The sequence below is a fragment of the Pseudomonas syringae group sp. J309-1 genome, assembly GCF_032582135.1.
GTDB lineage: Bacteria > Pseudomonadota > Gammaproteobacteria > Pseudomonadales > Pseudomonadaceae > Aquipseudomonas > Aquipseudomonas quasicaspiana.
The window spans coordinates 12,591-68,660 of sequence record NZ_JAWHNU010000027.1 but is presented as its reverse complement, the minus strand read 5'-3'; the positions used below and the strand labels follow the sequence as shown (position 1 = coordinate 68,660).

The following is a 56,070-nucleotide window of genomic DNA, read 5'->3' as shown; positions in this document are numbered from 1 at the left end:
GACACCATCGCGGCGATTCTCGGCGCAATTCTGGGTGCCAGTCAGGGTTTGCGAGCCTGGCCACCGGTGCTGATTGATCAGGTCAAACGCGTTAACGGGCTGGAGCTGACGGCTCTGGTCGAGGGACTGCTGGCCTTGCGTTCAGCCTGAGTTTGCTGATGTGAAGAATGTTGACGCCGCGCGGGCAACCGTTGTGGCGCCAGGCATCCGGCTGTCCCGACAGCCACACATGACACGGACGTGTTACTGATTCCGCACTGCCCACAACCAAAATAATCGGCACTGGAGCTAGGCTCATGACTTCATCAAGCAGCACACAAAGCGCAGGACAACTGGAAACCCGCGGCATTGAGCCGGTCCCGGAAAGCGAATGCAATGGCCATCCGTTGCAGCTGTTCTGGGTGTGGTTTGCCGCCAACATCAGCATCCTCGGTTTGCCTTTGGGTGCGACGTTGGTGGCGTTCCGGGGGTTGTCGATCTGGCAGGCAATCATTGTGGCGATTCTCGGTGCGGCGGGATCGTTTGCGGTAGTCGGGGTGATCTCCATCGCCGGTCGCCGTGGACGTGCGCCGAGCCTGACGTTGTCCCGCGCCATCTTCGGTGTGCGCGGCAATATTGGTCCGACCATCGTTTCGCTGATGTCGCGCCTGGGCTGGGAAACGGTCAACACCACGACGGCAGCTTTCGTGCTGCTGTCGCTGTCCGCGATCCTGTTCGGCACTCCGGTTGAAGCGAAAAACACGCCGGCCCTGACCTTGGTGTTCATCGCTATTTTCGTGCTGATGACGCTGTGCGTTTCCGGCTTGGGCCACGCCACGTTGCTGGTTATCCAGAAGTGGGCGACTTACATCTTTGGCGCGCTGAACGTGGTGGTTGGCGGCTTCCTGATTGCCCATATCGACTGGAATGCTGTGTTCAGCGCGGCGCCTGCACCACTGAGCGCAATGATCATTGGCGTGGGCATCATGGCGGCAGGCACCGGCATCGGTTGGGCCAACGCCGGTGCGGACATGTCCCGCTATCAGCATCGCAGCGTCAAAGCCACGCGGCTGGTGGCCTCGGCGGCATTTGGTGCGGGGATTCCGCTGGTGTTGCTGATTACCCTTGGTGGGTTGTTGTCGGTGGGCAATGATCATCTGGCCTCGGCCACCGACCCGATCATCGCGATCCGCGAACTGTTGCCGAACTGGATGGCTGTGCCGTACCTGATTACTGCGTTTGGTGGCTTGCTGCTGTCGAATAACCTCTCCGTTTACTCGGCCGGTTTGACCACCTTGACCCTGGGTTTGAAGGTCAAACGGGTTCACGCTGTGATCGTCGATATCGTCGCGATTTTCATCGGCTCGATCTATTTCATGCTCATCGCCGAGAGCTTCTACGGCCCGTTCATTACCTTCATTTCGCTGCTGGCAGTGCCGACTACGGCGTGGGTCGGGATCTTTATTGTCGACCTCATTCATCGCCAGGTTTACTCGGGTAAAGACCTGATGGACGTATCGCCGAGCAGTGCTTACTGGTACAGCGGCGGCGTGGAGTGGCGTGCACTGGGAGCCTGGGCATCGGCGATCGTGCTGGGCTTCAGCTTTACCACCGTCGCCACTACCGCTGACAACGTGTTGTTCACCGGTTTCCTGTCCGACTCCTGGTTGGGTCATAACGGCCTGGGCTGGATCGTGACCTTCCTGGTGGCGGGTGGTGTCTATGGGATTCTGGGCGGTGCCCGTGATCGCCGAGCGTTTTCCGAAGAGGCCCAACATGCCCGCTAGATTGCTGCACACCGGCCAGGTCGTTGTCGACCTGGTCATGGCGCTGGACAAGCTGCCAGCTTCTGGCGGCGATGTGCTGGCCAGTTCCGCCCGGTTTGAAGCGGGTGGCGGTTTCAATGTCATGGCTGCGGCCCGGCGCAACGGCATGCCGGTGGTCTATCTGGGTCGCCATGGCAAAGGTCAGTTCGGTGATCTGGCGCGTCAGGCCATGACCGCCGAAGGTATTCAGTTCAGCGCTGCGTGCAGCGAGGAACAGGACACCGGGCTGTCCGTGGCACTGATCGAACCGTCAGCGGAGCGCTCGTTCATTTCTTACGTGGGGGCCGAAGGCGGTTTGTCGGCACAGGATTTGAATAGCGTGACGGTGCAAGCTGACGACTATGTTTACGTCAGTGGCTACAGCCTGTTGCACGAAGGCAAAGTGCAGAGCCTCCTGGATTGGCTGGGGTCGTTGCCGACCAGTGTGACCGTGGCGTTCGACCCGGGGCCGCTGGTGCATTCGCCCGATGCGCCGCAGGTCAGTGCGTTGCTGCCTCGGCTTGATCTGTGGAGCAGCAATTGCGAAGAGGCGTTGCGTTTTACTCAGTGTGAAGACATTGCCCAGGCGCTTGACCGGCTGGATGAGTTGCTGCCGGATGATGCCTTGATCGTGGTCCGCGACGGACCGAAAGGGTGCTGGGTTCGTCAGCATCGACAGACGCGGCATGTGGGCGGCTTTCCGGTCACAGCCATCGATACCAATGGCGCGGGTGATGCCCATGCGGGCGTGCTGCTGGCTAACCTTGCGGTGGGGCTTTCATGGGAACAGGCGGCCTTGCGGGCCAACGCTGCGGCGGCAATTGCCGTGACCCGTTGGGGCCCGGCGACATCGCCGGATACGCGGGAAGTAGAGGAGTTGGTCGCGCGATCCCGGTAGGAGCGAATTTATTCGCGAAGAGGCCGGTACAGTCGACCCATGTCTGTCGTTTGGGAAACCGCTTTCGCGAATGAATTCGCTCCCACAGGGCGCCGGGGCCATAGGACGTTTTTGTCCTTCAACCATGAAATCTCACCCACAACGTCACCAGCAACGTCGCCGCCACCAGCCAGGCAACGGCGGCCAATGCGAGTGACACCTCCAGCCGCCAGCGGTCCACCAGCAGGTACAGGGCCGCCAGATAGACAAAGTAGGGAATGATCGACCACATGCCAAACAGGATGGTGGTCTTGAGGTCGTCCAGAGAACGACCTTTGCCAACGATGTAATGAGCGATCAAGGCGAAAGTCGGGAACAGCGGCACCAGGCCTGCGATGTAGTAGTTTCTGGTCTTGGCCAGTGCGGCGAGAATGACCACGACGGCTGCGCCGATCAGGGCTTTGAACACTAGATCCACAGAATCCCCTTTCTAAAATTGAAATACACATGAACTGTAGGAGCCAACTTGTTGGCGAGGCGTCAGACCTGCGTGATCAGCAATTTCGCTTCGCCAACAAGTTGGCTCCTACAGGTCCGGGGTGATTATCCAAGCCCATACTTTTTGACCTTATCAAACAGCGTGGTCTTGGCCATGCCCAGCTCCTGGCTGGCCTGGCTCAGGTTGCCGCCGCTGCGTTGCAGGGCTTCGCTGAGCAGGTTTTTCTCGAAGGCTTCCACGGCTTCGGCGAAGCCCAGACTTTGAGGTTCTTCCGGGTTGGCGTTGGGTTTCTTGAAAGCGGGCAAGCCCAGGGCATAACGTTCGGCGACGTTACGCAACTCCCTTACGTTACCGGGCCAGTCGTGGCTCATCAGGCTCGATAACGTGTTCGGGTCCAGTTCTGGAGGCTCGCGATCAAAACGCAACGCGGACAACTGAAGGAAGTGTTCGAACAGTTGCAGGATGTCTTCACGACGCTCCCGCAACGGCGGCAGTTCAAGCGTGACCACGTTCAGCCGGTAGTACAGGTCGCTGCGGAACTGTCCGGCTTTGCTTTGCTCATCGAGGTCTGACTTGGTCGCGGCAATCACCCGGCAATCCACTTCGACACTCTGATTGGAGCCGAGGCGTTCCAGCGTTCGCTCCTGCAAAACCCGCAGCAGTTTGATCTGCAGGCTGATGGGCATGCTTTCCACTTCATCGAGAAACAGCGTGCCGTTATGCGCGTGTTCGATCTTGCCGATGCGTCGCTTGCCCGCGCCCGTGAAGGCGTTGGATTCATGGCCGAAGATTTCGGTTTCGAACAGGGTCTCCGGAAGGCCACCGCAGTTGAGCGCGACGAACTGGTGCTGATGACGACGACTGAAATCATGCAGGCAGCGGGCAACCAGCTCTTTACCGGTACCGGTTTCACCTTCGATCAGCACATTGGCTGAAGTGTCGGCAACGTTGGCAATCAGCGCGCGCAAGTTCTGCATGGCGGGGGAGCGGCCGATGATCTTGCCTTCAAGGGAGTCGCGTTCGGCCAGTTGCTTGCGCAATGACCAGACTTCCCGCGCCAGACCTCGCTGCTCAAGGGCGCGGCGGGTCACCTCCACCAGACGTTCAGGGGAGAAGGGTTTCTCCATGAAATCGTAAGCGCCGTCGCGCATGGCGTTGACTGCCATGGATATATCGCCATGACCGGTGATCAACACCACCGGCAGGCTGCGGTCACGCGCCTTGAGACGGCTGAGCAACTCCAGACCATCAATGCCTGGCAGACGAATATCACTGATCACGATTCCGGCAAAGTTATCGCCGATCCGCGCCAATGCTTCTTCGGCACTGCCCACGCCTTCGCTGGGAATGTCCTCCAGCGTCAGCGCCTGCTGGCAGCCGAGCAAGACGTGAGGGTCGTCTTCGACGATGAGTACGGTCAGGTCAGTGGTCATTTTGGGGGCTCATCGGAATGCGGGCATAAGAAACGGCAGGGGCTACGCGGTAGGAGCGCGCTTGCCCGCGATAGCGTCAGGTCAGCCGATACGGATGTCGAGTAAAGGGCCCCATCGCGGGCAAGCGCGCTCCTACAGATCGTCATGGCCCTTTCACCACCGGCAACCACAACACAAACTCGGTACCGCCACTCTCCGGCTGTTCAGCGCTCAGGCTACCACCGGTTGCTGCTGCGAGGCTGGCGGAGAGGGTGAGGCCCAGTCCCAGACCTTGCTCGCCGGGTTTGGTGGTGAAGAACGGTTCAAACAGATGCTTGCGGGTTTCGTCGTCTATGCCGTGGCCGTTGTCTCGAACCCGCAAGCAGTAACGGCCTTCGATCACCGAGCCTTCAAGCCAGATTTCCGGCAGGGGCTGAGCGTGCATGGCGTCCAGAGCGTTGCCAATCAGGTTGACCAGAATCTGCTCGAGGCGAGTCTGATCAATCATTAGTTCGGCGTCGGCATAGCGCTGGTGCAGTTCAAGGGAAAAATTTTCCAGGCGTGGGGTCAACAACTGCAGTGCAGCATCGACGGCTTTGCTGAGTCTGGCCTGACCCTTGTCATCTCCACGGCGGGCGAACGCGCGCAGGCTGGCGGTGATACGGCCCATGCGGTCGACCAGATCGTTGATGGTGCGCAAGTTGGTGCTGGCGGTATCCAGCGCGCCCCGTTCGAGGAAGCGCACGGTGTTGCCGGACAAGGTACGCAGTGCAGCCAGCGGTTGATTCAGTTCGTGGGCAATGCTGGTGGACATCTGCCCGATAGCCGCCAGTTTGCCCGCCTGAACCAGTTCGTCCTGTGCCTTGCGCAAGGTGTCTTCAGCTTGCCGACGTTCGCGGATCTGACCCTTGAGGCGTTCGTTACTGGCACGCAAGTGCTCGGTGCGCTCGGCGATCTTGCGCTCCAGCTCGTCATTGGCCGCTTGCAGGGCTTCACGTGCGGCGAGGCGGGTTGAAAGCACTTTGCGCCGTTCATTCCAGGCGATTAGCAGAAACGCGACTAATGCGCAGGCCACTGCGACCAGCATGCCCTGACTGCCAGCTTCACGGCGCAGGTCTTCGAGTGGGGTCAAGAGTGTCAGGTGCCAGGGCGTGTCGCTCAACTGGCGTGTCTGGGCCAGATAGCTGACCTGTTTGTGTTCAAGATCGACGCTGACATTGGCCGGGAAGGTCAGCTTCTCCACACCCTCCGAAAGCAACTCGCGCTCCAGCGGCACCAGCTCGTTGAGCGGCCACCAGTAATATTGCAGGCTGCGTGCCAGACGTTCTTTGATTTCCGGCGTGAGTGGGCGTACTGATTTCAGACGTCGGGCCGGGTCGCTGGAAAGAATAATGATGCCGTTCTCATCGCTGACGAAGGCTTCCAGTCGTGCACGTTGCCAGCGCTGCTCCAGGGCTTCGAGTTGCACTTTGATCACCGCGACGCCGACGATCTTGCCTTTCTCTTCCAGACCGTGCGCCAGGTAATAACCGGGCTCACCGGTGGTACTGCCGATGCCGTAGAAGCGTCCCGGCAAACCCCGCACCGCATCCTGAAAATAAGCCCGGAATGACAGGTCTTCACCCAGATAACTGTCGGCATCGCGCCAGTTGCTGGTGGCAAGTACCCGGCCGGAGGTATCGAGTACGTAAATTGCCCGGCTACGGCTGCGGCGATTCAGGCCTTCAAGGTAATCGTTGACCTCGCTGCGCAGCTCGGGAGTAGGGTCGTTGAGCAGGGCTGAGACGCTGGACTCCAGCTCCAGCACGCTGGGCAAATAAGTGTATTTGTTGATTTCACTTTCGAGGGTGCGGGCGTGCAGCTCAAGCTGACGTTCGCCGCTCTCGCTGAGGGTTTTGATGCCGTAGTGTTCGCTGATCAAATAGGCGACGTAGCCCAGGCCGAACATCAGCACGATGATCAATGGCGGCAGAAACAGGTGGCGAATCAGACGGGGTTTCACGGCAAGTGATGGCGGCGCGGCGCGATAAAGATTGGGGTCGCATTTCATCACAGTCGTCCTGAGCCGAACAGCGGCCCGACGCTTCAAAGCGCCGAGCCGCTGTCGAGTCTCACTTAATGCTGAAGAATTTTAGCGAGGAACTGCTGCGCACGTTCGGAACGGGCGCTGACATCACCGAAAAACTCTTCTTTCTCACAGTCTTCAACGATTTGTCCCTGATCCATGAAGATCACGCGGTTGGCCACTTTACGGGCGAAGCCCATTTCGTGGGTCACGCACATCATGGTCATGCCTTCCTGAGCCAGCTGCACCATTACGTCGAGCACTTCGTTGACCATTTCCGGATCGAGCGCCGAGGTCGGTTCGTCGAACAGCATGACGATCGGGTCCATGGCCAGTGCCCGGGCAATCGCTACACGCTGTTGCTGACCGCCGGACAATTGGCCCGGATGCTTGTTGGCGTGGGCCGACAGACCTACACGATCCAGCAGCTTCAGGCCTTTTTCAGTCGCTTCTTCCTTGCTGCGCCCCAGCACTTTGATCTGCGCAATGGTCAGGTTTTCAACGATGCTCAGGTGTGGGAACAGTTCGAAATGCTGGAACACCATGCCAACCCGGGAGCGCAATTGCGGCAGGTTGGTTTTAGGGTTGGCAATCGAAGTACCGTCCACGGTGATGTCGCCTTTCTGGAACGGTTCCAGGGCGTTCACGCATTTGATCAGAGTCGATTTGCCGGAGCCCGACGGGCCGCAGACCACGACCACTTCGCCTTTTTTGACCTCGGTGCTGCAATCAGTCAGCACCTGGAAGTCGCCATACCACTTGTTAACGTTTTTGATGGAAATCATACGGCGAACCTTTTTTGCAGACGCTTCACCAGCAACGAGGCGGCAAAGCTGATCGTGAAGTACACCAGACCGGCGATGATCAGGAACTCATTGGCGCGGCCAATGATGTCGCCACTGGCCCGCGAGGCGTTGAGGAAGTCCACCAGGCCTACGGTGTAAACCAGCGAGGTGTCCTGAAACAGGATGATGCTTTGCTGGAGCAACAGCGGGGTCATCTTGCGAAAGGCCTGAGGCAGGATGATCAACCGCATCATCTGCCCGTAGGTCATGCCCAGCGCTTGCGCTGCGCCCATCTGGCCCTTGGAAATCGACTGCACACCGGCACGAACGATTTCGCAGAAGTAGGCCGCCTCGAACATCATGAATGCGATGACGCAGGAGGTGAACGCACCGATGGGCGTGTCTTCGCCGGTGATCCAGCGCAGCACGAACGGCACCGCCAGATAGAACCAGGTGATGACCAGCAGCAGCGGAATGGAGCGGAAATAGTTGACGTAAGCACCGGCCACGTTGGCCAGCAGCTTGCTCGACGACAAGCGCATCAAAGCCAGAAGGGTGCCCAGCACCAGACCGCCGATGATGCCCATGACCATCAGTTGCAGGGTCATGACCATGCCGTTCCACATGCCGGGAATGGCCTGAACGACTCCAGAGAAGTCCATATCCATTATTTGCCCCCCAGGGAGATCAGTCCGGGCACAGCGACTTTCTTCTCGACCAGGCGCATCAGCAACATCAGGCTCATGTTCAGGGTGAAGTAGATCAGTGTCGCCAGGGTGAAAGCTTCGAACAGGTTGGCGGAGAACTCGGCGGTCTGTTTAGTCTGCGCGAGCAATTCCATCAGGCCGATCAACGACGCCACCGACGAGTTCTTGAACACGTTGAGGAATTCGGAGGTGAGCGGTGGAATGATGATCCGGTAAGCCTGTGGCAGCAGCACGTTCCAGTAGATCTGCGGCAGTCTGAAGCCCATGGCGCGAGCAGCAGATTCCTGGCCGCGAGGCAACGCTTCGATACCGGTGCGCACTTGTTCACACACCCGTGCAGCAGTAAACAGACCCAGGCAGACGATCACGCTGAGGAACGCGGAAGTCGTCGGGTTCAGGTCTTGCTTGTACCACTCCTGCATGCCTTCGGGCAGCAGATCCGGCACCAGGAAGTACCAGATGAACAGCTGCACCAGCAGCGGCACATTACGGAAGATTTCCACGTAGACCGTGGCAATACCAGCAACTATACGGTTCGGTACGGTACGCATGACACCGAGCACGGAGCCCAGCAGCAAGGCGATGATCCAGGCAACGACAGCGATAGCGATAGTCCAGCCCAGACCTGAGATGTACCAGTCCAGATAGGTTTCGCTGCCGACGCCAGTGGACCTGAAGAAAACGCTCCAGTCCCAGTTGTAATTCATCAGGGTCTCCCCTCTGATCGATCCAGATGCATGCACGGCATCCTGAAACCGCACGGTGCGGTCTCAGGCTGTTTTATTGACGAGTGGGTAATCGGCGCTTAGGCCTTTTTGTCGTCTGCCGCTTTGTCGGTCGGTTCGGCGATCAGTTTTTTCAGCTCGTCGCTCATCGGGAAGTTCAGGTTCAGGCCTTTTGGCGGGATTGGAGCCTGGAACCACTTTTCGTAGATCTTGTTGATCTCGCCCGATTTGTAGGTCGCAACGATGGCGTCATCGACGGCTTTCTTGAACGGCTCATCGCCTTTACGCACCATGCAGCCGTAGATTTCGTACGACTGAGGGGTACCGGTTACAGCCCAGTCAGTCGGCTTCTTGGCCTTGGCCATTTCACCGGCCAGCAAGGCGTCGTCCATCATGAATGCCACTGCACGACCCGATTCCAGCATCTGGAAGGATTCGCCGTGGTCTTTGGCCGAGATCACGTTCATGCCCATTTGCTTGTCAGCGTTCATGGACTTGAGGATGCGCTCGGACGTGGTGCCCGCGGTGGTCACGACGTTCTTGCCTTTCAGGTTATCGAAATCCTTGTATTCCGAAGTTGCTTTGGACAACAGACGGGTACCGATTTCGAAGATGCCGACCGAGAAGTCGACCTGTTGCTGGCGCTCAACGTTGTTGGTGGTCGAACCACATTCAACGTCGACGGTGCCGTTCTGCACCAGCGGGATACGCGTTTGCGAAGTGACCAGGTTGTACTTGACCTTAAGGTCCGGCATGTCCAGGTCTTTCTTGATGGCTTCAACGATTTTCAGCTGGATGTCGTGGGAGTAACCCACCGGCACGCCGGAAGCATCAGCGATGTAGGAGAAAGGGATCGAAGCGTCGCGGTGACCGAGGGTGATGGTGCCGGACTCTTTGATTTTCTTCAGGGTGCCGGTCAATTCGGCGGCAGAAACTGGAGAGCTGATCAGAGCAGCAGCGATTGCTGCGCCCAGAAGATGGGGAACGATGCGCATCGGTTATACCTCGAATTATTTTTTTTATGGGGCCTGCTACCTGGCGGCCGCCTCTTCGGTCCATGCTTCAACGGCGGCCGACAGAAGACAGGCTACGGTCGAAGCAATCGACTGCTTATTACAGAGCAGGAGGCGTGCCAAGCTGGTTTATAGAGGTTAACTGGCTGATTTATAAGAGGATAAATCCGGGTGTGATCCAGGCGGGGGAGAGGCCGGCGTCCGGGATGCCGAACTAATGGGGGAGAGGTGTTCGGAAATCCGAATGGGGCAATGGCGGTAGAAATGCAGAACCCGTGGGAGCGAATTCATTCGCGAAGGGGGCAGTCCACAAAACATCCGGGTCTGACACACCGCATTCGCGAATGAATTCGCTCCCACTGAGGCCTTTATTTGCTGTGCACGAGCGCTGTGTCAGTGACAAGCAAAGGAGCAGCGGCAGCACCTATCAAAGCCGCTGCAAAAGCACCTTTGTTACGCGCCACAGTGTCCAGATACTGCTGAACGCCTTCGCGCTCCTCAGCGGTCATGAACAGGCCGAGTTTGCTGCGGCGCCACAGAATGTCATCAGCAGTCGTTGCCCATTCGGTGCTGCACAGGTAGTCGACTTCCCGGGTGTACAAGCCCGCGCCCAAGTGATCGCCCAGATCGGCAATGCTCTGTACGCCTTCCAGCAGGCGCCAGGTGCGGCTCCCGTAAGTGCGAGACCAGCGTTGCGCGATTTCGCCTGGTAGCCAGCCAAAACGGCTGACCAACTGGTTGGCCAGCTCCGCCGGAGTGGTCATGTCTTCGCCACCGGGAAGACTGGATTTGGCTGTCCAGCTTGGCTTCATCTGCTTGAAGAACGGAGCCAGTTGCGCCATCGCCGACTCTGCCAGCTTGCGATAGGTGGTCAGCTTGCCGCCGAACACCGACAGGATTGGTGCTTCATCAGCACCACCTGACAGCGACAGGGTGTAGTCGCGGGTGATGGCTGAAGGGTTGTCAGACTCGTCGTTGCACAGCGGACGAACGCCGGACCATGTGCTGAGAACGTCATCGCGGCTCAGTTGCTTCTTGAAGTGGTCGTTGGCCACTTTAAGCATGTAGTCCATCTCGCCGTCGGTGATCTCGACCTTGTTCGGGTCGCCTTGGTACTCGCGATCCGTGGTGCCGACGATGGTGAAGCGCTCCATGTAAGGAATTGCGAACACGATGCGCTGGTCTTCGTTCTGAAGGATGAACGCGTTTTCGCCCTCATACAGTTTCGGCACGATCAGGTGACTGCCCTGAATCAGGCGGATGCCGTACGGCGAATCCAGCTTCAGGTCGTCACGAATGAACTTGGCAACCCATGGGCCGGCAGCATTGACCAGCGCCTTGGCACGGATCGAAAACAGCGTGCCATCGGCGCGCTCCATGTGCAGGTGCCACAGGCCGTTGGTACGGCGGGCATTCAGGCAACGCGTCTGGGTGTGAATGTGCGCGCCTTGTTCACGGGCGGCCATGGCGTTGAGCACTACGAGACGGGCGTCGTCGACCCAGCAATCCGAATATTCGAAACCATGAGTGATGTTCGATTTCAGCGGGCTGTCGCTGCCGAAACGCAAGCTGCGCGAACCCGGCAGCTTCTCGCGCTTGCCCAGGTGGTCATAAAGGAACAGACCGGCGCGAATCATCCACGCAGGGCGCAAGTGTGGGCGGTGTGGCAGCACAAAGCGCATCGGCTTGACGATGTGTGGTGCCTTGGCCAACAGCACTTCACGTTCTGCCAATGCTTCACGCACCAGTCGGAATTCGTAATGTTCCAAGTAGCGCAGGCCACCGTGGATCAATTTGCTGCTGGCAGAAGAGGTATGGCTGGCCAGGTCGTCTTTTTCACACAGAAAAACTGACAGACCGCGACCGGAGGCATCCGCTGCGATCCCGACACCATTGATCCCACCACCGATGACGGCGATGTCATAGACCTCGGAAAGTGGCGGCGTAGACAGGTTGGAATGGGGCATCGGTGGCCTCCTGAGTTTATTGTTCGGATAACGAAATCGAACATTAATGTTCATTTCCGAAAATCATAGCTCAATAACGCAGGGGCTTCCAGTCAGTTATCATTGAAAATACTGATCGGGAAGTGAGAAAGGAACAAAAGTGAACATGGAAGGTGAGCGTAGGTCCCGTGGGAGCGAATTCATTCGCAAATGCTGCATTCCTGCCGACAAATGTCTATCGGATGGATGGGCCTCTTCGCGAATGAATTCGCTCCCACAGATTTGTGTTTGCAGTCCAACATAGAATCTCCCACAGGTATCGATCGCCAGCGGGTAGATAACTAAACCACTTCCAGCCGAATCTTGTTCTGCGCCAGCAACTGCACCAGTGCGGGAGCCGGGGCCTGGTCAGTTACCAGGCAGTCGATCAGGGTGATCGGTCCCAAACGAACCATGGCGTTGCGGCCGAACTTGCTGGAATCGGCAGCCAGAATGACTTGCCGGGCGTTGGCAATGATCGCCTGGGAGACGCGTACTTCCTGATAATCGAAATCCAGCAGACTGCCGTCTTCATCAATCCCGCTGATGCCCACCAGCGCGAAATCGACTTTGAACTGGTTGATGAAGTCCACGCTTGCCTGACCCATCACACCGCCGTCACGACGCACGTTGCCGCCCGCCAGCAGGACATCGAAATCCTCTTTGGCGCTGAGCATCGAGGCGACGTGCAGATTGTTGGTGATGATTTTCAGGTTGTTGTGATTGAGCAGGGCGCGGGCGATCGACTCGGTGGTCGTACCGATGTTGATGAATATCGACGCGTGATCGGGAATTTGCGCGGCAATGGCTTCGCCGATGCGTTGTTTCTCGTCGCGCATCTGATCCGCACGCATGGCGTAAGCGGTGTTTTCAATGCTCGAGTCATAAGCTGCGCCACCGTGGTAGCGGCGCAACAGGTTCGATTCCGCAAGCTGATTGATATCGCGGCGGATAGTCTGAGGGGTTACAACGAATAGCGTGGCCATTTCCTCGATGCTGACATAGCCGCGTTCACGGACCAGCTCGAGGATTTGCTGTTGACGGGGAGGCAGGTTCATTTTTGTTGAGTGTCCTTCAGGCTGCCAAATGGCGTCCATGATGCCGCAGGCATGTACTGCCTGTCAGCCGGAAACTCGAAAGCTATGATCCTGCCACTCCGTCGCAAGCGTAACCGTTAGTCGTTGTTGTCGTGCGGTTCCCAGTCGCGGGTGCGGGCTACGGCCTTCTGCCAACCGGCGTAGAGCTTTTCCTTCTCTTCTTCGGCACATTGCGGCTCGAATTCGCGCTCGATAACCGCCTTGTTCTTCAGTTCGTCCAGGCTGCTCCAGAAACCAATGGCCAGACCGGCCAGATAGGCGGCACCCAGTGCAGTGGTTTCGCGCATTTTCGGGCGCTCGACCGTAGTGCCGAGAATGTCGGCCTGGAACTGCATGAGGAAGTTGTTGGCCACTGCGCCACCGTCAACCCGCAGGGATTTCAGGCGTTCGCCCGAGTCTTGCTGCATGGCGTCCAGAACGTCGCGGGTCTGGTAGGCGATGGACTCCAGCGCTGCGCGGATGATGTGATCGACTTTTACACCGCGTGTCAGGCCGAACAATGCACCACGGGCATACGGGTCCCAGTACGGAGCACCCAGACCGGTAAATGCCGGCACCAGATAAACGCCGTTGCTGTCCTTGACCTTGCCTGCGAAGTACTCGGTATCCACGGCATCGGTGATGATTTTCAGCTCGTCACGCAGCCATTGCACCGTCGAACCGCCGTTGAACACAGCGCCCTCCAGAGCATAAGCCACTTCGCCACGCGGACCGCAACCGATGGTGGTCAGCATGCCGTGGGCGGACTTCACGGCTTTCTTGCCGGTGTTCATCAGCAGGAAGCAGCCAGTGCCATAAGTGTTTTTGGCCTGGCCTGGCTCGACGCACATCTGGCCGAACAGCGCAGCCTGCTGGTCACCCGCGATACCGGCAATCGGAATACCGCTTTTGCTCTGGCCGTAAACTTCGGACGAGCTTTTCACTTCCGGGAGCATCTCACGCGGGATATCCAGCACGTCGAGCATGCGCTGATCCCATTCCAGGGTATGGATGTTGAACAGCATGGTGCGCGATGCGTTGGTGTAGTCGGTGACGTGCACTTTGCCGCCAGTGAATTTCCAGATCAGCCAGCTATCGATGGTGCCGAACATCAGCTCGCCTTTGCGGGCGCGTTCGCGGCTGCCTTCAACGTGGTCGAGGATCCACTTGACCTTGGTGCCCGAGAAGTACGGGTCGATCACCAGGCCAGTGGTGTCCTTGATGTACTCTTCCATGCCGTCGCGCTTGAGCTGCTGGCAGATTTCGGTACTGCGGCGGCACTGCCAGACGATGGCGTTATAAATAGGGCGACCGGTTTCCTTTTCCCAGATAACCGTGGTTTCACGCTGGTTGGTGATACCGATGGCGGCAATCTGATTGTGGTGCAGATCAGCCTGAGCCAGTGCTTTGGTCATGCACGCGGTTTGAGTGGCGAAGATCTCCATAGGATCATGTTCAACCCAACCCGCTTGAGGGTAGTGCTGAACGAATTCGCTTTGCGCGGTGCTGACGACATTGGCGTCGCGGTCAAAAATGATTGCACGAGAGCTGGTCGTACCCTGATCGAGGGCAATGATGTAGTTCTTGTTCTGGGAGTCAGTCATGTCGATTGCCTTGTGCTAATGGGTGAAGTTAAAAGCAGACGCGCGAGATTCAAGATGAAATCTGGGCTTTGCCTGGAACAACGTCAGCGTCTTTTACAGCCACAGTCTCTACAGCAGGAACGGCGCGTGGCAGATGGCGCGCAATCAGCGCACGATAGCCAGCGGCACCGAGGCACGCACCAAGAATCGGCGCGAAAATCGGAATCAGAAAATACGGTATGTCACGGCCACCGGTAAACGCGACTTCATCCCAGCCCGCGAGGAATGTCATCAGTTTAGGACCAAAATCCCGGGCCGGATTCATCGCGAAGCCAGTGAGTGGAGCAGTCGAGGCGCCAATCAGAGCAACCAGCAAACCGATCAGCAGAGGCGCGAGTGCGCCGCGGGGCAGGCCGTTGTTGTCGTCAGTCAGGGACATGATGACGCACATCAGAATCGCCGTGATTACACATTCCACCAGTGCAGCCTGACCTACGGAAATGGCCGGGTTAGGGTAAGTGGAAAATGCTGAGGCGAGTTCAAGGCTGGCAACTGAACCACGAATCATCTGATGCGTTTGTTCGAATTCGAAGAACAGGCTGGTGTACAGCAGATAAACCAGACCGGCACCGCAGAAGGCTCCTGCAATTTGCGCGGCTATATAGAATGGCAGTTTTCGTTTTTCAAAACCGGCAAAAATACTCAGCGCGATGCTGACGGCCGGATTGAGGTGCGCGCCGGAAACACCTGCGCTCAGATAGATAGCCATGGCAACTGCCAGGCCCCAGATAATGCTGATTTCCCAAAGCCCGAACGTGGCACCCGCAACCTTGAGCGCTGCGACACAGCCGGTACCGAAAAAAATCATCAGGGCAGTGCCCATGAATTCGGCCACGCATTGACCTTTCAGCGTTGGTTCTTGCAGTGCATTTGTCATGAAAACCTCTTTTTTGTTCTTGTGCGGCTCTGTGTGAAAATCCACCAGTGCGCGTCTTTTAACGAGCTCGAGGAAACCCCATCCTCGACCTCTGGATTCGACCTTAAATGGAACTAAAGTTCCAGTGAATATTCGCAAACGAAAAAAAATAAACAGGAACGAATGTGGTTTAGGGTGGAACCGAACCTGTGGGCACTGTCAGGCGCAGGGCTTTTTACGCGCATTGATCGGGGTTGTGTACACCTTCTTTGAATTTTTTGAGCATTTCACCTCCTGCCCAGTAATCGCGGGGTGTACAGACGTTTGATCGCCTAGAATAATTGATCTGGATTGGTCGCCTTGGCCTGGAGCGCTGTATGACACCTGCACTGGATCTGTTGAAAAAAGTTCGTGCTGAACACCGAATATACAGTTACGAACATGACCCCAAAGCTGCCTCTTATGGCCTTGAGGCGGCGGAAAAGTTGGGCCTCGAACCGGCGCAGGTATTCAAGACGCTGCTGGCCAGTACCGAAAAAGGTGAATTGCTGGTCGCTGTGGTGCCGGTTGTTGGCACCCTGGACCTCAAGGCGTTGGCAACCGCTGCGAAGGCCAAGAAAACCGAAATGGCTGACCCGGCTGCTGCGCAGCGCTCCACCGGCTATCTCTTGGGCGGTATCAGCCCGCTGGGTCAGAAGAAGCGGTTGCGTACTTTTATTGATCAAAGCGCTGAGCAGTTCGCGACGATTTACGTCAGTGCCGGGAGGCGCGGTCTTGAAGTAGAACTGGCGCCGAAGGCACTTGCTGAACATACCGGCGCGATGTTTGCGCCGGTGGGGCGCGGCTGAAAGTATTTCTCTGCTTTGTAGCTGCACGCAACTCACCTACGGAAGAATTTCAATAACTGCCGCCAAGTTCGCGGCAGTCACAGAATCTGTAGGAGCTGCCGAAGGCTGCGATAGCGGTGTGTCAGGATGAACGCTTCGCAGCCTGCGGCAGCTCCTACAGAAATGCATTCCAATTCACTGGTTTGCATTTTGTTTGGCCAGAGTAACCAAGGCTTTCAATCGCACTGGAGCATCACTCATGTATCTCGAGTTTCATCAGGTCGACGCCTTCAGTGATCGTCCGTTCAGTGGCAATCCGGCGATGGTTTATCGCCTCGATGCATGGCTGGCTGATGAGTTGATGCAGCGCATTGCCGCTGAACACAATCTAGCGGAAACCGCGTTCGTTGTTCGCGAGGCGCTCGGTTGGCACATCCGCTGGTTCACGCCCAGGACTGAAGTCCCCTTGTGTGGGCATGCGACGCTGGCTGCTGCTCATGTGCTGTTTAATATTTTCAGCGAGCCTTCGGAGCAGCTCGATTTTTTCAGCAAGTCAGGTGCTCTGAGCGTCACGCGTGAGGAGGGGCTATTGCTGCTGGACTTCCCGGCGATGATTCCTCACGAGGTCGGCGTGACAATTGAGCTTGAGCGTGCCTTGGGCACCAGTATTGTTGATGCGCTGGGTTCGGCGGAGTTGATGGTGGTGCTTGAGTCCGAACAGGCAGTGCGTGAATGCACGCCTGACATGGCGGCGCTGGCACGGTTACCCTGGCCTGGTGTGATCGTGACCGCGAAGGGTGAACACGTTGACTTCGTCTCGCGCTATTTCGCTCCGGCAATTGGCATTCCCGAAGATCCGGTCACCGGCTCGACCCACTGTGTGTTGATTCCGTACTGGGCCGGTCGACTGGGCAAGGATGTGCTCAATGCCTACCAGTGTTCTGAACGTGGCGGGGCGTTGTTCTGTCGGCTGGAAGGGGATCGGGTGAAGATCGGCGGGCATGCCACGCTGGTGGCCAGCGGGACGTTGATGGTGAGTCTGGGCTAAACCGCCTGCTGCACCGCCACGCTACCTGCAGCGGGGAACAGCACCAGATGATCGGCCGAAACCCGAATACCTACCTGCTCGCCGGGTTGATAATCCGCATGGCTGGGGAAGACTGCTTCCAGTTGGCTACCGGTCGGCAGTTGCAGGCGGTACAGCGTCGCTGCGCCCTGAAAGGTTTTGCTGGTGACGCGGGCGGCAAGAGTGCTATCGGCATCGAAGACGATGTCGTCCGGTCGCAGCAATACGTCCACTGCGCTCCCTTTTGTGCCTGAGTAAGCGCGGTTGCCTTGCAGTACACCCAATTCGGTCTGAACGGATTGCGGATCAATCATGACGCCGCGAATGAAATACCCCTGACCGATAAAGCTGGCGACGTAGGGCGTCAGCGGTTCGTGGTACAGGTTGTAGGGCGTATCCCATTGTTCCAGACGACCTTCCTTGAAGACACCCACATGATCGCTGACAGCGAAGGCTTCTTCCTGATCGTGGGTGACCAGTATCGCGCTGGTGCCTCGGGCCTTGAGGATGTCGCGAACCTCGTGGCTGAGGCGGCGGCGAAGTTCGCCGTCCAGATTGGAAAACGGCTCGTCGAGCAGCAGCAGTTGCGGCTCTGGCGCCAACGCGCGTGCCAGCGCAACGCGTTGCTGTTGGCCGCCGGACAATTCATGGGGCAGGCGTTTGCCTAAGGCGCTCAGGTTGACCAGCTCCAATAGCTCGTCGGTCACTTGCTTGAGGCGTGGATGCTTGCGAATGCCAAAGGCGACATTCTCGGCAACGCTCAAGTGCGGGAAAAGCGCGTAATCCTGAAACACCATGCCGATCCGGCGTTTCTCAGGAGGCAGGGTAAAGCCTGGCCTGGAGATGACTTCACCAGCCAGAGTAATTTCCCCGGCGTGAACCGGCTCGAACCCGGCAATGGCGCGTAAAGTCGTGGTTTTGCCACAGCCCGATGAACCCAGCAAGCAGCCGATATCCCCTGCGTTGAGGTGCAGGTTCAGATCCTGCACCACGCGTTGTTCCTGATATCCACAGGCCAGATTGCGCAGGTTCAGCAGCAGTGGCGAACTCATGCTGGCTGGCAGGCAGGCGCAACCAGAAACTCCAGCAGCGCCTTCTGTGCATGCAGGCGATTTTCAGCCTGGTCCCATGCCACAGAGCGAGGATCGTCAAGCAGGTCGACGCTGATTTCTTCGCCACGATGCGCTGGCAGGCAATGCATGAACAGCACGTCTTTGTCAGCGAGATCGAGCAGGGCGCGGGTGACCTGGAACGGGGTGAACAAGGCGATGCGCCTGGCGGTTTCTTCTTCCTGGCCCATGGAGGTCCAGACATCGGTGCTTACCAGATGGGCGCCTGCCACTGCCGCACGCGGATCACGCAGCACCGTCACTCGATCACCCGCCAGCGCCAGAAATTCCGGATTTGGCTCATAACCTTCAGGGCAAGCCACACGCAACTGGAAGTCGAACTGGATCGCGGCTTCTATATAGCTGTTGCACATGTTGTTGCCGTCGCCGATCCAGGCAACGGTCTTGCCTTTGATCGAGCCGCGATGCTCAAGGAAGGTCTGCATGTCGGCCAGCAACTGGCAGGGATGCAAGTCATCGGACAGGCCATTGATGACAGGCACGCGGGAGTTGGCGGCGAACTCGGTCAGATTGCTATGGGCAAAGGTACGGATCATCACGGCATCGAGCATGCTCGAAAGCACTTTCGCGCAATCGGCAATCGGCTCGCCACGGCCCAATTGGGTGTCACGAGGGGACAAAAAGATGGCCTGACCGCCGAGCTGGATCATGCCGGCTTCAAACGAAACACGGGTACGAGTCGAAGATTTCTCGAAGATCATGCCCAGCACCCGACCTTTCAACGGTTCGAAAAGCACGCTTCGGTTTCGCAGGTCTTTGAGCTCTACGCCTCGACGGATCAAGCGCAGGAGTTCTTCTGGCTTGTAATCCATCATCGAGAGAAAGTGCCTGGCGTTCATTATTAACTACCTTTTTTGCAACAGACCGCAGATGCTCAAAGCCGGGTTTTATCGGGAAAACGGGCGAGACCTGCGGCGGAAGCCGCACGGGGCGACGAATAGGGAAGGCGCGATGGTATAAAAAAATGTCGCCTCTTACCAATAAGATGCTCATGTCCGAATGTTTTTTATTCGCAACACAGGCGTTTTTTGCATTCGGAACTTGCTTGAGCTCTCGGGCCAGATAATGCTCTGGCTGGCGGCAACTGGCCATTTTCTGGCAACCGAGGCAGGTATTTGTACACTGCCGCGATGTGACATTGCAATTGGTGCGATTTCTGCAACAGTTTTACTTTCGGAAGGTCATATCGTTGGCTTATGCGATCTGCTTCACGCGGCGCACTGTTAGCCCGTTCCATAAATAATCGCCGTAGGTTATAACTGCGCATCGCGTATCAGGGGGTGGGGAATGGAATCTAAAGAAAAACAGTTGACGGAATTACTCGGGCTCACGGCTCGTACCCTTACGCACCTCACAGCTTCGATGACGTCCATGTCTTTCGAGCTGTTGCGCAGTAACGATGAAGTCACCCGGGCTGCCGGACGACACATGATCGACCGGATGGCGACAATCAGTTCCGGGCTTGATGAACACTGGCGCCTGATCGGCGAGTTGACTGGCGTTCATCTGGCTCAAGAGCAGATCGAAACGGTCCACGAAATCCAGCTGCAGCGCAAAATCACCCCTATCGGGGGTTGATCGTTTTTAGTCATCGGCCCGCCTGATGCCTGTCGATTCATGAGACGAACGTCTCTGGCGCAGTCGCAAGCCACGCCCCATAGTTTCGTTTGAGCGATCGCTTCAGGTCGTCCTGACAAAAATATGAGGCTGGCCATGACCAAGACCCTCCATCACCGTGCCTGCCATCTCTGCGAAGCCATCTGTGGCTTGAGCATCGAGACCACCACCAGTGCTGAAAATCAGGTGTCGATCACTTCGATCAAGGGCGATCCCCTGGACTCGTTCAGCCGCGGCCACATCTGTCCCAAGGCGGTGGCGCTGCAAGATATTCAGAATGACCCAGACCGATTACGCCAACCCATGCAGCGTGTGGGCGATCAGTGGCGGCCCATCGAGTGGCAGGCGGCATTTGATCTGGTCGCCGAGCGGTTGCTGGATATCCAGCAACGTTATGGGCAGAACGCCGTAGCGGTCTATCAGGGCAATCCGAGCGTACACAACTACGGGTTGATGACCCATAGCAATTACTTTCTGGGTTTGCTGAAAACCCGTAATCGCTACTCGGCGACCTCTGTCGACCAGCTTCCCCATCACCTGACCAGTTTCCTGATGTATGGCCACGGCTTGCTGCTGCCCATCGTCGATATCGATCACACCGATTTCATGCTGATTCTGGGCGGGAACCCGCTGGCGTCCAATGGCAGCATCATGACCGTGCCGGATGTCGAAAAACGTTTGAAGGCTATCCAGGCTCGCGGTGGAAAAGTCGTGGTGGTCGATCCTCGGCGCACTGAAACGGCTGCAATCGCCGATCAGCACATTTTTGTGCGACCGGGTGGCGATGCAGCCTTACTGTTTGGTCTGCTGAATACGTTGTTCGAGGAAGGCCTCACCCGCGACAGCCAATTGCCAGTGGACGGGCTGGATCTGGTGCGGGCCGCTATCGCTGATTTCAGTGCCGAAGCCATGAGTCTGCGATGTGGGGTACCGGCCGGGCAGATTCGCCAGCTGGCGCGAGACTTCGCCGCTGCTGACAAAGCTGCGTGTTATGGGCGAATGGGCATTTCCACTCAGGTGTTCGGCACGGTGTGTCATTGGCTGGTGCAGTTGATCAATCTGGTGACGGGCAATCTTGATCGGGTGGGCGGTGTGCTCTGTACCGAGCCAGCGGTGGATCTGGTGGGCGCAACGTCCGGCGGTCATTTCAATCAATGGCAAAGCAGGATTTCCGGGTTGCCGGAATATGCCGGTGAGCTGCCGGTCGCGGCATTGGCGGAAGAAATGCTCAATGAGGGGGAGGGGCAGATCAAGGCCCTGGTGACAGTCGCAGGCAACCCGGTGTTATCGACGCCCAATGGCCGCCAGCTTGATCAGGCGCTGGATGGTCTGGAGTTCATGCTCAGCATCGATCTTTACATCAACGAGACCACGCGCCATGCCGATCTGATTCTGCCTTCGACCTCGGCACTGGAAAATGACCACTACGACACGACGTTCAACACGTTTGCGGTGCGTAACGTCACGCGCTTCAATCGGGCCATTCTGGCCAAACCCGAGGGGGCGCTGCACGACTGGGAAATCTTCGTCGGGCTGGCGAAAGCCTTTGCCGCAAGGGCGGGGCGAGAGTTGAAGCCGACGATGCCTCCGGCGCTGATGATTGATCGCGGTCTGCGTGCGGGTCTTTACGGTGATGGTTCGGATTACAAGCTTTCGCTGGACACCTTGCGGGAGCATCCTCATGGTCTGGACCTTGGCGCGTTGAAGCCCAATCTCGGCCCGCGTCTGAAGACCGCCAATGGCCGTATTCAGGCCGCGCCTGATGTTGTCCTGTCGGACCTCAAGCGGTTTGCGCGGGTCGACGCTCCGGCAGCGGGTGAGTTGTTACTGATCGGCCGCCGCCATGTACGCAGCAACAATTCGTGGATGCATAACTATCATCGGTTGGTTAAGGGCAAGCCTCGTCATCATCTGTTGATGCACCCTGATGACTTGGTCAGTCGTGGCTTGAGCGACGGGCAGCAAGTACGCGTGAGTTCCCGGGTGGGCGTTATTGAGGTGCAGGTTTTAGCCAGTCTGGACATGATGCCGGGCGTAGTCAGCCTGCCTCATGGCTGGGGGCATGCCAAACCCGGTGTGCAGATGGACATTGCCGCGCAGCAGCCGGGGGAGAGTGCCAACGACCTGACCGATGAGCGAGAACTTGATAGCCTTTCCGGCAATGCGGTACTCAATGGCGTGAGCGTTCAGGTCGCTGCGGCATGATCGCCGGGGTAAGGTAAGGCTGAGCGTAGCGCTCGGGTTTCCGTTACAATGCGCCACCGTGTCGACAACTGAGTCGGAAAAGTTAAGCCGAGGTGCTCCATGGATATCATCGAAACGATCAAAGACCAGATTGCCAACAACACCATTCTGCTCTACATGAAAGGTGCTCCGAATGCCCCGCAGTGCGGCTTTTCGGCAAAGGCTTCCCAGGCGTTGATGGCATGTGGCGAAAAATTCGCTTATGTCGACATCCTGCAAAATCCTGAAATCCGCGCCAACCTGCCAAAGTACGCCAACTGGCCAACGTTCCCGCAACTGTGGGTGGCCGGTGAGTTGGTCGGCGGTAGCGATATCATCACGGAAATGCAGGCTGACGGCTCGCTGCAAGAGCTGGTGAAAGGCGCAGCAGCCAAGGCAGCTGCGGGTAATACCGAAGCCTGATAAGAGTCGCTCACCTGCAGGAGCCAACTTGTTGGCGAAGCGGTTGACCGGTTTGCAGATGTGTTGGCTGACCTGACGCCTCGCGAACAAGTTCGCTCCTACCGGTTGGTGTTCATACGGCACCAACGTAGCGACAAAGAAAAGCCCGCTTTCGAGAGAAGGCGGGCTTTTTCGTTAGCGTCACCTTGGCCGCTTACCTGTAGGAGCCAACTTGTTGGCGAAGCGGTTGACCGGTTTGCAGATGTGTTGGCTGACCTGACGCTTCGCGAACAAGTTTGCTCCTACCGGTTGGTGTGCATACGGCACCAACGTAGCGACAAAGAAAAGCCCCGCTTTCTCTCGAAAGCGGGGCTTTTTCGTTACCGGCAGACCAGATGGATCAGTCTTCGCCCATCTGCGATTGCAGGTAGTTCTCGATACCGATTTTCTCGATCAGACCCAGTTGGGTTTCCAGCCAGTCGATGTGTTCTTCCTCGGACTCGAGGATGTCTTCCAGCATTTCACGGCTACCAAAGTCACCGATGACTTCGCAGTGAGCAATGGCTGCTTTGAGATCAACCAGGCCTTTGTGTTCGATCTTCAGGTCGCACTCAAGCATTTCCTTGGTGTGTTCGCCGATCAGGATTTTGCCCAGCTCTTGCAGGTTAGGCAGGCCTTCCAGGAACAGGATGCGCTTGATGAGCTTGTCAGCGTGCTTCATCTCGTCGATGGATTCGCGATACTCGTGCTTGCCCAGCTTGTTCAGGCCCCAATCTTCATACATGCGGGCATGCAGGAAGTACTGATTGATCGCGACCAGCTCGTTTCCGAGGATCCTGTTGAGATGCTGGATGACTGTAATGTCGCCTTTCATTTTTGAGGTCCTGCCGATGGCTTGTATATATAAAGCGCGAGTTTGATCTGCGCGTATTAGTCTGTCAAACCTAAGTTATTGAATAATAAGTGAAATTAAATAGGAATAAGAATGTTTGTGTTCCGCATCTTGATGCTAAGCGTTTGAATTACAGGCATAAAAAAACCGGACACTAGGTCCGGTTCTTTGAAATAGGTCAATCAGGCGGGTGAAAATTCTGCTGGATAAGCTAACGCCGCTTGGCTGGTTTGCAGCTCGGTAAGGGTATCGCGTACCACTTCTTTGGCTAAACAGGCGCATTTGCCACATTTGGTGGCAACACCCAGTGTTTCACGGACGTCTTTGTAACTGCAGCAACCCTCGAATATTGCATCTCGGATTTGACCGTCGGTAACACCTTGGCAGAGGCAGACATACATAAATGAGAACCATCGCTGTAATTTCTCGTTGCCGGGGATACTAATGTTAATGAGAATGCTTGTCAAAACTCATTGAGAAGGTTTCTCTCTGTACCGACGAGTGGTGAAATTACATCAGGTGAGGGTCGCATTAGTGGTCTGTGAGGGGGGATGACAGTGGGATTTGTTGTGGCCTGTTAAAAGCATTCGCGGGCAAGCGCGCTCCTACAGCTGAAACGCGATCCAACTGTAGGAGCGCGCTTGCCCGCGATAACATCAGCTCAGTCACAACAGAATTGCAGTTGTTAATCAGTCGCCGAAATCTTCCCAGCCACCCATCTGCTTCCAGCGATTGACGATGCCGCAGAACAGCTCGGCGGTTTTCTCGGTGTCGTAACGCGCTGAGTGCGCTTCACGGCCGTCGAAGTCGATACCGGCTGCCTGACAGGCCTTGGCAAGAACGGTCTGGCCGTAGGCAAGCCCGGCCAGCGTCGCGGTGTCGAAGCTGGAGAAGGGGTGGAACGGGTTACGCTTCATGTCGAGCCGCGCAACCGCCGCGTTCAGAAAGCCCAGGTCGAAGCTGGCGTTGTGGCCGACCAGCACCGCACGCTTGCATCCATTGGCCTTCAGTGCCTTGCGAACACCACGGAAGATGTCATTCAGCGCGGTTTCTTCACTGACGGCCATACGCAATGGATGATCGAGTTTGATACCGGTGAACTCAAGGGCGGCGGCCTCGATGTTGGCGCCCTCGAACGGTTCTACGCGGAAGAAGTGCGTGTGCTCCGGGAACACAAATCCGTCTTCGTCCATGCCGATGGTCACTGCCGCAATTTCCAGCAGGGCGTCGGTAGCGCAATTGAAGCCACCGGTCTCTACATCGATGACAACAGGCAGGTAGCCGCGAAAACGGGCTGCCATGGGGTGGCGCGAACCGCCGCCCTGACCTTCCTGTTCGTCGTCGAAATGATCTTCACTCACGCGTGTTTCTCCAGCAGACGCCAGCGCAGTTTTTCACCGGCGCGCAGCGGTATTACGGACAGCTCGCCAAACGGCAGACTGGTGGGCGCGGTCCATTCTTCACGGACCAGCGTAATAGTGTCCTGAGGCGCAGGCAGGCCGTAGAACGCCGGACCGTGGAGGCTGGCGAACCCTTCCAGTTTGTCCAGTGCATTACGTTGCTCGAAAGCCTCAGCGTACATCTCGATCGCTGCATAGGCGGTGTAGCAGCCTGCACAGCCGCAAGCGTTTTCCTTGGCATGCTGGGCATGCGGCGCCGAATCGGTGCCGAGGAAGAACTTCGTGCTTCCACCGGTAGCTGCATCAAGCAGCGCGGTCTGGTGCGTATTGCGCTTCAGAATCGGCAGGCAATAGAAGTGCGGACGAATCCCGCCCACCAGCATGTGGTTGCGGTTATAGAGCAAGTGATGCGCAGTAATCGTGGCGCCGACATTGGCCGAAGCCTGATTGACGAACTGCACAGCCTCAGCGGTGGTGATGTGTTCAAACACCACTTTGAGTGTCGGGAAGCGTTCAACGACACGCGTCAGGTGTTCATCAATGAAGATTTTCTCGCGATCAAAGACGTCGATGTCGCTACGGGTCACTTCTCCGTGTACCAGAAGCGGCATGCCGACTTCGGCCATTGCTTCGAGAACAGGGAAAATCTTGTCGATGCTGGTCACACCCGAATCGGAGTTGGTGGTCGCTCCGGCCGGGTACAACTTGGCAGCATGGATAAAGCCGGTGGCTTTGGCCGTGCGGATGTCTTCCGGCTGTGTCAGGTCGGTCAGGTAAAGCACCATCAGCGGTTCGAACGGGCTGCCGGCAGGGCGAGCCGCCAGGATGCGCTGACGATAAGCGTCGGCCTCCTGAGCATTGCGAACGGGCGGTACCAGGTTAGGCATGATGATTGCGCGGCCAAAAGTGCGCGCAACGTCAGCAACGGTGTGGGGCAAAACAGCTCCATCGCGGAGGTGTATGTGCCAGTCGTCGGGACGCAAAAGGGTCAGGAGGTCGGACATTGGGGATTCCAGGCGGGTCAAACTCGCTGGGAATGCTACCGGAAAAGACTCTCTCAGGCACCCGCTATCAAGTTTTGTAGGAAGTTACCGATAGCCCGTTGTAGGAAGTCTTTTTGTTATGCAGTCATTTTTTAGTGGAGCCTCCCGTGCGCCAGCGATATCTAGCCCTGCTCAGCGTGTTCGCCAGCTTCCCGGCCATGGCAATGACTTTCCAGACCCGTCTGGAAAGTATTGAGTGGAAAGTGGAAGGCGATCAGTTCGAGTGTCGCCTCAGCCAGCCCATCACCGATTTCGGTGCGGGTGAGTTCGTGCGTCGTGCAGGTGAGCAGGCCACATTCCGGATCAAGTCGGCCGGCGGCATGGCGGGCGGCGGCTCGGCGACCCTTTTGGCCGCGGCTGCGCCATGGCAGCCGGGGCGCGGCGATATCAATCTGGGTTCAGTCAAAGTCAATAATGGTGAATTTCCGTTCAGCAGTTCGCAGGTACAGGCCAGTCGGCTGATCAGCGGTCTGATGGAAGGTCGCAGCCCGGTCATCCGCCATTACTCCCGTGATGCTGCTGGTACCACCGAAGTGCGCCTGCTACCGGTCAAATTCAATAAAGCCTTCAGCGATTATCAGCAGTGCGTCACCAAACTGCTGCCGATGAACTACGACCAGGTCAAGCAGGGCGAAGTCGGTTTCCCGGGCGGAGGCATCGATCTTGATGCGCAAGCCAAGGCTCGCTTGCAAACCATCGTGGCCTATCTCAAAGCCGATCCGACGGTTAATCACGTCGAACTGGACGGACATTCAGATAACAGTGGCAATCGCCTGACCAATCGTGACTTGTCCCGGCGTCGCGCCCTGGCTGTCATGGATTTTCTGAAGGCTCAAGGCATTCCCGAAGAGCAGATTACTCTGCGTTTCCACGGCGAACGCTATCCGCTGGTGCCTAATACCAACAACGCCAACCGTGCGCGCAACCGTCGCGTAAACATCCATCTGGAGCGTATTGCGCCGGATGAAAGACCCGCTCCTGTTGCGTTGAACACGGCTCCCGCGAAAATCTGACGACGACTCGCCACTCGTCGCCAGATCGACATAATCTGTCGCTTCATCGTCAGAAGCTGTCGCGCTACTGTAAATCACGCCGTTTGAGCGGTAGAATCACCGGTTTTCCGTACAACCCGGTGGAGTGATGGCATGGCGGACGTAAACAAGGTAGTTCTCGCGTATTCCGGTGGCCTGGATACTTCGGTAATCCTCAAGTGGCTGCAAGATACGTATAACTGCGAAGTAGTGACCTTTACCGCTGACCTGGGTCAGGGCGAAGAAGTCGAACCCGCACGCGCCAAGGCAAAAGCCATGGGCGTCAAAGAAATCTACATCGATGACCTGCGCGAAGAGTTCGTGCGTGATTTCGTGTTCCCGATGTTCCGCGCCAACACCGTCTACGAAGGCGAGTACCTGCTCGGTACCTCTATCGCTCGTCCGCTGATTGCGAAGCGCCTGATCGAAATCGCCAACGAAACCGGCGCTGACGCCATTTCCCACGGCGCTACCGGTAAAGGTAACGACCAGGTTCGTTTCGAACTGGGTGCATACGCACTGAAGCCTGGCGTGAAAGTCATTGCCCCATGGCGCGAGTGGGACCTGTTGTCCCGCGAGAAGCTGATGGACTACGCCGAGAAGCACGCGATCCCGATCGAGCGTCACGGCAAGAAGAAGTCTCCATACTCCATGGATGCCAACCTGCTGCACATCTCCTATGAAGGCGGCGTGCTGGAAGACACCTGGACCGAGCACGAAGAAGACATGTGGCGTTGGACCGTGTCCCCGGAGAAGGCTCCGGACACCCCACAATATCTGGAGCTGACTTACCGCAACGGCGACATCGTCGCGCTGGACGGCGTTGAGATGACGCCTGCCACTGTGTTGGCAACGCTCAACCGTATCGGTGGCGAGCACGGTATCGGTCGTCTGGACATTGTCGAGAACCGTTACGTGGGTATGAAATCCCGCGGCTGCTACGAGACGCCAGGCGGCACTATCATGCTGCGCGCTCACCGTGCCATCGAGTCGATCACTCTGGACCGCGAAGTGGCTCATCTCAAAGATGAGTTGATGCCCAAGTACGCGAGCCTGATCTACACCGGTTACTGGTGGAGCCCTGAGCGTCAGATGCTGCAGCAGATGATTGACGCGTCGCAGGCTCACGTGAATGGCGTGGTGCGCCTCAAGCTCTACAAAGGCAACGTGATCGTGACCGGGCGCAAGTCTGATGAGTCCCTGTTTGATGCCAATATCGCGACCTTCGAAGAAGATGGTGGCGCTTATAACCAGGCAGATGCTGCAGGCTTCATCAAGCTCAATGCGCTGCGCATGCGTATTGCAGCGAACAAGGGCCGTAAACTGTTTTAACGACGTGTCCTGAAATGAAGATGCAGCACCTTTGGGGTGCTGCATCTGAAAATGACTGAGACTTGCGAGATGCTGCCTGCGCGGCGGCTCTTGCAGTCTGTTCAGTTACCTTTGCGGCGTCGAAAGTTGCCGTTCAAGGTGCTGCCGTGGTGCCTAAGGGGCGGGGATAAATCTGCCTGCGTTCAGTTGTGACGTTTCAGGGCGTCATGATTTTTCCGAATTTTTATTCTCCCTGTAAATTCTATATCTAACGTGTTTTCCAGATCGTTACGCCTGCATGAGCGTGTCTTCACGCTGAGCGTCTTTGTGCGCTTTAACAGGGTGGCGAGGAGGGGCGGACATACATTGGGTTTTCCGAAAGCCTTGATAGCGACCAGGCTATTTATCTGATGGATCGACTGGAGGATAAAGAACCCGGCTGTTGAAATTGAGCGTGAGGAAAAATAACACAACCAGTGCAGAGGGAAACGCAATAAGAAACCATATATAAATCTGACGGTTTTCTTCATCAAGATGAGGGAGTACCGTTGTCGCTGATGCTTCACACAAGGCAGCGAACATCGCGATGATGCTGATCGGGTTGATAAGGCGTGGTAGTAGTTTCATGGTGTTTTCTCAAATAAGACCTTAATGGAGAAAGAGGGTGTAGGTTCGGTGAACTTCAAAAGAGGTGCACGCTTACCTGAATCGTGTATGAGTTTTCTTTGTTTTTTCAGTTTTCTTTTTTAAACCCTTCTAAGGGGAGGGGTCGCCCTCGTTTATCTTGAATTCGAATCGATACGCTTTTCCTATGTTCCATACCTGGCGAACGCTCAAGCCGAGAATGTTGGCAATCTCGGGTGCGGAGTATCCAAGGCTTGAGTAATGCATTGCATGCCCCGCCACAGTATCGTCAATATCTGACGTTTCAGACCGATGTGCTCTACCGGTTTCGCTGACCGGGCGGCTGAATGCGATTTTTACACCGTGCTCCGCGGCCAGTTGTTTGATATCTCTCTTGTTCATTCTCAGCGAGTATTGCAGTGCGTTAATTCCGGCGCCTTTCGCCACTAGCGCTTTGAGGGTTTGCAACTTTTCAGGGTTATCAACGGCTGCAATTTCAGGTGCTGTTTTTGCACTGGAGGTACCCAGTGTGGCTGCCTGATGTGCAGCTTGCGAGACGATGTCAATAACGCCGCCCTGGGCTACAAAGTGTTCAACAGCTGCCGCAAGATCCAGAGAGTCTGCCTCTTGAGGGCAGGCACCGGAGATTTTGTTGTTCATGATATATCCCTTTTTGAACATGGTTGTACACAGGGCCCATTCAAAAAAGAATCGTCGGTCCATATCAGGGCGCGGTCAGCGGAGGCTGTTCGGATGGGGGCATGTTCGTGCTGCCCGAATCCCTTCGGCTCTCTAGTGAGGGAGAGTCCATTTAAAGCAACGCTTTTTTGATGGGTCAAATTGGCATCATTTGTTAAGTGGGTTTCATGTAGTCCTGCATGTTTTATCTGTGATTAGTGGAAGGGTTCTTGAAAAAGTAACGACTGGTAATAAAATTTGCAAGTAAAAAAGCTTTCGCTAGAGGGATTGATTTATAAGGCAATTGATTTTCTTACATGGTGATTTTCAACGTCTGTTAGTGTTGTAGTACATTTCCTCTTTAGTGAGGGTATATGGATTTGCATGGGGATATAGTATTAGCTTTCAGCCGGTTGGCTGCCTGAGGTCGGTCTCCGTCAGAAAAGTCATGCATTATTTTTGGAAATTTCTTATGAGGTAGAGGTTGTCCGATTTTATGGCTTGTGCGGTGCATGAATACCGCACAATTAAATGAGCAAGGAGGCCATTCTTGCTTGAATGCTCAGTCGTTTCCGAAATCTAAGTAGGAATTTTCGTAAAATATATATATTTACAAAATTGCTGCTGCAAAGTGTGTATTTTTTAAACGTCGCAGAGGCTGATGGCCTGAAATATTCTGTTGGCACAACCGTGACGCTTAATGTGGCGGTGTTCTGACATATTGAACCTCGCCGCCGAAGCACAGGGCCAGTGTCTCAGAAATGTAACAGTGTGTTTGTGCTCGTGAGGTCCGGAAAATTTGAGGACGTGTGAAGGGAATATGAAAGCACCTTTTCTGGTGATGGCTTGAAGCTACCTAGACTGAGTGCTCGACCTGTTGTCACGGATGTCGATAGCTTGAAGATCCACCAGGTCGGTGTAATGCATGTTTATTAGTCCAAAGGGATATTTGAAAAATGCTTGACCTGAACATAATAATTCTATTAGTTGAGCCACGCCCCATTATCTTGACTTTGTACAAATCAGTTAATTTCTCTTTTTCAGCGCAGGCAGACTTGTGATGGCCTCTTATGTAGCGTCATTTAGACTGATATTTGTAGGAGTATTCTGCGCTAATTGTGGGAATGGTCTTTGGCTGTCAGTCCCAAGGGGGGCGCGCCATGCAAAGCACTAAACGACTAAGCTATTGTGCTCACTCTGAAAATTCGAAAAGCGAAAATTGGACTGCCCATGAATAAAGTGCTGATCGTGGACGATCATCCCGTCATTCGCCTTGCTGTTCGTATGCTGATGGAGCGCCATGGCTATGAGGTTATTGCGGAGACGGATAATGGAGTGGATGCCCTGCAACTGGCTCGTGAGCATTTGCCCGATATCGTGATTCTCGACATAGGCATTCCAAAACTGGATGGCCTTGAAGTCATCGCCCGTCTGTCTGCAATGACGCTGCCGTTCAAGGTGCTGATCCTGACCTCGCAGGCTCCTGGGCATTTCTCCATGCGCTGCATGCAGGCCGGGGCCGCCGGATATGTCTGCAAGCAGCAGGACCTCACCGAGCTGTTGAGTGCCATCAAGGCCGTATTATCGGGCTACAGTTATTTCCCCAACCAGGCCCTGCATACTGTTCGCTCAAGCATGGGCAACGCCAGCGAAGCTGACATGGTTGATCGTCTGTCTGGCCGGGAAATGATGGTGCTGCAGCAATTGGCGCGAGGTAAAACCAATAAGGAAATTGCAGATGGAATGTTTTTGAGTAACAAAACAGTCAGTACCTATAAGACTCGACTGTTGCTTAAGCTCAATGCTCATTCGTTGGTCGATCTCATCGAGCTTGCCCAACGTAATGGTCTGGTCTGAGGAGATCTGGTGATTTTTACCAGAGGGAAATCATGATATGCGCTGCAGCTTTTGGCGCTGAGCGCTAAAGCCTCTCGCACATGAGAGGCTTTGAATAGGCAGGTGAAGCGGGGGGCAGCGATCAAAGATCGTAATCGTAATCAGCCAGTTGCTTTTGCAGGCGTCTTTCTTCAAGCATGTTGTCGATCGTGCGCCGTTTGCTGAGATTGGTCTTGGCAGGTTCAACAGGTGCGGGCTCTGCATCATCTGATTCAACTGCAATGAAGTCGTCGTCTACGTCCAATTGCTCTTTGTCAGTACTCATAAGGTGACTCCAGACTTGTGCTGTCGTTGGCGCACCTTATAGCGAGTATCTGCGAGCGGGTAAAAAAGATTTTTTCAATCGATCAGTCGTTTGAGGGCCTATCGCTCAATCGTCCGAGGTCTTGTGCTTGTAATCGCACAGGTCTTCGATCATGCAACTGCCGCAACGTGGCTTGCGAGCCTGGCACACATAGCGGCCAAGCAGGATCAGCCAGTGGTGGGCGTCCAGCAAATAATCCTTGGGTACAAACTTCATCAGTTGCTTTTCTACCTCAACCACATTTTTTCCTGGAGCGATGCCGGTACGATTGCTGACACGAAATATGTGGGTGTCTACCGCCATGGCTATCTGGCGGAATGCAGTATTGAGCACCACATTGGCTGTCTTGCGTCCCACGCCGGGCAGGGCTTCAAGTGCTTCGCGTGTCTGCGGCACTTCTCCACCGTGCAACTCCATAATCATTCGGCATGTTTCTATAACGTTTTTCGCCTTGCTGTTATAGAGGCCGATGGTTTTTATGTACTCGGACAAGCCTTCAACACCCAGCTCATAGATTGCCTGTGGCGTATTGGCGACAGGATAAAGCCGGGCGGTGGCCTTGTTCACGCTGACATCGGTCGCCTGCGCCGAAAGGATCACAGAAATGAGCAGTTCAAATGGCGTGGTGTATGCCAGCTCGGTCTTTGGATCTGGGTTGTCTTCGTGAAGGCGACGAAAGATTTCCAGGCGTTTTGCAGCGTTCATGAACCGGGATTTTCCTTGGGGGCGATAGCTTGCGGATTGGCTGACAGATTCTGCTCTGCGACCTCAAGGGCGCGTTCGGCATGTTGAAGCTCAGTTGTCAGGCTCGCGATCTGTTCTGACGAGGCCTCGGTCGTCTGCGCTTTTTTCAATGCCGCGCGGGCCATGGCCAGCTGAATTTTTGCACGTTTGACGCTGCTGTTGTCCATCCGCGGAGTCGGTGTTGCGACTGGGCCGGGTTGCGCGGACTGAAGGCTCTCAAGGGCTTGTTCGGCCGTTTCGTATTCCTGCTGCAATTGAACCAGACGTGCTGCCTGCTCGGCGATGGGCGGGTGACCGAATGCCTTCAGGGACTTATTGAGCTGGGCCCTGCTCATCGTCACGTTGATGCGGGCTTTTTTCAATGCATCGTCGTCGACGGCAACGCTTTGCGCGCCTGTGCGCTCATCTCTTGATTGCGCAGTTGAGCGAGGGGGTTCAGGTGCTGCTGCGGCCCTTTGCGCGCGCGCAACTCGCTCAGCGTGCCGACGCTCCTCTTCGCGTCGCAGTCGCGCGTTGCGGGACTCGAAGCGACGTCGTGCATGGTTTCGCTTGTGGCTACGATTCTGTTGCTCAGTCATAGTCGCGGCATACCCGCTGACGATAGGAATGACGTTAGAAGGCAGCGGCAGCAGGTCGATACAATCCACCGGGCAGGGGGCTATACACAGGTCGCAACCGGTACACTCATCGACGATCACGGTGTGCATGAACTTTGCCGCGCCGACGATAGCGTCGACCGGGCAGGCCTGAATGCACTTGGTGCAGCCAATACATTCGGCCTCCCGAATAAACGCGACTTGTGCTGGCGCAGAACCCCGCTCCGGATCGACGCGCAGCGCTGGAACGCTGAGTAACTGCGCCAGGGCAGCAACGGTCTCATCGCCACCCGGCGGACATTTGTTGATTGCTTCGCCTTGGGCTATTCCTTCTGCATAGGGCTTGCAGCCGGGATGTCCGCATTTTCCGCATTGGGTCTGGGGGAGCAGGGCGTCGATGCTTTGGATGAGGTTCATGGTTTTGCCGGGTTGCGAGCGTGTGATGGGTGTTGCAAAGGGTGGATATGACCGGCGTTCGCATGCCCTGAAGGTGTTTGTGCGCCGAACAGAGATCCTGTGGGAGATTCTATGTTGGCCTGCAAGCACAAATCTGTGGGAGCGAATTCATTCGCGTAGGGGCCGGTCCATTCGATGTATCTGTATCGTCAGGAATGACGCCTTCGCGAATGAATTCGCTCCCACAGAGACCGCGCTGTTCGTAGGACCGGCTTTAGCCGGGAGGACGTCAGTACATCCGCTAAAAATCCATCGCAGAAATACTGCGCCCCCGGCTAAAGCCGGTCCTGCAAGGTCAATAGCGCATGAGCAAGCTTGCAGGCCAACATAGAATCTCCCACAGGGAGAAAGCATTCGACCAAACGTCTCTGATAAAGCAAAAAAACCGATAGTAGCGCGGCGACGCTGCTATCGGGCCAGTTCCCAACTTTACTTGATGCGTTGACCTGGTTTGGCACCGCTATCAGGGCTGAGCAGGTAGATTTCTTCGCCACCCGGGCCTGCGGCCATCACCATGCCTTCCGAAATACCGAAACGCATTTTTCGCGGCTTGAGGTTGGCGATCATCATGGTCAGGCGGCCCTCCAGCTCGGATGGGTTCGGGTAGGCACTTTTGATGCCCGAGAACACGTTGCGCTGTTCATCACCGATATCCAGAGTCAGACGCAGCAGTTTATCTGCCCCTTCAACATGCTCGGCCTTGAGAATCAGGGCAACTCGCAGGTCCACAGCTGCAAAGGTATCGAAATCGATCTCGGCAGACAGCGGGTCCTTGGCGAGCTCACCATTCCCCTCGGGCGCGGCACCGGTATCGGTTGCGCTGGCCGTCAGGTCTTCTTTCGAAGCGGCGGTCATGGCTTCAACCTTGGCCGGGTCGATGCGGCTCATCAGGGCCTGGAACGGGTTGAGCTGATGATTGCTCAGCAGCGTCTTGTGATCATCCCAGGTCAGTGGCGCAACGTTGAGGAATTTCTCGGCGTCGGCAGCCAGCAGTGGCAATACCGGTTTGAGGAAAATCACCAGTTGCCGGAACAGGTTGATGCCCAGTGCGCAGACCGCCTGTACTTCATCCTGTTTACCTTCCTGTTTGGCCAGCGACCAGGGAGCCTTGTCAGCGATATAGGCGTTGGCGCGGTCCGCCAGCCCCATGATTTCCCGCATTGCTCTGGCGAAGTCGCGTGCTTCATAGGCTTCTGCGATACCAGGTGCTGCAGCCAGAAACGCGTCGGTCAGTTCCGGAGCCGCATTTTCAGCCACCATCACACCGGCATTGCCTTTGTGAATGAAGCCCGCGCAACGACTGGCAATGTTCACGACCTTGCCGATCAGGTCCGAGTTGACCTTCTGCACGAAGTCGTCGAGGTTCAGGTCGAGGTCGTCCACACCCTTGCCCAGTTTGGCTGCGTAGTAATAGCGCAGGTATTCCGGTGACAGCTGATCCAGGTAGGTGCGTGCCTTGATAAACGTACCGCGTGATTTCGACATCTTTTGACCGTTGACGGTCAGGTAGCCGTGCACATTGATACCGGTTGGCTTGCGCAGGCCTGCACCTTCGAGCATTGCTGGCCAGAACAGGGCGTGGAAGTTGACGATGTCCTTGCCGATGAAGTGATACAGCTCGGTCGTCGAATCCTTGGTCCAGAAAGCATCGAAATCCAGATCAGGACGGCGTGCACACAGGTTCTTGAAGCTGGCCATGTAGCCGACAGGAGCGTCCAGCCACACGTAGAAATATTTGCCCGGCTCGTCAGGGATTTCGAAGCCGAAGTAAGGCGCATCGCGGGAGATATCCCACTGCTGCAGGCCGGCATCCAGCCATTCGGCGATCTTGTTTGCCACGGCATCCTGCAGGGTGCCGCTGCGTGTCCAGCTTTTGAGCATGGCGTCAAAAGCTGGCAGGTCAAAGAAGAAATGCTTCGAGTCTTTCAGGACAGGCGTAGCGCCGGAAATCGCCGATTTCGGGTCTTTCAGGTCGGTTGGCGCGTAGGTCGCACCGCACTTTTCGCAGTTGTCGCCGTACTGATCTTCAGTGCCGCATTTCGGGCAGGTGCCCTTGATGAAGCGGTCGGCCAGGAACATTTTCTTTTCCGGGTCGAAATACTGGGTTATCGAGCGGGTAGCGATATGCCCGGCATCACGCAGGCGCGTGTAGATCATGCTCGACAGCTCGCGGTTTTCATCCGAATGCGTCGAGTGGAAATTGTCGAAGTCCACCAGGAAATCACTGAAGTCGGCGCTGTGTTCCGCCTTGACGTTGTCGATCAGTTGTTCCGGGGTGATGCCTTCCTTTTCCGCGCGCAGCATGATTGCCGAACCGTGAGCGTCGTCCGCGCAGACATAGATGCATTGGTTGCCGCGGTGCTTCTGGAAGCGCACCCACATATCGGTCTGGATGTACTCAAGCATATGGCCAAGATGGATCGAACCATTGGCATAGGGCAGGGCGCTGGTAACGAGGATCTTGCGTGGCTCGGACATGGGGCTCGGCTACTTGAAGTGAAACGGAGGTCGGCCACTATAAAGGTCTGAGTGATTTTTTTCATCCTGTGCTGACTGTAGGAATGTGCGTGGTTAATCGTTGGGCATTGCCTGTAGGAGCGCGCTTCCCCGCGATTGCGGTATTTCAGTCGAAATATTACCGCCCGGTCTCACGCTATCGCGGGCAAGCGCGCTCCTACGGGAATGATGATTCCAGCGAAACCATGCCGGTGGCACGCAGAAGCGTTAGGATAGCCGCCTGTTTTAGTCTGTCTTTATTCGGGAGTAGCCCATGAGCGCTGTTAATCGTGCAGCGGTGGAAGCCGTTCTTCGCCAATATACCGATCCTTATTTGAATCAGGACCCCGTGACCGCCGGGTGTGTGCGTGCCATTGAGATCCGCGACGAGCGCGTCAGTGTGCAGCTCGAGCTGGGTTACGCGGCCGGTCTGTTCAAGAGTGGCTGGGCGCAGATGCTGCAAATCGCCATTGAGGGTCTGGAGGGGGTGACCTCGGCCAAAGTGGACATCACCTGTGTCATCGAGCCGCACAAGGCTCAAGGGCAGATTCCCGGTCTGGCGAATGTGAAGAATATTGTTGCCGTAGCATCCGGCAAAGGCGGCGTGGGCAAATCCACCACGGCGGCCAATCTGGCATTGGCGTTGTCTCGCGAAGGCGCGCGGGTCGGTATTCTGGATGCTGACATCTACGGTCCGAGTCAGGGCGTGATGTTCGGCATCGCTGAAGGCACACGGCCTAAAATCAAGGATCAGAAATGGTTCGTGCCCATCGAGGCCCATGGTGTCGAGGTGATGTCCATGGCCTTTCTGACCGATGACAACACGCCGATGGTCTGGCGCGGCCCGATGGTTTCCGGTGCACTGCTGCAGTTGATTACGCAAACGGCATGGAATGGTCTGGATTACCTGGTCATCGATATGCCGCCGGGTACGGGTGATATCCAGCTGACGCTGGCGCAGAAAGTCCCGGTCGCAGGTGCGGTGATCGTCACGACGCCTCAGGATCTGGCGCTGCTCGATGCGAAAAAAGGCGTCGAGATGTTTCGCAAGGTCAACATTCCAGTGCTGGGTGTCGTGGAAAATATGGCCGTACACATTTGCTCGAACTGCGGTCACGCGGAGCATTTGTTCGGTGAGGGCGGTGGCGAGAAGCTGGCCTCGCAGTACGACGTCGAACTGCTGGCTTCGTTGCCATTGTCGATGCTGATTCGCGAACAGGCCGATGGTGGTAAGCCGACCGTGATGGCTGAGCCCGAAAGTCAGATTGCGATGGTGTATCAGGAACTGGCGCGGCACGTGGGTGCCCGGATCGTGCTGCAGGAAGCAGCTAGCCCCGCGATGCCGAGTATTTCTGTTAGCGACGATTAAAAGCTGCAGACCTGTGGGAGCGAATTCATTCGCGAAGGGGTCATTACGCTCCCACAGGTTCGGTGGCGATGCCGTAAGTATTTTCCACAGGCATAAAAAAACCCCGCCGAAGCGGGGTTCTTTAAGCGAATAAGTACAAGTTAGATAACTTGAACTTCTTCAGCTTGCATGCCTTTCTGACCGCGGGTAGCGATGAAAGAGACCTGTTGGCCTTCTTTCAGGCTTTTGAAGCCGTCAGATTGGATAGCTTTGAAGTGCACGAACAGGTCGTCACCGGATTGTGGAGTGATGAAGCCGAAGCCTTTTTCATCGTTGAACCACTTAACGGTACCAGTTTGGCGATTAGACATGGTGTATCTCCTTGGACAAAGTTAACTGCGACTCAGGAAGTGCCCTGGCCGAGACTGAGTGCAAAGAGCAGGAAAAATTCTTGGAGATGGTTGGATCGAAATTCAACATCGTGTAGAGATTCTCAGTGACACAAGCAACACAGTGACGCCACCTTAACGCTTTTTTTTGAGCATGCCAACCGTCAATTGAGGATTATTTCCATTCATGGGAAAAAGCATTGGCTTGCAGGCTGCTACAAGCTTTGAACCCAAAGCCGTGGCCCGGTAAGATGCCGGACATGTTTTTTCACCCAGCTATCAGGACATCGCCATGAGCATCAAATCGGACAAGTGGATTCGCCGCATGGCGCAGGAGCAGGGCATGATCGAGCCCTTCGTCGAGCGCCAGATGCGTGGCGAAGGCGCCAGTCGTCTCATCTCTTATGGCGTTTCCAGCTATGGCTACGATGTGCGCTGTGCAGATGAATTCAAGATTTTCACCAACATCAATTCTGCAATCGTTGACCCGAAAAACTTCGATGAAGGCAGCTTTGTCGACGTGAAAAGCGATGTTTGCATCATCCCGCCTAACTCTTTTGCTCTGGCGCGCACCGTCGAATACTTCCGTATTCCACGTAACGTGCTGACCATCTGTCTGGGTAAAAGCACTTATGCGCGTTGCGGCATCATCGTGAACGTGACGCCGCTTGAGCCGGAATGGGAAGGTCATGTGACCCTGGAGTTCTCCAACACCACTACATTGCCTGCGAAAATCTACGCCAACGAGGGTGTGGCGCAGATGCTGTTCCTCGAGTCCGACGAAGAGTGTGAAGTGTCTTACAAGGATCGTGGCGGCAAATATCAAGGGCAGCGCGGCGTTACCTTGCCTCGCGCTTAACTGATATTTGTGACCGTTAAGCCTGGCGAAATTGAATTAGTCCTCAAATCGGCACTCTATTGACTGAATCGCTTCTTCTCACACTGCGTGGGCAGGGGATAACGCTCAGGAGTACCTTATGAAGAGACAGTCGAACGCCAGCGCCCAGGGGGCGGACCCGCGAGAGAATCATGTGGGTCTGCTTGCCTTGTCGTTACTCGCCTATCCGCAGTTCAACATGGTCGGCGGCGTACCAGGGCAACCAGGCCCGGATACCCCGAACGACTATCCTCAGCCGACGGAACCGGGCGAACCGACTCTGCCAGACGAGCCACCACCGGCTCCGGTTGCCTGAATAATTCCCCTGCCACTGCTGGCGCATGTATTGGCCAGCAGTGCTGCTGATGAATTTCAAATCACTCTGGATCATGCGCGCATCCGGATTAAATGTGCAGACTTGAATCGTTTCAGCCAGTCGCCCATACCGCTCCATCTCCCACCACGTAAATTCTGCTGTCCTGCTCACGCTCTACCTTGTACCCGCCGGTAAATGCTCCGAACGCGGGCAACAGGCTCGTGCGCTCATTGAGATAGAAGCACGCCAGCCGCAGGCGCTGACGTCCACGCCCCTGCAAGTGATAAACCGGATGAACATGCCCTGCCAGCACGTGATGGGTCGGGTGCGGATGAGGTTCATGCTGCAGCGCGAAGGGCCCCAACAGTAGCGGTTCCGGCACGGTCTCGATCATCAGGTCCGCAGGAGGATCTCCCGCGTGCTTATCATGGTTGCCACGGATCAGCGTGATTGCCAGCGTCGGATGCCGAGATCGCCAATTGCCGAGTGCCTCCAGCGTGGACGGGGTGCGGGATTGCCGCGCATGCAGAAAGTCGCCCAGGAATATCAGTTGATCACACGGATAGTCCCGCAGCAGGTCATCAAGGCGCTGTAAATTGCTCTGTGTCGTGCCTTGTGGCACCGGCTGCCCAAGGGCGCGAAATGCAGCCGCTTTGCCAAAATGCACATCGGCGATCAGCAAAGCTCGATATTCGGGATAGTAAATGGCTTTTTCAGCCAGTAACCAAAGCTCGGCACCTGCCAGTTGTACCGGGACGTGAGGATTCATGTGACGTCAGGTCCTGCTGCTTTTTCCAGGTCGCGCACCATTCGGGCAATCCGGTCTGCGAGCTTTTCCGAGCTCAGGCTTTCGCGCATGCGCTCCACCAACAGGGGAAAGGCCATCGGCGTAGCGCGTTTGATCAGATGGACGTCCAGCGTGCGTTGGTTGATGCGTTGCAAGGTGTGCTCCAGTCTCGCGACATCCAGCTCCTGACGCAGAACCTCTTCCTGGGCCTGTGTCAGCAGCAGATTGCCCGCGTCGTATTGTTTGAAAACCTCAAAGAACAGCCCACTGGACGCCTGTAGTTGCCGGTTGCTCTTCGGCGCACCGGGATAGCCGGAGAATACCAGCCCGGCAATGCGGGCGATTTCTCTGAAGCGTCTCAGGGCCAGTTCGCCCGCGTTCAGGCTGGCCATGATGTCGTTCATCAGATGCTCTTCACTGAACAGCTCAGGGCGTAGTTCTGCCTGCCAATCCACCTCGGTGGCGCTGAGCAGCTCAAAACCATAATCGTTGACCGCGATGGAAAACGTCAGCGGTGTATGGCGGCTCAATCGCCAGGCCAACAGGCTCGCCAGCCCCAGATGCACATGGCGACCGGCAAAAGGGTAGAGAAACAGGTGCCAGCCCTCCCGGGATTTCATGATTTCTGCCAACAGCGTGTTTTCCTGAGGCAGGGCGGACCACTGCCGCTGGACTTCCAGCAAGGGTTTGACGGCCTGCATTTCCGGGCTGATGAATTCTCCATGAGCCGCTGCGTCGAACTTTGTCACCACGGCAGCGGCCAATTCGCTGGAGAGCGGCATGCGCCCACCGTTCCAGCGAGGAACAGCGGCTTTTTTGCCGGTCGCTTTTTTCACATAGGCGGTCATGTTTTCGACGCGTACCAACTCCAGCAATCGGCCGCTAAACAGAAAGCCATCACCAGGCTTCAAGCGCGCAATGAATCCTTCTTCGACGCTACCCAGCGAGCCACCGCCGCCGCCTTTTTTCCAGTACTTCACGTTGATGCTGGCGTCGCTGACGATGGTGCCGATGCTCATGCGGTGACGTCTGGCGAGGCGAGCGTCCGGCACCCGCCAGATGCCATCCTCGTCAGGCTCCACGCGTCGGTAGTCCGGGTAGGCGGTCAGCGAATGGCCGCCATGACGGACGAAGGCCAGTGCCCATTGCCACTCGTCATCGGTCAGTTCTCGATATGCCCAGGCCGTGCGTACTTCGCGCAACAGCGTTTCGGGATTGAAGCCGCCGCCCAACGCCATGCTGACCAGATGCTGGACCAACACGTCGAGAGGCTTGTGTGGTGATTCTCTGGGCTCGATCATCCGTGCTGCCACCGCGTCATGAGCCGCAGCGGCCTCAACCAGCTCCAGGCTATGGGTTGGCACCAGCGTCACGCGCGATGGGCGGCCCGGTGCATGGCCCGAGCGTCCGGCACGTTGCATGAGGCGCGCGACACCTTTGGGTGAGCCGATTTGCAGCACACGCTCGACGGGAAGAAAATCCACGCCCAGATCGAGGCTGGAGGTGCACACCACTGCTTTGAGGTGGCCTTCCTTCAGGGCGCGCTCGACCCAGTCACGCACTTCCCGCGCCAGTGAGCCGTGGTGCAGGGCGATCAGTCCGGCCCAGTCCGGACGAGCTTCCAGCAGAGCCTGATACCAGACCTCTGATTGCGCACGTGTGTTGGTGAACACCAGGCAGCTGGCGCTGCTGTCCACTTCCGCCAGTACTTGCGGCAGCATACGCAAGCCCATATGCCCGGCCCAAGGGAAGCGCTCGATGGAAGGTGGCAGCAGGGTGTCCACTCGAAGCTCTTTGGTGATCTTGCCTTGTACGCTGATGCCGCCTTCGCCGACCAGCACTTCCTGCGCGTGCTGTTGATTGCCAAGCGTCGCGGAAACGCCCCACACGATCAGGTCCGGATTCCATTGGCGCAAGCGGGCCAGCGCCAGTTGCAACTGCACGCCGCGCTTGTTGCCGATCAGTTCGTGCCACTCGTCCACGACCACCATTTTCAGGGTCGAGAACGTGCTTTGAGCGTCAGCTCGGGTCTGTAACAAGGTGAGGCTTTCGGGCGTGGTGATCAGCGCGGTGGGCAGGCGCCGGCCCTGTTTGGCGCGCTCGCTGCTGCTGGTATCGCCCGTTCGCAGGCCGACACTCCAGGGGATGTCCAGATCTGCCAAGGGAGCTTCGAGCGCTCTGGCAGTGTCGGCTGCCAGTGCGCGCATGGGCGTTATCCACAACACGCTGAGCGGTGTGGCGGGCGGTTTGCGCTTGCGGGGTTTGTCGTCGGCTGGCGGTTTGACGGCTTGTGCGAAACGATTGAGCGCGGCGAACCATACGGCGTAGGTCTTACCCGAGCCGGTGCTGGCGTGCAGCAGGCCTGAGTGCCCCTGCTTAACGGCCGACCAGACCTCTTTTTGAAAAGGAAAGGGCTTCCAGCTGCGTTCCGAAAACCATCGCTGAGCGAAATCGGTGGGTCTGCTCATGCGCCGCTGTGTGCTCTGAAAGGGGGTATTTCAGAGACAGCGGAGCGCGTGTATTAGTTTGGTGCAATACCCTGTGGGAGCGAATTCATTCGCGAAGACGGCATTGCAGACCGCAGATATGCGTCGGATGTACCGGCCTCTTCGCGAATTAATTCGCTCCCACAGGGATGGCTTGCAAGCCGCTTTCTTACTTCAAATTCCCGCTCAAGAACTGCTGCAGCCGCTCGCTTTTCGGGTTGCCCAGCACCTCATCCGGGTGCCCGGACTCTTCGATCTGGCCTTGGTGCAAGAACACGATCTGGTTGGCTACTTTACGGGCGAAGCTCATTTCGTGGGTCACCATGATCATGGTCCGGCCTTCTTCAGCCAGCCCCTGAATCACCTTCAGCACTTCGCCGACCAGTTCCGGGTCGAGCGCCGAGGTAGGTTCGTCGAACAGCATGATTTCCGGTTCCATCGCCAACGCTCGGGCAATGGCTACGCGCTGCTGCTGACCACCGGACAGGAAGGCGGGGTATTGGTCGGCAACGCGTTCCGGCAGGCCGACCTTGTCCAGATATTTGCGGGCGCGGGCTTCGGCTTCTTCTTTGGAAACGCCCAGCACCCGGCGGGGTGCCATGGTGATGTTTTCCAGAACGGTCATGTGCGCCCACAGGTTGAAATGCTGGAACACCATGGCCAGCCGGGTGCGGATGCTTTGTAGCTCATCCGGGTCGGCAACGCGCATGTGGCCCTTGTCGCTGACCATGCGAACCTGCTTGCCGTCCAGGCTCATGGCACCGTCGTTCGGTTGTTCAAGGAAATTGATGCAGCGCAGGAACGTGCTTTTGCCGGAGCCGCTGGCGCCGATCAGGCAGATGACATCGCCGCTGCTGGCTTTGAGCGAAACACCTTTGAGTACTTTGTTATCGCCGTAGCTTTTATGCAGGCCATCGATGGTCAGTTTGTACATGACAAGCAAGTCCTCAAGGAGAAAGTAGGTAGCCGCTACGGTAGGCTTCGGTGCCTGCGACGTGAGCGATGACCATGCCGGCGGTGGCCATGCGGCGTAACGAACGCGCATAGAGCAGGCCGGGATTGAGCGTGTGGATCGGCGTGACGGTGTCACTGATCGGGTCGATGATTTCTGCGATCAACTGGCCCGCCTCGACGTATTCACCGGGTTGGGCGCAAAACACCAGTAGCCCGCCGACGGGCGTGGCCACCGGTTCAACCGCCGCCAGTGGTGTGGCCGGGTAAAGCAATTCAGGAGCGGCCGAGATGTCACCGCCAATCGCACCGTAATGGATCAGGTAGTTGATCAGCGCTTGGCAGTCACGACTGGCTAACGGGTGATTGACATCGCCCTGACCACGCAATTCCAGCGTGACCGAAAAGCTGCCCATGGGAATCGCGAAGCGATCACCGAAGCGCTGCTGCAATTGCCACCAGACCAGCGTGAAGCACTCATCGAACGACTGGCCACCGGAGTCAGTCGCCAACAGGCTGGCCTGAGCGCCGAGGTAGCGCGAGAGCATTTCCACCTGTGGCCAGGCTTCAGGCGTGGTGTACAGGTGCTCGACGGATTCGAAGTCGCAATGCAGGTCCAGCACCATGTCGGCATCGCAGGCCAGGCGCTGCAAGGTCAAACGTTGCGATTGCAGTTGGGTCGATGCGATCTGCGCTTCAAGCGCTGCGCGCAGGCTACGACGGATCAACCGGGTGTTGTGCTGCGGATCAGTCGTGAGCTGTGTTTCAACCTCATCGCCCACTTGTACGCCGAGATCGATGAACCAGCGGTTGAAGTTCTGCCCGCTTTCCAGCTCATAACGGCCCAGCGGGACGTCCATCAGCACCTGTTCCAGACCGATAGGATTGGCCACCGGCACGACAACGATTTCACCGAGCAGTAAACCGGCATTTTCAAGCTCGCTCAGTCTCTGCTTCAGGTACCAGGCGACCAGCATGCCCGGCAGCTCGTCGGCGTGCAGCGAGGCCTGGATATAAACCTTGCAGACGCCGTTTCGCGGACCGTAGTGAAAACTGTGGATCTGCCGCGCAGTGCCCGGCACCGGCGCGAGCAGATCGTGGGTGTCATGACGCATGGGCAGGTCCTAGTGAGTCGGGCCGAGAAAGGCCAGCCAGCGGCGTTCTGCAAGACGGAACAGACCGACCAGAATGAACGTGACGCACAGGTAAATAATGGCGGCGATACCGAACGACTGGAACGTCATGAAGGTTGCCGAGTTCGCATCCCGCGCGACTTTGAGAATGTCCGGCACAGTGGCGGTGAAGGCTACCGTGGTCGAGTGCAGCATCAGAATCACTTCGTTGCTGTAGAACGGCAGCGAGCGACGCAGGGCCGATGGCATGATCACGTAGGCGTAAAGCTTCCAGCCGGTCAGCCCGTAGGCTTTGGCGGCTTCGACTTCGCCGTGGTTCATGCTGCGGATCGAGCCGGCGAAAATCTCGGTGGTGTACGCGCAAGTATTAAGGGCGAACGCCAGGATCGTGCAATTCATCGCGTCGCGGAAGAACGAATCTAGAATCGGCTGCGCGCGCACGGCTTCGAGGCTGTAGATACCGGTGTAGCAAATCAGCAGCTGTATATAGAGAGGCGTGCCGCGAAACAGGTAGGTGTAGAACTGCACCGGCCAACGAACCCAGAAGTTGCTGGAAACACGAGCGATGGACAGCGGGATCGAGACCAGAAAGCCGATGGCGATGGAGGCGCTGAGCAGCCACATGGTCATGGCGAGGCCGGTGATGTGCACGCCGTCGCTATAAAGGAAGGGGCGCCAGTATTCCTGAAGCAGTTCGATCATCGTTGAGCCTCCCGGCTGCCTGCGGAATACCGCCGTTCAGCCCAACGCAGGGCAAAGTTCGAAGCGCTGGTGATCAGCAGGTAAATCAATGCGGCGAGGACCAGAAAGTAAAACAGTTGGTAGGTGCTTTTGCCGGCGTCCTGGGCGGCCTTGACCAGATCGGCCAGACCGATGATCGACACCAGCGCAGTGGCCTTGAGCAGCACTTGCCAGTTATTGCCGATACCCGGCAGGGCGAAGCGCATCATCTGCGGGAATACCACGTAGCGAAAACGCTGGGCGCGACTGAGGCCGTAGGCGGTAGCGGCCTCGACCTGTCCACGCGGCACCGAAAGGATCGCGCCACGGAAGGTTTCGGTGAAATACGCGCCGTAAATGAAGCCAAGGGTGATCACGCCTGCGCTGAAAGGATCAATTTCGATGTAGTCCCATTCCATTGCGTCGGTCAGCTGACTCAGCCAGGTTTGCAGGCTGTAGAAGATCAGCAACATCAACACAAGGTCGGGAACACCACGGATCAGTGTGGTGTAGATCTGTGCCGGCATCCGCACAATGGCGGCGCCCGACAGTTTTGCACTGGCGCCGATCAGTCCGAGCACGATGCTCACGAACAGCGACAGCAGCGATAATTTAACGGTCATCCATGTTCCTTCGAGCAGCAGGGGGCCGAAGCCTTTGAGGCTGAAGGAGGAGAGTCCGAGGGTTTGCAGCAGTGTATCGAACATGGGTAAAGCCTTTGACGGTCAATAAAACAAAACGCCCATGGAAATCGGCGGTGGATCATCGCCGAAATCCATGGGCGTCGGGGTGTTATTTACCGCTATACAGATTCAGATCGCCGAAGTGCTTCTTCTGGATCTCGGCATATTTGCCGTCGTCGTGTAACGCTTTGATACCTTTATCCAACAGAGCCTTGAGCTCTTTGTTACCTTTCGCGATACCGATCGCGGTTTTGGAAGGCAACAATTCGCTGTCGATTGGCTTGCTGACTTCGTAATCAGCACCTTGTGGCGACTTCAGGAAGCCCAGTTCAGCTTGCAGCATGTCCTGAATGGACGCATCAAGACGACCGGAAACCAGGTCGGCGTAAACCTGATCCTGGTTGGCATAGGCCTGGGTTTTTACACCCGCCTTGTCCAGTACGGCTTTGGCATAGGCTTCCTGAATGGTGCCTTGCTCATAGCCAACGGTTTTGCCTTTCAGGCTGGCCGGGTCAGCCGTCAGGCCTGCACCTTTTTTGAACACCAGAGAAGTCGGGCCGGAGAACAGTTCGTTGGAGAAGTCGATAACCTTCTCACGTGCCGGAGTCACGGTCATCGACGAGATAACGCCGTCGAATTTACGCGCTTTCAGGCCTGGAATCATGCCGTCGAAATCGCTTTCGACCCATTTGCATTTAACTTTCAGCTCGGCGCAGATAGCGTTGCCCAAGTCGATGTCGAAGCCTACCAGGCTGCCGTCAGCGGCTTTTGATTCGAAGGGTGCATAAGAAGGATCAACGCCAAAACGCAGTTCCTTGTATTCCTTGGCCATTGCATTGCCTGCAGCGAGACAAACAGCCAATGCAGAAAGGGTCAGCCATGCTTTTTTCATCGTTCAGTCCTTAAAACCAAATTGAGCGTTGGGAACACGCGAGGCTTGCTACCGGCGGGTGCCAGACCACAGAAGATAGCAATTTCCGAACCAAAGATACGAACGTGCGTTTTAAATGTACGGAGTTGTCGCAATGTTGACTGCTGACTTCGAGGGCGCTCCCTGTAGGAGTGAGCTTGCTCGCGATAGCGTCTTGCCAGCAGCATTGGGCATTAACCGACAACCCTATCGCGAGCAAGCTCACTCCTACAGAGGTTGGTGTTTCGCCCTAACAAGGTGCGCGAAAATTCAGCAGCCCCAAAAAAGGGCGGCATCCTACCCCAGCAAGTCCTGCAACGTCGACAAACTATCGGCTTCGGCGACTGATTTATCCTGCCGCCAGCGCAACATGCGCGGGAAACGCACTGCAATCCCGCTCTTGTGACGCTTTGACAGGGCGATGCCTTCGAAGCCCAGCTCGAATACCAGACTTGGGGTCACACTGCTGACCGGCCCGAATTTTTCCACGGTGGTCTTGCGCACAATGGCGTCGACCTTGCGCATTTCTTCGTCGGTCAGGCCCGAATAGGCTTTGGCGAAGGGCACCAGTGTGCGCTGGCTGGATTCAGGCGGGCCGTCCCACACCGCGAAGGTGTAGTCGCTGTACAGGCTGGCGCGCCTGCCATGGCCGCGTTGCGCATAGATCAATACGGCATCGACGCTGAACGGATCGACTTTCCATTTCCACCAGACGCCCATGTCCTTGGTACGGCCCACGCCATATAAAGAGTCCCGGGACTTGAGCATCATGCCTTCAACGCCCAGGCTGCGAGAGGCTTCACGCTGTACGCTCAAGTCCAGCCAGTCTTTGCCATTGATGACCGGGGAGGGCAATAACACCGGACTTTTGCTGGTTTCGATTACTTTTTCCAGTTGTGCGCGCCGCTCATGTTGCGGGCGGCTGCGCCAGTCATGCTCCTGCCATTCCAGCAGGTCGTAGGCGAGCACCACGACGGGCACTTCCTCGAGGATTTTCTTGCCCAGCGTTTTACGGCCGATGCGTTGCTGCAGGAGCGCGAAGGGCTGGACCGATGGCTGAGCCTGCGTGGTATCTGGTGGAGAATCGGCGCTTAGGACGAACTCCGCTTTAGCAGCGGCTGATGTTTCTGGCGTCTTCCAAACGACTATTTCACCGTCAATGACGGTCCCGTCCGGCAGGCTTTGCACCAGGCTGTGCAACTCAGGGAAACGGTCCGTGACCAGTTCTTCACCGCGAGACCAGATCCACAAGCGACCTTCGCGCTTGACCAGTTGTGCGCGAATACCGTCCCACTTCCACTCCACTTGCCAGTTTTCCGCTGGCCCCAACAGACTTTCGAACTGATCCACCGGCTGCTGCAGGGCATGGGCGAGGAAAAACGGATAAGGCTGACCGCCACGCTGGGCGTGCTCATCATCCGATTCTGCTGCGATCAGCTTGAGAAAGCCCTCGGCGCTGGGCCGGTGCGACAGATCCGTGTAACCCACCAGTCGTTGCGCCACGCGTTTGCTGTCGATATCAGCCATGGCGGCGAGGGCGCGAGTGACCAACAGTTTTGAGACGCCTACCCGGAAGCTGCCAGTGATCAGCTTGATGCAGACCATCAGACTGACCCGGTCCAACTGGCTCCAGAATGTAGGCAGGCGCTCGGCCAGTTCCTCCGGAGGCAGGCCACGCAGGGGCAGCAGCTTGTCCTCCATCCAGACGGCGAGGCCTTCGTCGGAGTCGTGTTCAGCCTCTGGTAACAGCAGCGCCAGGGTTTCCGCCAGATCACCGACGGCCTGATAGCTTTCTTCGAACAGCCACTCCGGCAGCTTGCCCAAGGTCATGGCCTGTTCGCGCAACAGTTTGGTAGGCACCAGCTGGCGTGGGCGTCCGCCCGACAGGAAATACACTGCCCATGCTGCATCCTGCGGCGGCACTTTCGCGAAGTAGTCGCGCATGGCGGCCAGCTTGGCGTTGCTTGAGGTCGTGGCGTCGAGTCGGGAATACAGCTCGGCAAAGGCCTTCATGCCGAGGCCTCGGTTGATTCTTCAGGTCTGGTTTCTTCTGGTTTTGTTTCTGCAGCGCCAGAGTCTTCCTCATCGCCATATTCGGTGACGAAGCCCTGCGCATCGAGCCCGGACTCGCGCAGGTAACGCACCAGCACAGCCACTGAACCGTGGGTCACCATGACTCGCTCGGCCCCCGTCTGCTCGATTGCCCATAGCAGGCCCGGCCAATCGGCGTGATCGGAGAGCACGAAGCCTCGGTCCACGCCGCGGCGTCTGCGTGTCCCGCGCAACATCATCCAGCCGCTGGCGAAGGCATCACTGAACTCGCCAAAGCGCTTCATCCAGGTGCTGCCGCCTGCCGAGGGTGGCGCGAGTATCAAAGCCTGTCGCAGGGCCGGATCGGTTTTTTTGAAGTCGCCGGCGTACTGCGTTTCGGGGATTCGTACCCCGGCTTCACGGTAGACCCGGTTCAAGGGCTCGACCGCACCGTGAACCAGAATCGGCCCGATCTCCGGGTCGATACCATGCAGGATGCGTTGCGCCTTGCCGAAGGAATAGGCGAACAGCACGCTGGCTTTGCCAATGGCGGCGTTGGCCCGCCACCAGTCGTTGATACCAGCGAAGATCTGCGACTGAGGCTGCCAGCGATAGATCGGCAGGCCAAAGGTAGATTCAGTGATGAAGGTATTGCAGCGCACCGGCTCGAACGGCTCGCAGGTGCCATCCGGCTCGACTTTGTAGTCGCCGGACGCCACCCAGACTTCGCCTTTGTACTCCAGCCTGACCTGGGCCGAACCCAGCACATGTCCCGCTGGATGCAGGCTCAGTTTTACGCCGTGGTGCAGCAAGGTTTCGCCGTACGCCAACGTCTGCAGGTTGATGTCCTGTCCTAGCCGCGAACGAAGAATGCCTTCGCCGGGCGCGGCGGCCAGGTAGTGCTCATTGCCGGTTCGCGCATGATCGCCGTGGGCGTGAGTAATGACCGATCGCTCAACGGGACGCCACGGGTCGATGTAGAAATCTCCGGGCGGGCAATACAAACCTTCGGGACGCGCGATAACAAGATCCATGTAATAACCGACTGGATGGGCTTGTTAGTTATGAGGGCGGGGCGGGGGAGGAAGTTCGAAGAACCTGAAGCTGATTGGTGGAACCCTGTAGGAGCTGCCGAAGGCTGCGATCGCGGTGTGTCAGGAAGATCGCAATCGCAGCCTTCGGCAGCTCCTACAGAGGTGTTTATTCTATTTCCCAGGCACCAGCGTCAATCGCTTGCTGCCATAAGCCCGTTCATAGTTCTGGGTTTGCAGCGGGATCGTCTGGTACTGGCCTTTCAACCAGGGCTCGATACTGTTGGTGTAATACGGACTGGCCGGGTTGCCGGACTGGCCGATGTTGATCAGGCTCAGCATCGGTTCGCTCTGGCCGAAGTCGATGATCATGCGCATGCTCGGCACTGCCTGGCTGTCGAAGTGCTGACCCCATGGATACGCCGCGATGTTCAGCGTGTTGTGGTCGCCCCCTGTTGCACTTGGGCCACGATTGAAGTTATTGACGGCGAAGTCGCTGCTTTGCAGGGTCGAGCGATGCAGCTTGCCCCATTGCCAGGCTTTGCGATCAGTGCCCATCAGGCTGTCACCGGCAGTGATTGCTGCCGCCAGACTACGGGCCAGAATCGCGGGCTTGTCTTCTTTCTGCGGGGTTTTCGCGTCGTCCCAATATGGGCTGTCTTCGCGTCCCAGCAAATGATCGGCTTGTGCCGAGTACGATAGGCTGGCGTTCTGCACCAACGCTTTCCACGCCGGACTGGTTTCCGGGCCAAGCTCGTCAAGGAAGATCTGCTTGGCGCTTTCCTGCAGGAACAACTCATAAAGCGCCGCATCAGCAGAGGTTGGCGTGAGTTTGCCGTCGAATGCCATCAGCCGGGTAAACGCTTCCCGTGCTTTGCTGCGCTCAGCTTCAGGCAACGCGTCGATGGCTTGTTTCAGCGGTTTGACCATGCCCGGTGCTTCGAACATTTTTCTCAGCTTGGCGGCAAACGTCGTGCTCTGGTCATATTGCATGGCAATGACGCTGCGGGTGTCCTGCTTGCCACTGTTGGCCAGTTCGGCAATACGCTCTGCACGCTCCGGGGCTTTCCACGAGTTGGACAGCTGCATGCCGTAACCCTTTGGGAAGGTCCGCTGGTTGGCGGTGCCGATCCAGCCCTGCTGCGGATTCTGATCGTAAGGGTGCAGCATGGCGTCAGCGAAGCCATCCCAGTCGTAACGGCTTTCCCAGCCCGGCGAAGGCAGCAAGCCCAGGCCTTCACGGCGATTCGGATAGCGGCCGGTGACTTGCCAGGCGACGTTCGACGCATCGGCAAAGACCATGTTCAGCGCGATGGCGCGGATTTCACGGCTGGCGTCGAACGCCTTGTCGACGTTCGGCGCGCGGGACAGATCGAAGAACGCGTCCAGGCTCTTGTCGTCTTTGAAGTCCGGCGTTTGCAACGCCAGGCCCAAGCTGTTATTCAACTGACCTTCGCTCGGGTTGCTGTTGAGCAACGCGCCGTGACGGGTCGCAAAAACGGTTTCACGAATCGGACGGCCGCCTTTGACAATGAAGGTCTCTTCATGGGCCGTTGCGGGCAACCATTTACCATCGGCCAGGTACATCAGCCGATTGTTCTCACGTTTCAGCTTTTCCAGAAACAGGTCCTGGTTGTCGCCCATCACCGAGGCCATGGACCAGCCGAGCTTGCCGTTGAAACCACTCAGAATCAGTGGCAGACCGGCGATTGTCGCGCCAGCGGCCTGATATTTCGGGGCGCGGATCTGCACGAAGCTCCACGCGGAATTCAGCCCGGCAGGCAATTGCACGTCGTTGGCAAGCAAGCTTTTGCCGGTACGACTGCGTTGCGGCGCAATGGCCCAGTTGCTGGAGGCAGCAATGCCCAGCATGTTCAGGTCGGTCAGTTGCTGTGCGACTTTATTCAGATCGCTCAGGCCTGACACCTGTCCGCCAAGGTTCAGGCCTTTGAGCTTGTCGGCTTCGGAGAACGGCAGTTCTTCGTCCGGGTAGGTCGGGACCAGCCAGGCCAGCTTGTCGGTGCCGACTTTTTGCGCCAGCAGCAATGAGGACAGTTCTTCCTGAAGGTTTGCCGACTGGCTGAAGTTCAGCAGGCTGAAGATCAGCGCCGAGTCCTCGGGCTTCCAGTAATCCGGGCGATAGCCAGAACTGGCCAGATCTGCAGGCAGATTGTCGCGGTAGCGGAACAGGTAAGCATTGACGCCACGGGCATACACTTCAAAGAAGCGTTGCAGGCGCGGGGTGGACGCGTTGTACAGCTCGCTGGCGCTCTTTTTCAGGTTCGCTGCGCGCATCAAACGGTCGATATCCAGTGCGCCAGGCCCGGCCATTTCCGACAGCCGACCTTGGGCCAGCAGGCGCATGCTCAGCATTTGCGTGATGCGGTCGCTGGCGTGCACGTAACCCAGGGTGAACAGCGCGTCGTGAAAGGTGCTGCTTTCAATCAGCGGCATACCGAGGTTGGTTCGCCTTAGAGATACGTTCTGAGCCAGGCCTTTGACTGCAACGGTACCGGAAGCAGGCAGCAGTGAGTCGCCTTGGCCCCCGCCTAATTGGCAGCCAGCAAGACTCAACAAACCCACCGTAGCGGCGGCAGCACCGAACCGGTTTACGACGTTGGAACGGGCTGGTGAGGCCATGGCGAAACTCCTGCGGGGGCTTAACGTATAAAAGGCGCTACGTTAGAGAGCGAGCAGGCACTGCGCAAGCGGGGGGAGGGAGTTTATTTCAGGATTTTTCAAAGCTCGTGAGGCTATTTGCAGCTGTGTGAGCAACCGGGACTTGGAGTCTCGGGGGACGAGGCAGTGTCAGGTTGACCGTCTCGCCAACAAGTTGCCTCCTACCTGGACTGCGTGACGGCTCTGCTCGGTAGGAGTCGCCCGCGTCGCTGACGCCGAAGCAAACATAGGACCTGTAGGAGCTGCCGAAGGCTGCGATCGCGGTGTAGCAGGATAAGTGCTTCGCAGCCTTCGGCAGCTCCTACAGAAAACGCATTTCAATCCAGTATTTTGCTGTTTTTGATGAGAGCAAACTTGTTCGCGAGGCTCAGATCTGTGGATTCACCTGATCAACCAGCGCATACGCCCGCTGGGTCGCCTCGCGCTCACTGATTGCATCGAACCAGCGCTTGATGTGCGGGAAGTCGTTCAGGTTCAGCTCTTGCCAGGTATGCCGCGCGATCCACGGATAGATCGACATGTCCGCAATGCTGTATTCACTGCCCGCGACGAACTCGCGATCGGCCAGGCGCCTGTCCAGCACGCCATACAACCGCGCGGTTTCATCGGCATAGCGCTTGATCGCGTAGGGAATCTTTTCTTCGGCGGCGCGCCTGAAGTGATGATTCTGACCCGCCATCGGCCCCAGTCCGCCCATTTGCCAGAACAGCCACTGCAACGCTTCTTGCCTTCCGCGCAGGTCTTTCGGGATGAACTGACCGGTCTTTTCTGCCAGATACAGCAGGATCGCACCGGACTCAAACAGGCTGACCGGTTCACCGCCATCGGCAGGCTCGTGATCGACGATGGCCGGGATACGGTTATTCGGGGAGATTTTCAGGAATTCGGGTTTGAACTGATCGTTCTGGCCGATATTGACCGGGAAGACCTTGTACGGCAGACCGGCCTCCTCAAGGAACATCGACACTTTGTGGCCGTTGGGTGTGGTCCAGTAATGCAGATCGATCATCAAAAACTCCTGTTGGATGGCACGGACTGCAAGTTTTACTCCCTCACGGCTCGGCCACACAAATGAAAACGGCCTGCAATGCAGGCCGTTCGAGTTTCACGTCAGCTTACGCGCCGTGGCACTTCTTGAATTTCTTGTCGCTGCCGCATGGGCAAGGATCGTTGCGGCCAACGTCCTTCAGAGCATTACGCACCGGCTCCTGATGGGCATGGCCGCAGTTCGGACCATGGACATGGCCATGTTGGTGGTCGTGATGGGCATGGTCGTCGTGATCGTGGTTGCAATCGGGGCCATGCACATGGGCTTGCTGGTTCATCGGGTTACTCCGGAATAAAATTGCCGGGCATTATCTCGCCGTTGCGTCCAATACGCACGTTATGCCGAAACAAAAAGCCGGTCTTGAGTTTGCCTTCGAGCCGGTAATGGATCGGCTGGTCGGTTTTTTTCAGCATTTTCGCGATCTGCTTCAAGTCCTTCCAGAGGTTGGTCCGGATCGGCACCACGAAATTCCGGCGGCTCTGGGCATCGACCACGAACCAGTCGGTGGACTCGCCTTCTGCCAGCACAACGTCATTGAGCATGATTTTGTAGCGCAGGCTGCGCACCAGCATGCTGCGATCATTCGGGTTGTCGACGCGAAAGCGCAACTTGAAGTCCTGCTGCAGTAGCCTGGCCTTGACCACCTCCACTTTGAGCAGGTGTACCTCAGGCTCCTGATAGTCGCTGACGCGTAGGGATGAACAACCGTTCAGCAGCGACAGCAACAGGCCAACGCCCAGGACTCGTATGACATGCGCCTGTGAAAACATGTGGATGCTCCATGTGAAGCCATTGTTTGACAAAGCGACTGCCCATTCCTTTTTCATGAAGCTGCGGCATACTTCTCGCACGTGCACCCAGAGTATGACCAATGAATCTGTATGAAATTATATTCAGTGGCCAATTGGTCCCCGGTGCCCAATTGGACAAGGTCCAGGCCAACCTCGGCAAGTTGTTTCAAAGCGACGCACAACGGCTGGAGTTGCTGTTCAGTGGGCGTCGACTGGTTCTGAAAAACAACCTAGACAGTGAAGCCGCAGAAAAGTATCGCTCGACCCTGGAGCGTGCCGGGGCGCTGGTCGAAGTTCTGGAAATGCAAACGCTAAAGTCTGAGACAGATGCCGTTGCCAGGCCATCTGCACAGCCCGGCCGACTAGAAGTTACTCCCAGAGATGTGTACATGGCGGCCTTTGTCGGCGTCGATGCTCCTGATCTTGAAGTGTGCGAGGTGGGCAGCGACCTGCAGGATCAAAAGCGTGCAACGCCTGCGCCATCCGTGGATTTTTCGCAGTTCAGTCTCGCACCGACTGGAAGCGAGCTGGGTCAGATACCGAACACGCACGCCGGGCCTGTTCCGGACACTTCACACTTGAAGCTCGTGTGAAGCGCAAGCCTTTCAACTCACGTAACTGGCGCAGCATTTTTTGTACTTCTGTTCACTGCCGCATGGGCATGCATCGTTACGCCCGGCCTTGAGCCCTGCGTTGGGATCGATGAAATACCAGCGGCCCTGATTCTGTACAAAAGAAGAACGTTCCCGGTGGCTGTGTTCACCGCTGCCGTCATGCCAGCGGGCGGTGAAGGTTACAAAAGCATGCTCAGGTTTACCGCCGAATACTTCCGAGCTTTCCACTTCCAGACCCAGCCAGGTGCTTTGCAGGCTCCACTGACTGATGGACTCGCGATCCAGCCCGGCTTTCTGCACCGGCAGCGTGGTGTCGACCAGGTAATCAATCAGGCCAAGCACGTAGGCGCTGTAACGTGAACGCATCAGTTTTTCCGCGCAAGGCGTAGGCTGGCCAGCGTGGAAAGGTCCGCAACAGGCTGCCAGCAGATCCCCACTTCCGCAGGGGCAAATCGCGCTATTCATAGCTCACCACCAGTATTTGCCGAAGTTTTCCGGATTGGCCCAGAACCGTGCGTTGAGCCAATCGGGTACTTGTTTGTATTCGCGTAGATCGTAGGTGTACAGCGTCAGCACCTGTTCATCGCGGGTGAAGCGTTCACTGGCCTGCAGCGCCAGTGAATAGAAGTCTGTGTCTTTCCAGCCGCAGGCTTGCAGGTCAGCCATTACGGCAATGCGGCTGGCGTTCAGGTTGCGGATGCCGCCGAGCAGTTCCAGCCCCTCGCGCTTGGTAATGTGTTCGAGGCAATCGACCACCAAGGCCAAGTCAAAGCGTTGCGCGGCCAGTTCGGGCGGCAGAACGCCCGGTTTGGCGTGGGCCAGTCGAGTGTCGGGATGGGCTTCCTGAAATGCCTGCAGCGCAGGGAACGCTTCGGCGCCGATCAACAGCAAACGTTTGGGAGCCTGCAGGTCGAGCAGGGCGGCCAGAGCCTGTTGCGGTGTGCGCGTGGAAAAGCCTTCGCTCATCAGAAATCCTCTTTATGACCTGCAAGACTAGCCTGTGGCGAGGCGTGGGCCTAGCCCTGGAGTTCACATAGCCTCGGTAGGAGGCCACATATTTTGGGGGGGGGGGGGGGGGTCTGACACCCCCCCCCAAACAATAGGTGAGAACGC

Annotated in this window: 53 protein-coding genes and 1 pseudogene (1 of these 54 cut by a window edge); 15 read left to right on the top strand and 39 right to left on the bottom strand. The window is 57.0% G+C overall.

The window, feature by feature from the left end:
- The 3 genes from RX972_RS16035 to RX972_RS16025 all read left to right on the top strand — a co-directional run.
- Window positions 1-150, top strand: partial view of an ADP-ribosylglycohydrolase family protein gene (locus RX972_RS16035; RefSeq protein WP_122703934.1) — the end only. It extends 864 nt beyond the left edge of the window; the window shows 150 of its 1,014 coding nt (coding positions 865-1,014); its start codon lies off the left edge, out of view; its stop codon occupies window positions 148-150.
- 146 nt (window positions 151-296) lie between these two features.
- Window positions 297-1,766, top strand: coding sequence for a purine-cytosine permease family protein (locus RX972_RS16030; protein ID WP_316876822.1), 1,470 nt, complete (start codon window positions 297-299; stop codon window positions 1,764-1,766).
- Entirely contained in the window at window positions 1,756-2,682 is a 927-nt protein-coding gene (locus RX972_RS16025) for a PfkB family carbohydrate kinase (protein WP_316876820.1), read from the top strand. Before RX972_RS16030 ends, RX972_RS16025 begins: the two co-directional genes overlap by 11 nt.
- A 118-nt stretch (window positions 2,683-2,800) precedes the next feature.
- Here the strand turns inward: RX972_RS16025 and RX972_RS16020 are convergent, their stop codons facing one another.
- The 11 genes and pseudogenes from RX972_RS16020 to RX972_RS15970 all read right to left on the bottom strand — a co-directional run bounded on the left by RX972_RS16020 (window position 2,801) and on the right by RX972_RS15970 (window position 15,448).
- Window positions 2,801-3,130, bottom strand: a complete 330-nt coding sequence (locus tag RX972_RS16020) for a GlpM family protein (protein ID WP_122703974.1) — start codon at window positions 3,128-3,130, stop codon at window positions 2,801-2,803.
- A gap of 134 nt (window positions 3,131-3,264) precedes the next feature.
- Entirely contained in the window at window positions 3,265-4,593 is a 1,329-nt protein-coding gene (locus RX972_RS16015; protein WP_027900771.1) for a sigma-54-dependent transcriptional regulator, read from the bottom strand.
- Between the two features lie 142 nt (window positions 4,594-4,735).
- A complete protein-coding gene (locus RX972_RS16010) occupies window positions 4,736-6,622 on the bottom strand; it encodes a sensor histidine kinase (protein WP_231670567.1) in 1,887 nt (628 codons plus the stop codon).
- 65 nt (window positions 6,623-6,687) lie between these two features.
- Window positions 6,688-7,422 (bottom strand): amino acid ABC transporter ATP-binding protein, encoded by a 735-nt coding sequence (locus RX972_RS16005; RefSeq protein WP_099270392.1) that lies wholly within the window; start codon window positions 7,420-7,422, stop codon window positions 6,688-6,690.
- Complete coding sequence (locus tag RX972_RS16000; RefSeq protein WP_164581605.1) at window positions 7,419-8,090, bottom strand: amino acid ABC transporter permease; 672 nt, start codon at window positions 8,088-8,090, stop codon at window positions 7,419-7,421. The genes RX972_RS16005 and RX972_RS16000 overlap by 4 nt, the downstream gene beginning before the upstream one ends.
- Window positions 8,090-8,836: an amino acid ABC transporter permease gene (locus RX972_RS15995; protein ID WP_122703942.1), complete on the bottom strand. Its 747-nt coding sequence runs from the start codon at window positions 8,834-8,836 to the stop codon at window positions 8,090-8,092. Before RX972_RS15995 ends, RX972_RS16000 begins: the two co-directional genes overlap by 1 nt.
- Window positions 8,837-8,934: 98 nt before the next feature.
- Entirely contained in the window at window positions 8,935-9,849 is a 915-nt protein-coding gene (locus RX972_RS15990) for a glutamate/aspartate ABC transporter substrate-binding protein (RefSeq protein WP_099270390.1), read from the bottom strand.
- A 449-nt stretch (window positions 9,850-10,298) separates the two neighbouring features.
- Window positions 10,299-11,834, bottom strand: a pseudogene (gene glpD, locus RX972_RS15985) (glycerol-3-phosphate dehydrogenase); the annotation flags it as partial.
- Between the two features lie 320 nt (window positions 11,835-12,154).
- Window positions 12,155-12,910 (bottom strand): DeoR/GlpR family transcriptional regulator, encoded by a 756-nt coding sequence (locus RX972_RS15980; protein WP_027900765.1) that lies wholly within the window; start codon window positions 12,908-12,910, stop codon window positions 12,155-12,157.
- A gap of 116 nt (window positions 12,911-13,026) precedes the next feature.
- Complete coding sequence (gene glpK / locus RX972_RS15975; RefSeq protein WP_027900764.1) at window positions 13,027-14,532, bottom strand: glycerol kinase GlpK; 1,506 nt, start codon at window positions 14,530-14,532, stop codon at window positions 13,027-13,029.
- A gap of 49 nt (window positions 14,533-14,581) precedes the next feature.
- Window positions 14,582-15,448: an MIP/aquaporin family protein gene (locus RX972_RS15970; RefSeq protein WP_099270388.1), complete on the bottom strand. Its 867-nt coding sequence runs from the start codon at window positions 15,446-15,448 to the stop codon at window positions 14,582-14,584.
- A gap of 356 nt (window positions 15,449-15,804) precedes the next feature.
- On the opposite strand from RX972_RS15970, the gene ybaK reads away from it, so the two are divergent.
- On the top strand, window positions 15,805-16,275 hold the full coding sequence (gene ybaK, locus RX972_RS15965) for a Cys-tRNA(Pro) deacylase (protein ID WP_316876811.1): 471 nt from the start codon (window positions 15,805-15,807) through the stop codon (window positions 16,273-16,275).
- A gap of 238 nt (window positions 16,276-16,513) precedes the next feature.
- Window positions 16,514-17,302, top strand: a complete 789-nt coding sequence (locus RX972_RS15960) for a PhzF family phenazine biosynthesis protein (protein ID WP_316876808.1) — start codon at window positions 16,514-16,516, stop codon at window positions 17,300-17,302.
- On the opposite strand, the gene RX972_RS15955 is transcribed toward RX972_RS15960, so the two are convergent.
- Entirely contained in the window at window positions 17,299-18,372 is a 1,074-nt protein-coding gene (locus RX972_RS15955; protein WP_316876806.1) for an ABC transporter ATP-binding protein, read from the bottom strand. The two genes, RX972_RS15960 and RX972_RS15955, sit on opposite strands and share 4 nt — an antisense overlap.
- Entirely contained in the window at window positions 18,369-19,289 is a 921-nt protein-coding gene (gene argF / locus RX972_RS15950; protein WP_027900759.1) for an ornithine carbamoyltransferase, read from the bottom strand. Before argF ends, RX972_RS15955 begins: the two co-directional genes overlap by 4 nt.
- A 448-nt stretch (window positions 19,290-19,737) precedes the next feature.
- Here argF and RX972_RS15945 point away from each other — a divergent pair, with 448 nt between their 5' ends.
- The 3 genes from RX972_RS15945 to grxD all read left to right on the top strand — a co-directional run bounded on the left by RX972_RS15945 (window position 19,738) and on the right by grxD (window position 22,713).
- Window positions 19,738-20,028, top strand: coding sequence for a hypothetical protein (locus tag RX972_RS15945; protein WP_027900758.1), 291 nt, complete (start codon window positions 19,738-19,740; stop codon window positions 20,026-20,028).
- Window positions 20,029-20,163: 135 nt separating this feature from the next.
- Window positions 20,164-22,272, top strand: coding sequence for a molybdopterin oxidoreductase family protein (locus tag RX972_RS15940; protein WP_316876802.1), 2,109 nt, complete (start codon window positions 20,164-20,166; stop codon window positions 22,270-22,272).
- 99 nt (window positions 22,273-22,371) lie between these two features.
- Window positions 22,372-22,713 carry a Grx4 family monothiol glutaredoxin gene (gene grxD / locus RX972_RS15935; RefSeq protein WP_087269113.1) on the top strand — a complete coding sequence of 114 codons (342 nt, stop codon included), beginning with the start codon at window positions 22,372-22,374 and terminating at the stop codon, window positions 22,711-22,713.
- A gap of 379 nt (window positions 22,714-23,092) precedes the next feature.
- Here grxD and bfr read toward each other — a convergent pair whose 3' ends face one another.
- The 4 genes from bfr to pyrC form a co-directional block, all read right to left on the bottom strand.
- Complete coding sequence (gene bfr, locus RX972_RS15930; protein ID WP_027900754.1) at window positions 23,093-23,566, bottom strand: bacterioferritin; 474 nt, start codon at window positions 23,564-23,566, stop codon at window positions 23,093-23,095.
- Window positions 23,567-23,766: 200 nt separating this feature from the next.
- Complete coding sequence (locus RX972_RS15925) at window positions 23,767-23,985, bottom strand: bacterioferritin-associated ferredoxin (protein ID WP_032627525.1); 219 nt, start codon at window positions 23,983-23,985, stop codon at window positions 23,767-23,769.
- 288 nt (window positions 23,986-24,273) lie between these two features.
- Window positions 24,274-24,945: a ribonuclease T gene (rnt, locus tag RX972_RS15920; RefSeq protein ID WP_027898437.1), complete on the bottom strand. Its 672-nt coding sequence runs from the start codon at window positions 24,943-24,945 to the stop codon at window positions 24,274-24,276.
- Entirely contained in the window at window positions 24,942-25,988 is a 1,047-nt protein-coding gene (gene pyrC / locus RX972_RS15915) for a dihydroorotase (RefSeq protein WP_027898438.1), read from the bottom strand. The genes rnt and pyrC overlap by 4 nt, the downstream gene beginning before the upstream one ends.
- Window positions 25,989-26,134: 146 nt before the next feature.
- Here pyrC and RX972_RS15910 point away from each other — a divergent pair, with 146 nt between their 5' ends.
- Entirely contained in the window at window positions 26,135-27,040 is a 906-nt protein-coding gene (locus RX972_RS15910) for a flagellar protein MotY (protein ID WP_027898439.1), read from the top strand.
- A gap of 132 nt (window positions 27,041-27,172) precedes the next feature.
- Window positions 27,173-28,390 carry an argininosuccinate synthase gene (locus tag RX972_RS15905; protein ID WP_027898440.1) on the top strand — a complete coding sequence of 406 codons (1,218 nt, stop codon included), beginning with the start codon at window positions 27,173-27,175 and terminating at the stop codon, window positions 28,388-28,390.
- 378 nt (window positions 28,391-28,768) lie between these two features.
- On the opposite strand, the gene RX972_RS15900 is transcribed toward RX972_RS15905, so the two are convergent.
- Together RX972_RS15900 and RX972_RS15895 are read right to left on the bottom strand one after the other, a co-directional pair.
- Window positions 28,769-28,996 carry a hypothetical protein gene (locus RX972_RS15900; RefSeq protein WP_122394860.1) on the bottom strand — a complete coding sequence of 76 codons (228 nt, stop codon included), beginning with the start codon at window positions 28,994-28,996 and terminating at the stop codon, window positions 28,769-28,771.
- Window positions 28,997-29,125: 129 nt separating this feature from the next.
- Window positions 29,126-29,653: a hypothetical protein gene (locus RX972_RS15895; RefSeq protein ID WP_231675444.1), complete on the bottom strand. Its 528-nt coding sequence runs from the start codon at window positions 29,651-29,653 to the stop codon at window positions 29,126-29,128.
- A gap of 1,248 nt (window positions 29,654-30,901) precedes the next feature.
- Between RX972_RS15895 and RX972_RS15890 the strand changes: the two genes are divergently transcribed.
- The gene (locus RX972_RS15890; RefSeq protein ID WP_025261490.1) at window positions 30,902-31,528 is read left to right on the top strand and encodes a response regulator transcription factor; all 627 of its coding nucleotides are present in this window, start codon (window positions 30,902-30,904) and stop codon (window positions 31,526-31,528) included.
- A 121-nt stretch (window positions 31,529-31,649) separates the two neighbouring features.
- Here RX972_RS15890 and RX972_RS15885 read toward each other — a convergent pair whose 3' ends face one another.
- The 4 genes from RX972_RS15885 to metG form a co-directional block, all read right to left on the bottom strand.
- A complete protein-coding gene (locus tag RX972_RS15885) occupies window positions 31,650-31,832 on the bottom strand; it encodes a PA3496 family putative envelope integrity protein (RefSeq protein WP_027898442.1) in 183 nt (60 codons plus the stop codon).
- Window positions 31,833-31,937: 105 nt separating this feature from the next.
- A complete protein-coding gene (nth, locus tag RX972_RS15880; RefSeq protein WP_027898443.1) occupies window positions 31,938-32,576 on the bottom strand; it encodes an endonuclease III in 639 nt (212 codons plus the stop codon).
- Window positions 32,573-33,628: an electron transport complex subunit RsxB gene (rsxB, locus tag RX972_RS15875; RefSeq protein WP_316876792.1), complete on the bottom strand. Its 1,056-nt coding sequence runs from the start codon at window positions 33,626-33,628 to the stop codon at window positions 32,573-32,575. Before rsxB ends, nth begins: the two co-directional genes overlap by 4 nt.
- Window positions 33,629-34,096: 468 nt before the next feature.
- Window positions 34,097-36,145 (bottom strand): methionine--tRNA ligase, encoded by a 2,049-nt coding sequence (gene metG / locus RX972_RS15870; protein WP_122807231.1) that lies wholly within the window; start codon window positions 36,143-36,145, stop codon window positions 34,097-34,099.
- A 292-nt stretch (window positions 36,146-36,437) separates the two neighbouring features.
- Here metG and apbC point away from each other — a divergent pair, with 292 nt between their 5' ends.
- Window positions 36,438-37,532 (top strand): iron-sulfur cluster carrier protein ApbC, encoded by a 1,095-nt coding sequence (gene apbC, locus RX972_RS15865; RefSeq protein WP_316876789.1) that lies wholly within the window; start codon window positions 36,438-36,440, stop codon window positions 37,530-37,532.
- 140 nt (window positions 37,533-37,672) lie between these two features.
- On the opposite strand, the gene RX972_RS15860 is transcribed toward apbC, so the two are convergent.
- Entirely contained in the window at window positions 37,673-37,882 is a 210-nt protein-coding gene (locus RX972_RS15860) for a cold-shock protein (RefSeq protein ID WP_002554837.1), read from the bottom strand.
- Between the two features lie 310 nt (window positions 37,883-38,192).
- On the opposite strand from RX972_RS15860, the gene dcd reads away from it, so the two are divergent.
- The gene (gene dcd / locus RX972_RS15855; RefSeq protein WP_027898447.1) at window positions 38,193-38,759 is read left to right on the top strand and encodes a dCTP deaminase; all 567 of its coding nucleotides are present in this window, start codon (window positions 38,193-38,195) and stop codon (window positions 38,757-38,759) included.
- 118 nt (window positions 38,760-38,877) lie between these two features.
- Window positions 38,878-39,093 (top strand): hypothetical protein, encoded by a 216-nt coding sequence (locus RX972_RS15850; protein ID WP_027898448.1) that lies wholly within the window; start codon window positions 38,878-38,880, stop codon window positions 39,091-39,093.
- 112 nt (window positions 39,094-39,205) lie between these two features.
- Here RX972_RS15850 and pdeM read toward each other — a convergent pair whose 3' ends face one another.
- The 13 genes from pdeM to RX972_RS15785 all read right to left on the bottom strand — a co-directional run bounded on the left by pdeM (window position 39,206) and on the right by RX972_RS15785 (window position 54,322).
- Entirely contained in the window at window positions 39,206-39,862 is a 657-nt protein-coding gene (gene pdeM, locus RX972_RS15845) for a ligase-associated DNA damage response endonuclease PdeM (protein ID WP_316876786.1), read from the bottom strand.
- On the bottom strand, window positions 39,859-42,348 hold the full coding sequence (locus tag RX972_RS15840; protein ID WP_316876784.1) for a ligase-associated DNA damage response DEXH box helicase: 2,490 nt from the start codon (window positions 42,346-42,348) through the stop codon (window positions 39,859-39,861). The genes pdeM and RX972_RS15840 overlap by 4 nt, the downstream gene beginning before the upstream one ends.
- Window positions 42,349-42,535: 187 nt before the next feature.
- Window positions 42,536-43,300 (bottom strand): ABC transporter ATP-binding protein, encoded by a 765-nt coding sequence (locus tag RX972_RS15835; protein WP_099270375.1) that lies wholly within the window; start codon window positions 43,298-43,300, stop codon window positions 42,536-42,538.
- A 13-nt stretch (window positions 43,301-43,313) separates the two neighbouring features.
- A complete protein-coding gene (locus tag RX972_RS15830; RefSeq protein WP_316876781.1) occupies window positions 43,314-44,432 on the bottom strand; it encodes a M14 family metallopeptidase in 1,119 nt (372 codons plus the stop codon).
- Window positions 44,433-44,441: 9 nt separating this feature from the next.
- Window positions 44,442-45,152: an ABC transporter permease gene (locus RX972_RS15825; RefSeq protein WP_099270373.1), complete on the bottom strand. Its 711-nt coding sequence runs from the start codon at window positions 45,150-45,152 to the stop codon at window positions 44,442-44,444.
- Window positions 45,149-45,877 carry an ABC transporter permease gene (locus RX972_RS15820; protein WP_255879832.1) on the bottom strand — a complete coding sequence of 243 codons (729 nt, stop codon included), beginning with the start codon at window positions 45,875-45,877 and terminating at the stop codon, window positions 45,149-45,151. The genes RX972_RS15825 and RX972_RS15820 overlap by 4 nt, the downstream gene beginning before the upstream one ends.
- An 85-nt stretch (window positions 45,878-45,962) precedes the next feature.
- Window positions 45,963-46,745, bottom strand: coding sequence for a transporter substrate-binding domain-containing protein (locus RX972_RS15815; RefSeq protein ID WP_027898455.1), 783 nt, complete (start codon window positions 46,743-46,745; stop codon window positions 45,963-45,965).
- Window positions 46,746-47,060: 315 nt separating this feature from the next.
- On the bottom strand, window positions 47,061-48,776 hold the full coding sequence (locus tag RX972_RS15810; protein WP_263268237.1) for an ATP-dependent DNA ligase: 1,716 nt from the start codon (window positions 48,774-48,776) through the stop codon (window positions 47,061-47,063).
- The gene (locus RX972_RS15805) at window positions 48,773-49,828 is read right to left on the bottom strand and encodes a ligase-associated DNA damage response exonuclease (protein WP_316876778.1); all 1,056 of its coding nucleotides are present in this window, start codon (window positions 49,826-49,828) and stop codon (window positions 48,773-48,775) included. The genes RX972_RS15810 and RX972_RS15805 overlap by 4 nt, the downstream gene beginning before the upstream one ends.
- 171 nt (window positions 49,829-49,999) lie before the next feature.
- Entirely contained in the window at window positions 50,000-52,465 is a 2,466-nt protein-coding gene (locus tag RX972_RS15800) for a penicillin acylase family protein (protein ID WP_316876776.1), read from the bottom strand.
- A gap of 406 nt (window positions 52,466-52,871) precedes the next feature.
- Window positions 52,872-53,513, bottom strand: a complete 642-nt coding sequence (locus tag RX972_RS15795; protein WP_316876774.1) for a glutathione binding-like protein — start codon at window positions 53,511-53,513, stop codon at window positions 52,872-52,874.
- Window positions 53,514-53,619: 106 nt separating this feature from the next.
- A complete protein-coding gene (locus RX972_RS15790; protein WP_095101248.1) occupies window positions 53,620-53,829 on the bottom strand; it encodes an SEC-C metal-binding domain-containing protein in 210 nt (69 codons plus the stop codon).
- A gap of 4 nt (window positions 53,830-53,833) precedes the next feature.
- Entirely contained in the window at window positions 53,834-54,322 is a 489-nt protein-coding gene (locus RX972_RS15785; RefSeq protein WP_316876769.1) for an LEA type 2 family protein, read from the bottom strand.
- Window positions 54,323-54,423: 101 nt separating this feature from the next.
- On the opposite strand from RX972_RS15785, the gene RX972_RS15780 reads away from it, so the two are divergent.
- Window positions 54,424-54,936 (top strand): hypothetical protein, encoded by a 513-nt coding sequence (locus RX972_RS15780; protein WP_316876767.1) that lies wholly within the window; start codon window positions 54,424-54,426, stop codon window positions 54,934-54,936.
- Between the two features lie 12 nt (window positions 54,937-54,948).
- Here RX972_RS15780 and RX972_RS15775 read toward each other — a convergent pair whose 3' ends face one another.
- Window positions 54,949-55,422, bottom strand: a complete 474-nt coding sequence (locus tag RX972_RS15775; RefSeq protein ID WP_027898019.1) for a YchJ family protein — start codon at window positions 55,420-55,422, stop codon at window positions 54,949-54,951.
- Between the two features lie 3 nt (window positions 55,423-55,425).
- Complete coding sequence (locus RX972_RS15770) at window positions 55,426-55,923, bottom strand: DUF6231 family protein (protein ID WP_316876763.1); 498 nt, start codon at window positions 55,921-55,923, stop codon at window positions 55,426-55,428.
- Between the last annotated feature and the right edge of the window lie 147 nt (window positions 55,924-56,070).

What these genes read in the sequence shown, in the direction of transcription:
- RX972_RS15780 (WP_316876767.1), top strand. Translation starts at nt 54,424, where the DNA reads ATGAATCTGTATGAAATTATATTCAGTGGCCAATTGGTCCCCGGTGCC.
- RX972_RS15830 (WP_316876781.1), bottom strand. Translation starts at nt 44,432, where the DNA reads ATGCGTCATGACACCCACGATCTGCTCGCGCCGGTGCCGGGCACTGCG.
- RX972_RS15800 (WP_316876776.1), bottom strand. Translation starts at nt 52,465, where the DNA reads ATGGCCTCACCAGCCCGTTCCAACGTCGTAAACCGGTTCGGTGCTGCC.
- RX972_RS15825 (WP_099270373.1), bottom strand. Translation starts at nt 45,152, where the DNA reads ATGATCGAACTGCTTCAGGAATACTGGCGCCCCTTCCTTTATAGCGAC.
- RX972_RS15835 (WP_099270375.1), bottom strand. Translation starts at nt 43,300, where the DNA reads ATGTACAAACTGACCATCGATGGCCTGCATAAAAGCTACGGCGATAAC.
- ybaK (WP_316876811.1), top strand. Translation starts at nt 15,805, where the DNA reads ATGACACCTGCACTGGATCTGTTGAAAAAAGTTCGTGCTGAACACCGA.
- RX972_RS15790 (WP_095101248.1), bottom strand. Translation starts at nt 53,829, where the DNA reads ATGAACCAGCAAGCCCATGTGCATGGCCCCGATTGCAACCACGATCAC.
- grxD (WP_087269113.1), top strand. Translation starts at nt 22,372, where the DNA reads ATGGATATCATCGAAACGATCAAAGACCAGATTGCCAACAACACCATT.
- RX972_RS16030 (WP_316876822.1), top strand. Translation starts at nt 297, where the DNA reads ATGACTTCATCAAGCAGCACACAAAGCGCAGGACAACTGGAAACCCGC.
- nth (WP_027898443.1), bottom strand. Translation starts at nt 32,576, where the DNA reads ATGAACGCTGCAAAACGCCTGGAAATCTTTCGTCGCCTTCACGAAGAC.
- RX972_RS15955 (WP_316876806.1), bottom strand. Translation starts at nt 18,372, where the DNA reads ATGAGTTCGCCACTGCTGCTGAACCTGCGCAATCTGGCCTGTGGATAT.
- apbC (WP_316876789.1), top strand. Translation starts at nt 36,438, where the DNA reads ATGAGCGCTGTTAATCGTGCAGCGGTGGAAGCCGTTCTTCGCCAATAT.
- RX972_RS16015 (WP_027900771.1), bottom strand. Translation starts at nt 4,593, where the DNA reads ATGACCACTGACCTGACCGTACTCATCGTCGAAGACGACCCTCACGTC.
- RX972_RS15885 (WP_027898442.1), bottom strand. Translation starts at nt 31,832, where the DNA reads ATGAGTACTGACAAAGAGCAATTGGACGTAGACGACGACTTCATTGCA.
- RX972_RS15895 (WP_231675444.1), bottom strand. Translation starts at nt 29,653, where the DNA reads ATGAACAACAAAATCTCCGGTGCCTGCCCTCAAGAGGCAGACTCTCTG.
- RX972_RS16005 (WP_099270392.1), bottom strand. Translation starts at nt 7,422, where the DNA reads ATGATTTCCATCAAAAACGTTAACAAGTGGTATGGCGACTTCCAGGTG.
- metG (WP_122807231.1), bottom strand. Translation starts at nt 36,145, where the DNA reads ATGTCCGAGCCACGCAAGATCCTCGTTACCAGCGCCCTGCCCTATGCC.
- RX972_RS15960 (WP_316876808.1), top strand. Translation starts at nt 16,514, where the DNA reads ATGTATCTCGAGTTTCATCAGGTCGACGCCTTCAGTGATCGTCCGTTC.
- RX972_RS15775 (WP_027898019.1), bottom strand. Translation starts at nt 55,422, where the DNA reads ATGAATAGCGCGATTTGCCCCTGCGGAAGTGGGGATCTGCTGGCAGCC.
- RX972_RS16000 (WP_164581605.1), bottom strand. Translation starts at nt 8,090, where the DNA reads ATGGATATGGACTTCTCTGGAGTCGTTCAGGCCATTCCCGGCATGTGG.
- RX972_RS15890 (WP_025261490.1), top strand. Translation starts at nt 30,902, where the DNA reads ATGAATAAAGTGCTGATCGTGGACGATCATCCCGTCATTCGCCTTGCT.
- RX972_RS15990 (WP_099270390.1), bottom strand. Translation starts at nt 9,849, where the DNA reads ATGCGCATCGTTCCCCATCTTCTGGGCGCAGCAATCGCTGCTGCTCTG.
- pyrC (WP_027898438.1), bottom strand. Translation starts at nt 25,988, where the DNA reads ATGTCCGACCTCCTGACCCTTTTGCGTCCCGACGACTGGCACATACAC.
- RX972_RS15815 (WP_027898455.1), bottom strand. Translation starts at nt 46,745, where the DNA reads ATGAAAAAAGCATGGCTGACCCTTTCTGCATTGGCTGTTTGTCTCGCT.
- RX972_RS15820 (WP_255879832.1), bottom strand. Translation starts at nt 45,877, where the DNA reads ATGTTCGATACACTGCTGCAAACCCTCGGACTCTCCTCCTTCAGCCTC.
- argF (WP_027900759.1), bottom strand. Translation starts at nt 19,289, where the DNA reads ATGAACGCCAGGCACTTTCTCTCGATGATGGATTACAAGCCAGAAGAA.
- RX972_RS15940 (WP_316876802.1), top strand. Translation starts at nt 20,164, where the DNA reads ATGACCAAGACCCTCCATCACCGTGCCTGCCATCTCTGCGAAGCCATC.
- RX972_RS15900 (WP_122394860.1), bottom strand. Translation starts at nt 28,996, where the DNA reads ATGAAACTACTACCACGCCTTATCAACCCGATCAGCATCATCGCGATG.
- RX972_RS15795 (WP_316876774.1), bottom strand. Translation starts at nt 53,513, where the DNA reads ATGATCGATCTGCATTACTGGACCACACCCAACGGCCACAAAGTGTCG.
- glpK (WP_027900764.1), bottom strand. Translation starts at nt 14,532, where the DNA reads ATGACTGACTCCCAGAACAAGAACTACATCATTGCCCTCGATCAGGGT.
- RX972_RS15785 (WP_316876769.1), bottom strand. Translation starts at nt 54,322, where the DNA reads ATGTTTTCACAGGCGCATGTCATACGAGTCCTGGGCGTTGGCCTGTTG.
- RX972_RS15945 (WP_027900758.1), top strand. Translation starts at nt 19,738, where the DNA reads ATGGAATCTAAAGAAAAACAGTTGACGGAATTACTCGGGCTCACGGCT.
- RX972_RS16025 (WP_316876820.1), top strand. Translation starts at nt 1,756, where the DNA reads ATGCCCGCTAGATTGCTGCACACCGGCCAGGTCGTTGTCGACCTGGTC.
- RX972_RS15970 (WP_099270388.1), bottom strand. Translation starts at nt 15,448, where the DNA reads ATGACAAATGCACTGCAAGAACCAACGCTGAAAGGTCAATGCGTGGCC.
- RX972_RS15850 (WP_027898448.1), top strand. Translation starts at nt 38,878, where the DNA reads ATGAAGAGACAGTCGAACGCCAGCGCCCAGGGGGCGGACCCGCGAGAG.
- RX972_RS15770 (WP_316876763.1), bottom strand. Translation starts at nt 55,923, where the DNA reads ATGAGCGAAGGCTTTTCCACGCGCACACCGCAACAGGCTCTGGCCGCC.
- RX972_RS15860 (WP_002554837.1), bottom strand. Translation starts at nt 37,882, where the DNA reads ATGTCTAATCGCCAAACTGGTACCGTTAAGTGGTTCAACGATGAAAAA.
- pdeM (WP_316876786.1), bottom strand. Translation starts at nt 39,862, where the DNA reads ATGAATCCTCACGTCCCGGTACAACTGGCAGGTGCCGAGCTTTGGTTA.
- RX972_RS15980 (WP_027900765.1), bottom strand. Translation starts at nt 12,910, where the DNA reads ATGAACCTGCCTCCCCGTCAACAGCAAATCCTCGAGCTGGTCCGTGAA.
- RX972_RS16010 (WP_231670567.1), bottom strand. Translation starts at nt 6,622, where the DNA reads ATGAAATGCGACCCCAATCTTTATCGCGCCGCGCCGCCATCACTTGCC.
- RX972_RS15925 (WP_032627525.1), bottom strand. Translation starts at nt 23,985, where the DNA reads ATGTATGTCTGCCTCTGCCAAGGTGTTACCGACGGTCAAATCCGAGAT.
- RX972_RS15995 (WP_122703942.1), bottom strand. Translation starts at nt 8,836, where the DNA reads ATGAATTACAACTGGGACTGGAGCGTTTTCTTCAGGTCCACTGGCGTC.
- dcd (WP_027898447.1), top strand. Translation starts at nt 38,193, where the DNA reads ATGAGCATCAAATCGGACAAGTGGATTCGCCGCATGGCGCAGGAGCAG.
- RX972_RS15810 (WP_263268237.1), bottom strand. Translation starts at nt 48,776, where the DNA reads ATGAAGGCCTTTGCCGAGCTGTATTCCCGACTCGACGCCACGACCTCA.
- RX972_RS15805 (WP_316876778.1), bottom strand. Translation starts at nt 49,828, where the DNA reads ATGGATCTTGTTATCGCGCGTCCCGAAGGTTTGTATTGCCCGCCCGGA.
- RX972_RS15840 (WP_316876784.1), bottom strand. Translation starts at nt 42,348, where the DNA reads ATGAGCAGACCCACCGATTTCGCTCAGCGATGGTTTTCGGAACGCAGC.
- rsxB (WP_316876792.1), bottom strand. Translation starts at nt 33,628, where the DNA reads ATGAACCTCATCCAAAGCATCGACGCCCTGCTCCCCCAGACCCAATGC.
- RX972_RS15905 (WP_027898440.1), top strand. Translation starts at nt 27,173, where the DNA reads ATGGCGGACGTAAACAAGGTAGTTCTCGCGTATTCCGGTGGCCTGGAT.
- bfr (WP_027900754.1), bottom strand. Translation starts at nt 23,566, where the DNA reads ATGAAAGGCGACATTACAGTCATCCAGCATCTCAACAGGATCCTCGGA.